This is a genomic window from Longimicrobiales bacterium, from assembly GCA_029245345.1.
Taxonomy (GTDB): domain Bacteria; phylum Gemmatimonadota; class Gemmatimonadetes; order Longimicrobiales; family Gaopeijiaceae; genus CALFPJ01.
In genome coordinates, this window is the sequence record JAQWPM010000018.1 from 1 (window position 1) to 57671 (window position 57671).

Genomic DNA, 57671 nt, shown 5'->3' on the forward strand with positions numbered 1-57671 from the left:
CCCCTCCCACATCTGAGCACTGTGCGCGACTCCGCTCGGGCTGCGCTCGGGCCAAATCCGCAGCCCCATGATCCGCAGCCCATGCCTCACGCTGTCCCCGCTCGCCTCTCACCTCATTTGGGCCGTTGAATTTCCTATCCGGCCGGCTACGGAAGCGTGTCTCATGGTGGGAGAGAATGGACCCATAGGGAGCGTCACCACCAGACCGGTTTGACCGTCTGTAGGTGAGTCGCCACCATCACCACCTCCATGAGGAGCCCTACCGGCCCCCGACCCACTTCCCGCAGTTCTGGAGACACACCGTGAGGCCGCCCCGACCCACCACCTCCCACTTCCTCACGGCCCTCGTCGTCACCGTCCTGACGTCGGTTCCCCTTGGGGCGCAGGAGACACCACCGGACGCGGCTCCCCTCTCCCCTCTGTCACCCTTCATCTCGGTGCAGTCCAGCACCGTGGCCCTGATCCATGCGCGGCTCCTCGACGGGACCGGAGGTCCGATACTCGAGGACCAGACCGTCGTGATCCAGGGTGAGCGCATCGTCTCCGTGGGACCGACCGAAAGCGCCGACGTGCCGGAGGGAGCCCAGGTCCTGGACCTCGCCGGCCACACGCTCATACCCGGGCTCGTTTCGCTCCATGAGCACTTGTACTTCGGCGGGGTGGAGCAGATGACCCCCATGCCCGTCGAGGGGCCCATGTTGTACTTGGCCATGGGCGTCACCAGCGCCATGCCGGCGGGCAGCCAGTTTCCCTATTACGATCTCAACCTCGCCCAAACGATCGAGGCCGGCTTGACGCCGGGGCCGCGGATCTACCGTACCGGGCCGTACCTGAACGGTGGCCCACCTCTGCCTGGAAATCAGCGGATCGTGAACGACCCGGAAGAAGTGCGGCGAGTCATCCGCTACTGGTTTTCCGAGGGGGCCACGTGGATGAAGTTCGTGGGGGGCACCAGCCGCGAGGTGCTGGCGGCGGGTATCGACGAGGCGCACCGCCTGGGGATGAAGATCACCGGACACCTGTGCTCCGTCACATTCACCGAAGCCGCGGAGATGGGCCTGGACGCTCTACAGCACGGCTACATCACCAATTCCGACTACGTGCCGGGCAAGTTGCCGGACGTGTGTCCGCCCGAAAACATGAGGATCCAGGCCGACTTGGACGTAGAGTCCGCTGACGTCCGGGAGAGTATCGAGCGCATCGTAGCGGCAGGTGCGGCGGTCGTCTCCACGCTTGGGGTCTACGAGACCTTCACACCAGCTCGGGCCACGCTGCCTCCCCAGGCGATGGAGATGTTGAAGCCCCTCACGCGACAGGAAGTGGAGCGGACCCACGCGAATCTGGCGGACGGCGGGCTCATCGTGCCTCCCCGGCTCATCAACAAGATGATGCGATGGGAACGGATGTTCGTGGAGGCGGGCGGCCTCCTGGGTGCCGGGTCGGACCCGTGGGGTACCGGATACCTCCCCGGCTTCGGCAACCTGCGCAACTATGAGATGCTCTTGGAGGCAGGCTTTTCCGCCCCCGAGGTGGTTCAGATCCTCACGCTGAACGGTGCCCGCATCCTCGGGGAAGAGCATCGCTTCGGTTCCGTGGAGCCCGGTAAGCTCGCGGATCTGGTGGTAATTCGCGGGGATCCCACCTCTGACCCTACCACGATCTATGACGTCGTCACGGTCTTCAAGGGTGGGGTCGGGTACGACTCCATGCGCCTGCGCCAAGCCGCGAAAGGGACCATCGGATCCTACTGATGGGGGCCGGCCCGCGGCCCTCACAGCGGGCCTGCCAGCCTCGCCCGCTCCCAGCCGGGTGCCAAGAATCATTGTCGAACATCCTTACCTAGTCCCCAAACAGCGCAACAATCGTATTTAAAACATTTCAATCAGTCTTCTAATACCGACAAACACGAGGATCATCACGGAGTACCATAAAAAGAAATACACGATATACTCCTTGTAGCCCACAACCAACATCACACTTATTATGAGGAGCTGAAAACCAAGACCAAAAGTTGACAAAGCTGTCATCATAATATTTGGAAGTCGCCTTCCTGTAGAAGCGTTCGAATCTAAAGCATAAATTGTTTTATCAAAAACACCATAAAGCGCTTTATAGATCCCGAATAGAATAGCTACATTCTTCTGGGCTTCTCCCTTCAGAGCAGTTGGAGTTTCATTTTCGAAAATCCTACTGGTTGTATCGCCATTCACATTATTTCTCAAAATTACGTAGTAATAATTATAGAGTGTGCCTTGCAATTGAATTCCTACAAATGCCAACAAACAGTACACAAAATGAACTTCCGAGATATACCACAATGCCATAAAAATGAGCATGTTCAATAGTATATCTGCCACAGAGTCGAGATAGCGCCCTGTGTACGAAGGCGTGCCCCTTATTCTCGCCAGCTCGCCATCGGCAGCATCTAGGATCGATTTAAACAACAAGAAAAAACCCGCCGCCCAATAATATTCCAATAAGATACAAGCAACAGCGATCAGCCCGGAAATGATAAACCATATTGTGACATCGATAGGCGTGTATGCAGTTTCTTTTAGGGAATTGGCGATAAGCCGCGCAAGGGGCCTTCCGTAATCTGAAAGATCAATAAACTTATGCTCTTTGGGCAATTTCGACATACTACTTTACAATTCCCATATTTTGTATGGTTCCAACCTCAACCCCACTAGGATAAATTATTTTAGCTATTTGGTAAATGTACAATAGCCTCTTATAAAAACCTACGAATCACTCTAATCGTTTAGCAGCTGTCAGTGTTAATCAAATAAAATGCGCCGAACGGTTTTCGTTAAAATCGAAGATTTATTCGGCCCGCCTCCATCGCCACCACTACCATGGGGTGCTCGCTCCGAATGCCGGACTCCGGGCCACCGTAATTCACTTCGGCAGACCCCGAAAGGAGACTTCCTCCTCGGGCCAGACCCCGGCCTTCGAGCCTGCCCAGGCCGAGCGGATCCCAGTGTTCGTATTCGACTCGTCACTGCCCGGCGACTTCGACGACTGAGCCCCTCTCCACTCTGTCCGAACATGTTCCGCCACCGGGCGCTCCCTTCCGTGCATTTCGACATCCCCTCGTCGCCCTCCCACTTCTGAGCACTGTGCGTGACTCCGCTCGGGCTGCGCTCGGGCCAGAGCCGTAGCCCCATGATCCGCAGCCCATGCCTCACGCTGTCCGCGCTCGCCTCTCATCTCACTTGGCCGTTGAATTTCCTATCCGTTACCCTACCTGGTATTTCGTTCCACAAAGATGAGGACAGACAGCAAGATAAAGACAGGTTCCAACGAGTAGCAACTTAAGATAGTTATTTTTCATTTAAGAACTGTAAAACTTTTTGGCGAAACTTATTCGCAACTCGAGGCGTTTCATTATCTATTTCATGAAGAGCTTCTGAAAACATATGGGTTTTAAAATGAGAAGCATTACTTTGAATGACCTTCAAGGTTTTTCCTGCATCCACATAACTATCATTGGGCCCTGATAAAAAGGCATGCCCCTGTATGTGCTTTGGAATTTTCCAGGCTCGCTGAGAAAGCCACGCAGTTTTCAATAAATTTAGGGTAAACAAAGGAACCTCTACGGGGCTCTGAGGTTCAATGGGGTCGACGTGGGGATCCTCTTGAGCAGTGGGTTTTGCATTCGTCAAAGTTCGGAGCGTGATTTTGTTTGGGGGAAAACTTTTTAATCCTTCTCCCACAATGCAATTAACCGCAATCCCAGGGGCAATCAGAATGACCTTCCGTACGTCCTTTTTACTAAAACAAGCCCTCCGATAAGCGGCCAAGCCCCCCGCAGACCATCCAATGATATTCATCTGAGGCTCCTGTTGCCCCGAGACGGTTGCAAATTCTTTCCAAACTAAATCGCCTATTTCATTGATTCCTTGAATCGTCGTACGATTCATTGAACCTTCTGACCCCCCTTGCCCCATATAATCGAAAGCGATCACTTTATACCCAATTTCCCTTAAGGCTAAAAAGAGAGGGTCATGATTCAATATCGAATCTCCCAATCCTTGGTAATATAAAATATTGCCCTTAAACTCAACATTGGGACTTGCCTCAATGTATCCTGCCCGGAGAACAACCGAGTGGTCTTCATTTAACGTATATGGGAAAGCATGCAGGTTCCAATAAGGGGTTGGAATAGAAGGCATGTTGATCCTAAGTGTTTGAAAAATATTATTTAAATGCTGTATCGCATTTAAAAAATGCTTAAAGCTCGCCGTGGAATTTCCTATCCGTTCGCAGCGAGGCGCGGGCCGGGTCGATGATCCGGCCCGCCTACCTCAGCGGTTGTTTTCCCAGTAATTGACGGGTCGGTCGTCCGCGAGCCATCCGGTCGGGTCGACCCACCAACGCTCGCCGTACGGCTTGGCTACCGGCCAGACCTCATCGAGCGAGTCGGCGTCGTACACCACGCCGCCCTGCATGACGTAGCGCATGTCGGTCGTGTTGCGGATGTCGTCGAGTGGGTTGGAATTCAACACGATCAGGTCCGCGAGCTTGCCCACGGTTATCGAGCCGAGATCGTCCTGAGCGCCGAGGAAGTACGCTCCGTGCAGACTCGCGACCTCGAGCGCACCCATCGGTCCGGTTCCGGCCTCGGTCATCCAGATTTCCCAGTGCGATCCGATGCCGTGCATCTGACCATGTGAACCAATGGCCCCGTAGCCACCCTCCGCGATGACGTCGGCCAGACCCTGAGCGATGAAGGGGAAGCTGTAGTCGGTGTCGGGCCGGAGCACGCGCCGCCTCGTGTGCGGAATCACCTGACGCCACGGCATCCACGTCTGCTGCTTCGGATCCTCCCAGACATCGGATTCCTGGAAGAAGTACTCCTCGTTCCAGGCACCCGCTCCTCCCACGATGAACGTCGGCGAATAGACTGTCTTGGTCGCTCCGAAGAATTTGGCGGCGTCGCTATGGAGCGGCATGTAGCTCATCGGGTGCTCGAAGCCGGTCTGACCGTCCATGATCATGCTCATGTTGTACGGCAGATCCGATCCCTCTGATGTAAGCATGAGGCCGCGCTTTCGAGCCGCATCGGAGATCCACTGCCGCTGATCCCGACGCGGCTGGAGGTACTGCTTGATCGCCACGGCCCCCCAGTCGGCTAGGCGACCCACGTTCTGATCGGCGACTTCGTAGCTGGTGATCTCGTTCTGCCGCCCGCCGTCTCCTGCGTAGAGCGGATCGCCGCTGCTGTAGGTCCTGGGACCCACGAGCCCACCGGCCCGAATCAGCTCTCCGGTCGGGAAGACGTTTTGCGACCACATCGAGTTGTCGAGGTTCGTGGTGACGCCATATGCGAGGTACACGGCCTGCTCGAAGTCATGCTGAGGCTGAAGGCCCCGGTGCTCGCGGTAGTGGTGCGCGTGCATGTCTACGAACCCAGGGATAATCGTTGCGCCCGCCAAGTCCATGACCTCGTCGGCACCGCCCGTGTCACAGTTGCCCACGCACTCAATCCGGGACCCACGCACGACGACGGTGCCTCGCTCGATCACCTGCCGGTTGTCGAGCGTGACGATGCGCGCGTTCGTCAGCGCGATCGATCCGTCTGGAATACGTCGGTCGACCATGAGCGTCACGTCGACGCTGTCCGTCGTTTCATCATCGGGCCGGTAGCTGAAGAAGTGCGGTCCGCTGCCGAAGTCGAGCACGTCGTTTCCGCGCCAGGTCGGATACAGACCACCCTCAGTGCTGACCTGACGGATCGGGACGGTACCCCCACTCTTGTCCAACTCGAGTGGGTCGCCGCCCATGGAGTTGTAGGGAAAGGGCGCCACGTACACGTTGTCTCCTTCCTGGAACGCTACCCACGAGCCGTCCGGGGAGACCACCGCCTCGTCCGCAAAGCGCATGGTCGCATGCACCCGTCGGTCACTCCCGTCCGGTCGGACCGAAACCACTCCGGTGCGGACCCCGTTCTCGCCCTCGACGGCCACCCGATCCGGGAAGAAGATTCTCCCGGCGGGACCGAACGACGCGCGAGAGACCTGGCTGCGTGAACTGCCGCCCTCTAAACCCGTCGTCGCGACCACGGTGATTTCACCGCCACCGGCCGGAACGCTCACCAGATCCCAGAAGGGATTGTGGGCCGCACCACGGCCGCGGAAGGGAGCGCCCGTACCGCGGGCTACGACCAGGTACGAGCCGTCCGGACTCCATACCGGGTTGAGGTACTCAGCCGCTTCGGTCGTGATCTGCTGAGGACTACCTCCACCCGCGGCCACCCGCCAGACATGACCGCCCTCGACGTCGTCCCAGCTCGTGAACGCGATCCATCGGCCGTCGGGCGACCAGGTCGGTGCGTGCTCGAATGGTTCGAAGCTGTCCGGTGTGACTCTGCTCGGAGTCCCCTGGGGCAGCGACTGGGTATAGACCCGTCCGATCGCCTGGAAGGCTAGGGTGCCTCCGTCGGGCGAAGCAGCGTACCAGCGCAGGAAGCGCGCCTGGAACGGCTCGTCGGTAATCCGGAACTCCGCTTTCGTCTGCTCCGAGACGGTTCGCTGAATGCGCGCGGAAAACGGAATCGTCGTGACGTCGCCTGTACCCACGTCCACACGCCGGATCTGACCGCCCTGAGACAGCACGATGGCGCCACCGTCGGGCGTCCAGTCGTAGCCCGGAACGATGCGCAGCGTCTTCATGCCTTCCGCCATGTCCTGCTCGATCGGGTCCATGACGACACGCTCGGTCCCGGTCGCCAGGTCGCGGAGCCATAGCGCGGAGCGAGGGCCGAACTGGTGGCCCTTGAAGGAAATCGTGCCGTTGGGAATGCGGCGCACGAAGGCCACGTAGCGTCCGCTCGGGTCGACTTCCGCCGCGTAGCCGCCGCCGCTCGATGCGCGGCCTTGCTGTTGGGCCTCACCTGAAGTGATCGAAATCACGAGGCCCGACTCCAGATCCTTCCGACGGACCTGCCACGAACCGGACGTCGCGTCCCGCGTCGACGCCATGAACGGGCTTCGGCTCACATGGAAATACAGGTAGCGGCCATCCTGCGAGACCGATGGCCATGCCGCGCCCGATTCGTCGCCCGTCGCGACGAGCTCGATGCCGCTTCCCCCGTCGCGGTGGTACATCCATATGCCGGACTGGCTCGGGCTTCCAGGAGTCGTCGAGCGACGGGCCTTCCTTACGACGATGTAGTCACCGTCGGGCGTCCAGGTCGGCTCGAAGAATTTCGTAGCCTGGTCTTCCACCACGGCGCGAGGGTTCGAGCCGTCGGAGTCCATGATCCAGAGGTTGTTCTGCCCGTTCCGATCGGAGATGAACGCGATTGTCTGCCCGTCGGGCGAGTAGCGGGGGTGATAACCGACAGAGACTCCGGCGTCTCGTGTCAAAAGCTCCGCCTGACCACCAGAGATCGGGATCCGATAGACGCTACCGAGGAGGTCGAAGGCGATCCACTGGCCGTCTGGGGACACGTCGGTACTCATCCACGTGCCCTCGTCGGTCGTGAAGTCGACCTCGTACGAGTCGCCACGGGCGATGGTGACGTCCCAAGCCTCCGGGGCTTCTTGAGCTCCAGAGGGCTGGACGAACAATGCGAGAAGAAGTGCGCTGAACTGCGGTAGGGAATGAGCTTTCATGCTGTCGGTCCGGTCGATGTAGAAAACGGGCGGAAAAGCTACTCGCGATCGGACGACGGGCCAGAGCCTGCTCCCTACTTCGTTCCAGCGCCTCCCGTCTGGTTCCCTCCGTTGCCGGCCCGCGGATGCCCTCGCCCGCGCCTTAGAAGCCGCCTACTCTGTAGCGGTGCGGATCCCAGTCCACTCCGAGAGAACCCATGAGCCAAACGCACACGCCGACACTGACCCTCCTGACCACCATGCTGCTCGCGGCGGTCTCGTCTCCCCTCGCCTCGCAGCAAACAGCTGATTCGGGAGACCGAAGCAAACGGCCACTTCCGCTCGAAGGGTGGGAGGAGAGCCGATCGCTCAACGTCGATCTCGATGAAGGCTCCTGGATGTCGCTCGACGTGAGTCCGGACGGGCGCACCATCGTATTCGATTTCCTCGGGGACCTTTTCACCATGCCGATCGCAGGTGGTGACGCGGCCCAGCTTCCTTCGGGGATGGCGTTCGACGCGCAGCCGCGATTCTCACCGGACGGGGCGCGTGTGGCCTTCACATCCGACCGAGGCGGCGGCCAGAACATCTGGATCATCGCCCTCGACCGATCTGATACGACCCAGATTCCGAGGGGACCCGAACGCGAGGCCCTCCCGGCGTGGCGGGCACGGAACGGATGAGCATCCGCGACACACACTTCATTTCCCATGTGCAGGAGAACACCATGAGCATACTCCGTTGGGCGGCCTCGGTCGCCCTCACCTTGGCGATTCTCGGGTCGATCCCCGAGCCCGCGGCCGCCCAGGAAGTCGACTATAACAGAGCCGAGCGCTTCCTTTCTTGGCACACGACACCGATGGTGTCGAACGACCAAGTGAACCCAAACTGGCTGGAAGACGGGCGGCGCTTCTGGTACCGAAACAGCTTGGGTGAAGGGCACGAGTTCATCTTCGTTGATCCGGGTGCGGGTGCCCGACGCCAGCTCTTCGACCACCACCGCCTCGCCTCCGCGATGTCCATGGCGGACGACACGTCTTACGTCGGCACGAAGCTGCCCTTTGACAATTTCGAGTTCGGCGAGGAACTCCGCACGATCGAGTTCGCCGCTCGGAAGCAGCAGTTCACGTGCAACATCGTCCAGTACTCCTGCATGGTCGGAGATACCGTCGCGAGCGACACCCCCTACGTCGAGTCGCCCGACGGATTGTGGGAGGCATTCGTGGTCGACTACGACCTCTACGTTCGCCCGACGGGTGGCGGAGACTCGATCCGCGTCACGACGGATGGAGAGGAGTACAACTCCTACGGACTCGGGGCGCCACGCCCCAGTCAGCTGCGGAATCCCGGCCCACGACGCCCTTCGGTCAGTTGGTCGCCCGACTCGCGGCGCGTGGCCGTATCGAGAGACGATGAGCGGGAAGTAGAGCACCATCACTACCTCTCCATGACCCCGCAGCGTCCAGAACACTTCTCCTACCCCTACGCACTTCCGGGCGACTCGATCATCCCGTACCCGGGCATTCATATCGTGTCACTGGATGTCGCTGCCACCACAGATGGTGACGGTGGGTCTCCCCTTCCGCAGGTAGCGAGCAACGTCGCCGTAGGCTTTGCGGAGCGGCCCCTTCAGTCGTCGTACGCGGGCTCCGTGCCGGACTCCGCCTGGAGTGATGACGGTGCGACGCTCTACGTGACGTCTACCGATCGCGGATATAAGAACATGTGGCTCACGGCCGTGAACGTGAACACCGGAGCGGAGCGCATTCTGGCTCACGAGACGGGCAAGACCTACGTCGAGATGGGCCACGGCACTCGACTCGATCCGGCGTCTTGGTACGTGTTCCAGAACGATGACGTCCTCTGGTGGTCGCAGCGTGACGGGTGGGCCCATCTGTACATGCTCGGCGCCGACGGCGCAGTGAAGACCCAGCTCACCTCGGGTGCATGGATGGTCGAGCGAGTCCTCCGCGTCGATGAGGCCTCGGGTCAGATCTACTTCATTGCGCGGGGTCGCGAGGCGGACCGGTTCATCTATGAGGCGTACATGTATCGGATCAATCGGGATGGGTCAGGTCTGACGCTGGTGACCCCACAAGAAGGCCACCACGAGATCACCTGGTCACCGGACGGATCCGTCTTTGTAGATCGCTGGTCTCAGATCGACGTACCGGCGCAGATCGCACTGAAGTCCGGAGCCGATGGGCGGACGATCATGCCGCTCGAAGCAGCCAATGTGGACCGCCTGACGGCAGAGCTCGACTTCCAGCCGGCGGAGGTCTTCACCGTGAAAGCTCGTGACGGCATCACGGACCTCTACGGGCTGATCTACTTCCCGCCGAACCTCGATCCGGAAGCGGAATACCCGATCATCTCGCATATCTATCCGGGCCCACAGGTCGGCTCGGTCGGGCGGGCGTGGAACTACCGCGGCGGTGGAGACGACTTCGCGCTCGCACAGCTCGGCTTCATCGTGATCCAGCTCGATCACATGGGGACGCCGTGGAGGTCGAAGGCCTTCCACGACAACTACTACGGTGACTTCAACGACAACGGACTGCCGGATCACATTACGGCCATCCAGCAGCTCGCGGCGCGGTATCCGGTCATCGATATCGACCGCGTGGGGATGTACGGACACTCGGGCGGGGGCTTCGCGACCGCCGACGCCATGTTCCGCTTCCCGGACTTCTTCAAGGTCGGCGTGTCGGGTGCTGGCAACCACGACAACGCCACCTACAACATCTACTGGGCGGAGAAGTACCAGGGTGAGCTGACGCGCGACGAGGACACGGGCGTCGACAACTTCCAGGAAGAGGCGAACAAGTCGCATGTCGCGAACCTCCAGGGGAAGTTGCTGCTGATGCACGGCGACATGGACGACAACGTCCACCCTGCCATGACCATCCAGGTCGTGGACGAGTTGATCAAGGCCAACAAGGACTTCGATCTGCTCATCGCGCCGAATCGGGCCCACGGGCTCAACGAACCGTACTTCGTGCGGAAGCGCTGGGACTACTTCGTGACGCACCTCCTCGGCGCCGAGCCGCCAAGTGAGTACGTGATACAGCGTCCGCAGAACTGACCGAATGAAGGACGGGTAGGGGCCCGGCAGGGCCCCTACCCGGATCTTTCCCGCCCGGCTGTATCCCGGTTTGTAGTGCCTAGCGGATATTCCAACCGTTGACCGACCCGCCGTTGAGGAGACGATCCAGTTCCTGGAACTCGACCCGGCTTTTGATGACCTACGAGAGCATCCGGGCTATCAGGAGCTCGTCGCGGGACGCTGATTCGCGTCAGCGATCCCTATCGCTCACCGGCACCGTCCCCATCGGCTTCAGATACGTCTCCCACCACCCGAGCTCGTTGATCATCCGGTGCACGTTGTTCCAGTGACCGCGGATGCCATGCGCCATGCCCTCGTAGATGATGAGCTTCGTGGGCACCCGCTGCTTCTTGAGCGACGTGTAGAGCTGGATCGACCCCTCCAACGGAACGCGGTAGTCGTCCTCTCCGTGCACGAACAACGTGGCGGCCTTTACTCCACCAGAGTTGAGGTAGGCGGACTGCCGGATCATGACCTCTCTGGCTTCCGGATCCCAGGGCGGTCCGAGGAACTCCATCTCCTTCGTGCGAGCGACATCCGATAGCGCGTAGTTGCTCGTCCAGTTCGAGGCGCCTGCGCCGGGCACGGCAGCCTTGAAGCGGTCCGGATATCGGGTGATCAGCCAGTTGGTCAGGATGCCGCCGTACGAGTGGCCGGTCGAGCCCACGCGATCTCGGTCGATCGGGTATTGCTCGATGAGGTGGTCGACGCCAGCCAGCACGTCTTCGCCGTCGTTGGTGCCCCAGGCTCCCCACGTTCCCCATTTGAAGTCGTCCCCGTAGCCTGTCGAGCTGCGGAAGTTGGGTAGGAATACGAAGTACCCGTTTGCGGCGAACAGCATGTTCTTGAAGTTGAAGCCGTATCCCGAGGCGCTGTGCGGCCCTCCGTGGTTGACGACGATCAGTGGGTACGTGCCGGCCTCAGGGTCGTAGCCGTAGGGGTACAGCAGGAATCCCTCGACCGGTGTGCCGTCGTAACTCGTGTAGAGGATGCGCTCCGAAGGGCGACTGGCTAACTCGACCTCGGATAGGAAGTCCTCGTGCACGTCGGTCAGTCGGCGCTCGTTCTGTCCGTCGATGTCTGCTACATAGATGTCAGAAGGGCGCTCGAACTCGCCGACGGCGTACGTCATGCGTTGGAACGACTGATCGATATCTAGCCCTTGGATTCGGCGTTCACCCGTCGTGACCTGCTCGACTCCGCCTCCGTCTGGGGAGACTCGGAAGAGGTGCCTCCCGCCGCCGATACCGGTGACGAGGTAGATGTAGCGACTGTCCGGCGACCACATCGGCGCACCCGCATCCAGATCCCAGTCGGCCGTGAGGTTGACGGGGTCTCCGCCGTCGGCCGGTCGGATGTAGAGGTCGCGGGGTCCGCCGTGCCTCAGCTTACGGTCGATGATCATGTTGGTGCCGAAGCCACGCGTATACGAAATCCACCGACCGTCGGGTGAGAAACCTGCTCCCGAGTAGGTGTAGCCGTCATCGGTGAGGCGGGTGAGCTGCCCTTCCACCGTGACCATGAAGAGGTCTGACCGGCCGTAGGCCAGTTCGTCGAGCACGGCTTCGTCGGCGCTGAAGAGCAGTGAACTCCCGTCCGGCCGCCACTGCACGCCACTCGGTCGCAGTCCCAGGCTTGTCAGCTGTCGAGCTTCACCCGAGCCCGCGGCGGGCGTGAGGAAGATTTCCGTCAAAGGCTGAACGTCAGGGTCAGGCAGTGGGAAGCTTTGGCGGTCGCGGCGGAAAGGGTACCAGTCGAAAGCCTCTCCTTTGAAGCGCTCTTCGTGTCGCTGCTCGAAGGCCGTCAGTTCTGGCTGTGCAACCGCCGGCATCGGCGTGTCTCGCGTAATCGCGAGCCAGCGTCCGTCTGGGCTGGTGGGACCATCCGGGTCGACGCTGTTGTCGCGGACGGCGGGTTCGCTCAGGCGCGATGGATCGACCAGCCACGTAAGGTCCTGATGGCTGACTCGCAGGAGACCATCTGCGGCCCAGCGAGGGTCGGACACGTCTTGGCCGTTGCGCTGAACTCGCACGGGCTCGGCCGATCCGTCGGCTCGAGCGATCCACGACTCAGTCGCTGTCCCGTTGGTCTCCTCGATGCGAAGCGAGACGGTATAGGCGACCCAATCACCCTCGGGGGAGATCAGCGGAGAGCCGACGCTCTTCACACTGTAGTAGTCTTCCAACGTCAGCTGCCGCCCTGTTTGAGCGGACGCGGGGACTGAGGCGAGAAGTACCACACCGAGAGAAAGGATGATTCGGCGCATGGCCGCCTCCAGCTTCTTGGATTGTTTGGATTCCTACCGCGGACCCAATCGGACTAGGGTGCGGGCCCAGAATAGCCTCTTGCTCGGTGCGGCGCTCCTAGGGGAGGAATCAGCCCTAAGCCATGGTCCGGATGAGGGCCGATTGTGACATGTGCGGGACCCGGTGAAGTCGCGACCCCAATGAGAGAGCGACGAGGCGATCAGAAGCTCGTTGTGGGCGTGTTCACGTTGGTAGGATACCGGTGGCAGGAAAGTGAAGACATCGATCACACGATCTAAGGATGTGCTCAAACAACTGGATGGCGTGCCGGGCGCTGAGTTTCGTTCAGCGCTCATCGAACGAATCCTGCGAGCGTTTCTCCATCGGCGGGCTCTCGATGCGGTGCAGGCCAGGGATCGGGCGCTTCTGGATAGAGAGGAGGATGGGTTCAACGTCGAGGCTCGGGACGTCTTGGAATACCAGGCCCCTTTGCTGGACATTGATGTCTGACGCCGCCGTCCAGGTCACCCGGTGAGAAGGGGAGAGCTGTACCGTGTACGAAGGCCTGGAGGTGACGTCAGGCGGTCCCGAGTGTTCGTTGTCGTTAGTCGCCAAGCGCTCATCGACTCCTGTTTCGCGACCGTGGTGTGCGCTCCTGTGTACACGCAAGGAGAGAGCTGTCTAGCGTTGCGAGGCGCGTCCACGCGGCCAATGTTGCAAAGTACACGTACTCGAGTCGGAGGAAGGATCCCGTGAGAAGCAACGGACGGACCATCGTATCAGCGCTCGCACTCTTCGCTGTGGCTGCGAGCTCGGCTCTCGCACAGGATGGGGCCAAGAAGCGCATGACGATGGAAGAGTCTCTCCTCCTACCGGCGTGGAGCGGGTACCGGCTGTCCCCCGACAACAGCAAGGTGGTCTTCACCAAGCGGGAGATGGACACGGAGGAATGGGAGAGCGTCACGCACGTATGGGTCCACGACCTCGAGGCCAATGAGTCGATCCAACTGACGAACTCCGCGCGTGGCGAGAGTAATCCGCGGTGGTTGCCGGATGGTCGCGTCCTTTTCAGCTCCCGCCGTGGCGAGGGTGATGACGCGGAGAATCAGTACTGGGCGATTTCACTGCGTGGTGGTGAAGCGGTGGCGTTCTTCGATGATGACGAAGCTCCGAACAGCGGCTCGTTCACCCGGGACTTCTCGATGATCGCGTACGCCGAGGAATCTGAGCGTGTCGACAAAGAAGAATGGGAAGAGCGGACAGAGAAGAAGGACGACGCGTATTACGCTGAGGTGAAGCTCACCTGGCGGCATCTCTGGGTGTACGATTCGGAGACGGGTGAGAAGACGCAGATCACAGAGGGAGAGTTCGACCACCAGGGACCGCAGTGGTCGCCTGACGGAGAGTGGATCGCGTTTACGTCGAACCGGACGCAGACGCAGATGGGTGATCCTGATCGTAGCGACAACTCCGACGTCCTGATCATCGCAGCCGACGGTGGCGAGCCTCGCAATCTCAGCGCGAGCAACGCTGGGTCGGATGGTGGGCCGGTGTGGTCGCCGGACGGGACCCGGATCGCCTACACCGGCTCGCTCGTCGAGAACGGCGGCGCCGCCCAGAACGATGTCTTTGTCGTGGCTGTGTCCGGCGGTGAGCCTCGAAACCTCACGCTAGACGTCAACCTCTCGGCATCCGGTGTGCGTTGGTCCGAGGATGGCAGCGAGATCCTGTTCACGGTGGCGAACGGACTCTCGTCGCATCTGTATAAGATGTCCGCCACAGGCGGCGAGCCCGAGATGATCCTGCCCGACGACGACTTCATCTACGGCGGCACAACGCTCTCCGACGACGGCACCAAGCTGATCTTCACCGGGAGCTCGCCCTACACCACGGGTGAGGTCTTCATCGCAGATGCCGACGGGTCGAACATCGAGCACGTGCTCAGCCCGACCGGTGAGATGGAAGACTTCGACATCGCGCGGTCGGAGCTGTTGACCTGGGAGGGCGCGGACGGCTGGGAGATCGAGGGTGTGCTCACCTACCCGCTCGACTACGTCGAAGGACAGAGCTACCCCATGATCCTCCAGGTTCATGGTGGTCCTCACGGCCGTTACTCGAAAGCCTTCAATTCAGGCTCGCAGATTTGGGCCGCGCGCGGTTACGCGGTGCTACGCGGCAATCCGCGGGGCAGTTCCGGCCGTAGCTACGAGTTCTCCAACGCCAACTATATGGACTGGGGCGGCAAGGATTTCGAGGACCTGATGGAGGGCGTCGACCATGTCGTGGACATGGGGATCGCTGATCCGGATCAGCTCGCGATCATGGGCGGCAGCTACGGTGGTTTCATGACCTTCTGGAGTATCACGCAGACCGATCGCTTCAAGGCGGCGATCGGTCATGCCGCGATCTCCGATTGGTATGCATTCTACGGACAGACCGACATCCCCTTCCTACTCGAGTTCGGGTTCGGCGGGCTGCCCTGGGAGACGAAAGAGACCTTCGAGGAGTTTTCGCCGATCGAGTATGCGGTAAACGTGACGACGCCTCTGCTCATCACGCACGGCGAGGAAGATGCGCGCGTGCCGATCACTCAGGGTGAGGAGTACTTCCGTGCGCTCAAGAAGATGGGCAACGACGTGGAATTCCTACGCTTCCCGCGCGAAGGCCACGGGATTCGCGAGCCCCGTCACCGCATCTACTTGGATCAGGAACAGGCCAAGTGGTTCGACCGATGGATCAAGGCGAGGACGGTGACGGACTCGGACAGGTAGGAGGACCGGCGCAGACCCCAAGCAGAGATACCCTCTGCCCAGCTGGACCCGTGCCCGGCCCCGAGCACATGCATCAGCCGACCGTCACGTGGTGCCCATCGGGACGAAAATGTGTTGCGGTTACTTACCCTCCATTGCTCACCGTGGACGGACGCCTTGCGCGCTTGTCCGCCCTGGGCGCATGGTCTTTTCCCCTAGACACAAAACCAACCAAGGCGCCCGCCATCCAACTCAGCACTGGACCGAATGGAGCGCGCCAGCACGTCCGTCTCTTCACGATGGATGCTGCCCATGGCTGACGCGCACCGAGGTCCGGCGAACCCGCAATCGCTCGAGAAGCAACTCGGCCTGTGGGATGTATACGCTTTGGCTACGGGTGCCACGCTCAGCTCCGGCTTCTTCTTGTTGCCGGGCATCGCAGCCGCAGGTGCCGGTCCCGCGATGCCGCTCTCGTACCTGTTGGCGGCGCTCATTCTTTTGCCCGGACTTCTGAGCAAAGTCGAACTTGCGACGGCCATGCCGAAGGCAGGAGGGATCTATTACTTCCTGGATCGGAGTATGGGGCCTCTGGTGGGCACGATCGGCGGCTTCGGGACGTGGATCGCGCTCATCCTGAAGTCCGCCTTCGCCTTGGTGGGTGTCGGTGCCTATTTGCACCTCTTTTTTCCAGGCCTGGAGCTCGGCCCCATCGCCGCAGCGTTCGCCATCTTCTTCGGCGTGGTGAACTACTTCGGAGCGAAAAAGAGCGGATCGTTTCAGGTTCTGCTGCTGATCGGGTTGTTGATCTTGCTGCTCTGGTTCTGCGGATTCGGGCTCATGCAGATGGAGTTCGCGCAATTCGAGGGTTTCTATGATTCCGGCAGTACGGGGGTGATCGGTACCGCCGGCTTAGTGATCGTCAGCTACATGGGGCTCACCAAAGTCTCCAGTGTCGCAGAGGAGGTTAAGGATCCAGAAAGGAACCTCCCGCTCGGCATGTTCCTGGCGTTTGCGACCATCGTTGTGGTCTACACCGTGGGCACGTCCGTCATGATCGGCGTGGTCGGGATCGATGTCTTGGCCGCAAACGGGGGCGATCTGACACCGGTCGCCACCGTTGCTGAAGCCCTAGTCGGGCCGTGGGGAAGGTTGGTCATGACGGTGGCGGCCGTGCTCGCCTTTTCATCGGTAGCGAATGCAGGGGTCCTGTCGGCGTCGCGCTATCCGCTTGCCATGGGTCGCGATCGACTCCTTCCCGATGTTTTTGGGAAGATCGGAGCGCGTGGAACACCAACGCTGGGCATTGTCGTCACGGTGCTCTTGATCTTGCTGTGCGTCACTCTATTCGATCCGACTAAGATCGCGAAGCTGGCGAGTGCGTTTAAGCTCGTCATGTTCGCGCTTGCCTGCCTGGCCGTCATCGTCATGCGTGAGAGCGGCATCGAATCGTACGATCCCGGATTTCGATCTCCGCTGTATCCTGGCATCCAGATCGTCGGGATACTCGGATCCTTCTGGCTGATTGTGAACATGGGTATTCTGCCGACCCTGTTTACTGGAGGGCTGATCACCTTCGGAGCGATGTGGTTCACCTACTACGCTCGAGACCGAGTGTCGCGCGAAGGTGCCATTTTCCATGTCTTCGAGCGCTTGGGACGCCAACGATATGACGGCCTAGATCGCGAGTTGCGGGAGATCATCAAGGAACGTGGGCCGCGTGAAGCAGATCCATTCGAAGAGCTGCTGACAGAGGCCGATGTGCTCGATGTCAAAGGCCCGGTACTCTTCGAGAAACTTGCGGGATTAGCCGCGCAGCGCATGGCCAAGACACTGCCGTTGGCGTCTGATGAATTGTGCTCAGGGTTCTTGGAAGGGACGCGTCGGGGAGGGACACCCGTGTCACACGGTGCCGCGCTTCCCCATATGCGCTCAGACCTTCTGCGTTCTCCGAGCGTTCTGCTGGCCCGTGTACCAGGCGGGGTCGACTTCGAGGGGCAAGCTGAGATCGCTCCGGATGAAGTCGTGCGAGCGGTCTTCTTCCTCGCCAGTCCGGAAGAGGATCCCGGGCTGCATCTCCGGATTCTGGCTCAGATTGCCCGGCGCGTTGATCAAGATGCGTTTATGGATGAGTGGCTAGCGGCCTCGAGTGACGAGGAACTCAAAGAAGCACTCTTCCGGAACGAGCGCATGCTCGTCATTACCCTCAAGTCCGATCGGGGCGGGGCTGATTTGATTGGACGGAAGCTTCGCGAGGTGTCGCTCCCGGAAGGCACGCTGATTGCCATGTTGCGCCGGGACGACCAGTTGTTATTCCCGAGCGGTGATACCTCGTTGGCAGAAGGCGATCGCCTCACGGTCCTTGGGCGCCCAGAGGGCGTGGCAGCACTACGGGAGCGGTACGGGCTACCGACGTAGAGTTGAGCGGCCAGATGCGGTTCAGCGTCCAGGCGCTGGCGGCGGAGACGAGCCGGGCGGTCTAGTCGATCGCCGGCCCCGCCTGGGGGAACCGCCGCCGGCTGATTGGGGTCCATTCCTCAACGATCCGCAGTCCCACGGGGTCATCGAAGTACCCACAAGTTTCATTCCGTTTACACCTGCCTGGATTGCCCATGATCACTCGACGCGATTGGCTTCGACTCAGCGCTACTGCTACCGCAGCCCTCGGCCTGAAGCCCAACCTGCTCATGGCACTGCAGGACGGCGCGGTGAACACGCGACCCATTCCCTCGAGTGGCGAGCAACTTCCCGTCATCGGACTCGGTGGGCGGTGGATCAACAGTAATTCGTCAGTTGAGGAGCTCGCCGACCATCGGGCCGTCATGCACGAGCTCGCGAAGGATGCCGAGGGTGTGGGACGACTCTTCGACAGCGCGGCCGGATACGGCGGGGGTGGCTCCGAGGAATACGGGGGCCAGTGGGGCGACGAAGACGGATTCGGCGACGACATCTTCTGGGCCACGAAGGTGAATGTGGTCGGGAGAGGGAGTTCGGAGGCCGACCCCGCAGCCGTGCGTGAGCAGATCGAGCGGTCGTTCGAGCGCATGCGCCGCGACGTGATCGACCTCAATCAAGTGCACAACATGGGTGATCCGGCGACGCAACTCGGGATCCTGAAGGAATACAAGGACGAAGGCCGGATCCGCTACATCGGCATCACCACGACGAGCGCAAGGCAGTACGGCGAGTTGGAGCAGGTGATGCGGGACTATCCGATCGACTTCATTGGCATCGACTACGCGATCGATAACCGCGGTGTGGAGGAGCGGATCCTTCCCTTGGCCCAGGATCAAGGGATCGGGGTGCTGGTCTATCTGCCCTTCGGGCGGAGCCGCATGTGGTCACGGATTGGCGATCGGGAGCTCCCGGAGTGGGCGGCTGAGTTCGATGCGCATACCTGGGCGCAGTTCATGCTCAAATATGCCGTGGCCCACCCGGCTATTTCCGTCGCCTGTCCGGGCACGGGCGACCCCGAGCACATGATCGACAACCTGGGTGGGGGACGGGGACGGATGCCTACCCCGGATCACGTACGTCGCATGGTCGAGTGGGAGTCGACTCTGCCGAGCGCCTAGCCTCAGCGGGTGGCTACAGGGGCGGGGGCGTGGACGTTGGGTTCCATGCCCCCGCCTTGCATTTGGCCGGCTCAGCGCCCGATGAGGCGCTCGCTGATCTCGCGCAGCTCGGCCCGCGCCCCCGCATCGTAGGGCTGGGCGTACCGGGTTCGGCTCGGGCGCCCGTCGACGAAGAATTGCTACCCCTCGTCTGCAACGGCTTTAAAGACTAAAGAGTGCGTCGAGACGGTGATCATCGCCGCCAAAATGGGTCGCAATATCATCGCCTCGATCGCACCGCTACCATGGGGTGCTCGCCCCGAATGCCGGACTCCGGGCCGGGGTAATCCACTTCGGCAGTCTCCAAGCCGAGATACCCACTGCCCAGCTGCTGAGCCCAGGACCAGAGTCTTCCACCGATGCTGAGCCCACTCGCCCTCCAGCTCCGCTCGTGTCCGCTGGGCCACCCTGCTCGCTCGGATCTTGAGGTGCTGCCGCTTCTCTGTCCCGCGTGTGGTGGCCAGATGAGCATTCTCGCGTTCCTCTGAACGACTTCGGAGCACTCTTAAACGCTGCTTATGCCTCACACAATCATCAGTAATTTGACGTAATATCTAAATTCGCGGACAATTATCGGTCGTCGAGACCACTCAACGCACCACGATATAGGAAGACCCATGGACGAACATGCTGGCGAGACTGCAGGCAAATGCCCCGTCATGCACGATGTCGACATACCCACGACTGCGGAGGGTACGTCGAACCGCGACTGGTGGCCGAACCAGCTGGACCTCTCGGTCCTCCACCAGAACTCTCCCGTGTCCGACCCCATGGGCAACGCGTTCAACTACGCGAATGAATTTAAGAAGCTCGATATCGAGGTCCTCAAGAAGGACCTTTTCGAGCTTATGACTACATCGCAGGCATGGTGGCCGGCCGATTACGGTCACTATGGACCTCTCTTCATTCGGATGTCCTGGCACAGCGCTGGCACCTACCGCACCGGAGACGGCCGCGGCGGCGCGTCCTCGGGCACCCAACGCTTCGCGCCTCTCAATAGCTGGCCTGATAACGGAAACCTCGACAAGGCGCGCCGACTGCTTTGGCCGATCAAGCAGAAGTACGGCAGCAAGATCTCCTGGGCCGACCTCATGATATTCGCGGGCGACTGTGCCCTGGAGTCGATGGGGTTCAAGCCCTTCGGGTTCGCCGGTGGACGTGAGGACATCTGGGAACCCGAGGCAGACATCTATTGGGGAGCCGAGACTGAGTGGCTCGGTGACAAGAGATACTCTGGTGAGCGTGACCTAGAGAGACCTCTCGCCGCCGTTCAGATGGGGCTGATCTACGTGAACCCGGAAGGGCCGAACGGAGAACCGAGCCCTGTCGCTTCCGGGCGCGATATTCGTGAGACATTCGGGCGCATGGCCATGAACGACGAAGAGACCGTCGCACTCATCGCCGGCGGACACACGTTCGGTAAGTGCCACGGCGCTGGCGATGCCGGGCTCGTCGGCGCAGAGCCCGAGGGCGCCAGCATCGAAGAGCAGGGCCTCGGCTGGAAGAACAGCTTCGGCAGCGGCTTGGGCGTCGATGCGATCACCAGCGGAATCGAGGGCGCGTGGACTCCGACGCCGACCCAGTGGGATCACAGCTACTTGGACACCCTGTTCGGCTACGAGTGGACTCTCGTGAAGAGCCCTGCCGGAGCCTGGCAATGGATTCCGACCGACCCTGCCGCAGCGCAGGCGGTACCGGATGCACACGATCCGTTGAAGCGGCACGCACCCATCATGACCACGGCGGACCTCGCGCTTCGGTCAGACCCGATCTACGAGCCGATCGCCAGGCGCTTCCATGAGAACCCAGAGCAGTTGGCAGACGCGTTCGCCCGGGCCTGGTTCAAGCTGACACACCGCGACATGGGTCCTCGCACTCGCTACCTCGGAGCCCTCGCTCCAACTGAGGAACTCATTTGGCAGGATCCGATCCCCGCGGTCGACCATGAACTGATTGACGCGGGGGACATCACCACGCTCAAGGCGAAGATCCTCGCTTCGGGGCTTTCAGTCTCCCATCTGGTCTCGACCGCCTGGGCGTCGGCGGCCACGTTCCGCGGCTCAGACAAGCGCGGTGGAGCGAACGGTGGTCGCCTGCGTCTCGAGCCACAGAGGAGCTGGGAAGTCAACCAGCCCGCCCAGCTGACGAACGTGCTGGAGGCCCTCGAGGCAATCCAGACGGCGTTCAATAATGCTCAATCCGGAGGAAAGAAGGTTTCGCTTGCCGACACGATTGTCCTGGCTGGCTGCGCGGCCGTGGAGAAAGCCGCGCAGAATGCCGGGCACGAGGTGGAGGTCCCCTTCACGCCCGGGCGCATGGACGCATCGCAGGAGCACACTGACGTGGAGTCGGCAGCCGTACTCGAACCGATCGCAGACGGCTTCCGCAATTACCTGAAAGCCGAGTTCACCGTGTCTGCGGAAGAGCTGCTGGTCGACCGAGCGCAACTCATGACGCTGACGGCACCAGAGATGACGGTGCTCGTTGGTGGCATGCGCGTCTTGAACGCGAACGTCGATCAGTCGCCGCACGGTGTCTTCACCGAGCGTCCAGAGACGCTTACCAACGATTTCTTCGTAAACCTGCTGGATATGAGCACAACATGGGCTGCGGCATCGGACACCGAAGACGTGTTCGAGGGGTGCGATCGTGCGACGGGGGCCAAGAAGTGGACCGGCACCCGCGTGGATCTCATCTTTGGATCGAACTCCCAGCTACGCGCGATCGCAGAGGTCTACGGATGTGACGACGGGCAGGGTGCCCTTGTGCGTGACTTCGTCGCCGCCTGGGACAAGGTGATGAACCTCGACCGCTTCGATCTGGGGTAGCCTCAGGGGCCTACGGCTCAGCCGCATGCGGCCAGGCTTCGCTCCAACCAGTCATGTGAGCAGCAACCGGGGTGGCGTTCCGAGTCCTGAAAACGCCACCCTTTGCTGTGCCTGCAACTGTTTGCCTAGCCGCGTGAAGCCTTCAGGTCCAACCGCCTCGCCCGGGCGTTGGCGTAGACTGGCTTGAGTAGCGCGTCCGCCATTCGGTCCTGTCCAATTCGTCCTGTCCATTCAGGATATGCTTTCACCCAGCCGGCACAGGCCCTTGCCGACTCGCATATGACCGCGAGAACGGCATCGTTTCTCGCGCAGCGTGAAGAAACGAATGAGCTTCACCGTGACCACTCCAACGGGTTGAGGCGCGGGCCTCAGTGTATGAGCGAGGCTGCCAGCCTCACCCGCTCCCCGCGGGGTGTCAAGAATCGAAGTAGGGCGCGATTGCAGACGGAGGTGGTGGGGGTGTGGCCAAGCTGACCCCGACAAAGAGCGTCGCGGAGGCCAGGAACCCCGCGAGCACCGGCTCGACTGATGCGGGTCCAAACCATTCCCAGGCGAACGTCGCTACCACTCCGCCGATCATCGCGGCTGCGGCCCCCTCCTTGGTAGCTCGGCGCCAAACGATTCCACCGACGACCGGCATCACGAAGGCGGCCGCCATCAGCGCTGTGAAAAGCAGGACGATAAACTGGACCAACTCCCCCTCCCCGACGCCGCTCAAGAGCAAGACCACGGGGACCGAGCCGACCAGGAGGATCCCGACCCGATCGATCCACATCCGACGCTCGGGGGTCACGTCGGGATTCAACAGGTTCTGGTAGATGTCCACCGAAAGCGCAGAGCCGGCGACAATGAGCAAAGAGTCCACGGTCGACATCATCGCTGCGGTAATCGCGGCCAACATCACCGCGCCCAGCGTGGTCGGCAGCACCGCAGTCGCGATCATCGGCATCGCGAGGTCGCCCGTTGGCAGTTCAGGAAAAAGTACAATCGACGCAAGCGCCAAGATGAAGACCAAGAGGTTGAGTCCGAGGATCGTCACGATGGCAAAAAGAATACCGCGCCGGATCGTGCTCATGTCTTTCATCGCGTAGAGCCGAATCAGCTTCTCCGGCGTGGCGATCCCGCCTAGGAAGAACGAGAGCCCCATGGTGAGGAGAAGTGTCCCGGGCATCGTCTCCCACGTGAACACCAGCGGGTGCGCTGATTCAACCAGGTGCAGCAGACCGCTGATACCGTCTACCTGGCGAAGAACGAGAGGCACTGCAAAGACCGCCCCGAGCGCCATCACGACCAACTGGAACGCATCCGTGTAGACGACTGCGATCATTCCGCCGATGACGGTATAGACCAGAAGGATGACGGTGAACGCGACCATCCCTGTGGTGGTCGAGACACCGAAGACCGTGTTCGCGATCAGCCCTCCGGCCACGATCTGCGCCTGGATGTACACGACGGTCGCAATGAGGATGATCAGCGCGGCCAAGCCCCGAATGCCCTTTCCGTAGTAACGAGTCTCGATGAACGCGGGCAGCGTCAGCTCTTTCTGCTTTGTGAAGCGCGGCGCGAGCACCGCGACCATGAACCAGTATGAAAGAGGGATGGCGAGCAGCACCCAGCCAAACGACCAACCCGCGGTGTACATGACGCCGATCGTTCCTACGAACGTCCCAGCAGATGTGTGCGTTGCTGCCATGGTGGCGCCGCCTGTGAACCACCCGAGTTCACCGCCCGCGATCCAATAGTCCTTTTCGTTCCGCGTGGCCCGCAGGGCATACCAGCCGATCGCAAAGACGACGGCGAAATATCCGACGAAGACCCACATCTGAGTCGTCATTTGTGTTCCACCCACCACAACCACACCGCATAGCCCACGACGACGACCGCACACACGAGGAAGAGGCCCCAAAAGACGAACCCGGGCTGCCCGACGATGTGCTCATTCATGAGAGCTTGGCCCTCAAATGACGCCACCCGAAGCCGGCGAATACAAGAAGGATCAAGCCGGCCGCGAGGTCGATCGCGAGAGGCACCCCCGGGCGCCATCGGCCGTCCGCATCAGCGCGCAGGCTGACGACCGAGGGAAGAACTGCCAACTCGACTGAGTGAACGCCACCCTGGTCAGCGCGCAATCCGGTCGGAAAGCTCTCAGACACAGCCCACACTTCGGGCAAGGCGACCTCCGCGCGAAATACGTCAGGCCCTCCCTCGGACGGTGGAAGCGCAACGACAAGGACGGGTATATGAACGCTCACTCGCTCACCATTCCGCTCGACCGCGTTCGCAACCCAGTACCGCGCCGTGAACGCAAACGTCGGGCCCGGGCCGACGTTCAGCGTAAAGTCAGTCGCCCGCATCGACCCAACTTCTGGTTCCAGGCGGATGGGTGTACCGGTCTCCCGCTCCCCCAACCAGAAGACCTCCGCAGAAGCGTCGCCGAATTCCAATAACTCGAAACGGAGCGGCGCGATGCCCTCCGTGTCCAACACGTACTCAATGCGGACCTCCGCGCCTCCGTCATCCGGACTGAGGTCGGCAAACAGGTGCGCGGAGCGGACGGTCGATTGGGCCGAAACCGGCGCCGCGGCAATCAGGACCGCTGATGCGGCCCACCACGCGGTGCGGATCCTCAGCTCCAGGCCTGTTCCATGACCCGCATCGCGTTCCCGCCCATCGCTTTCGCGATGTCCTCGTCCGAATACTCGTTCTTCACGAGCCATCGGATGATGTTGCGAGAACCTTCCGTTGGGTTTTCGAGACCCTCGACGTACTCGACCTCCTCGTATTCCTGCCCCGGCTTCGTGGTACCCTTCGAGTCTTTGAGTGATAACGAAGCCATATAAGTGTGGTGCAAGCCCACGTGGTCTCCATACACCGTATCCGGGCCAAAGCCGACGTGGTCGATGCCCACCAACGCCTTTACATATTCGAAGTGCTCCATGAACGCGTCGAGATTGTGCGTTCGGTTGTTCTCAGTGAGCGTGGTGTGCGGCGCGCATTCGATACCGATCACCCCTCCCTTCGCAGCTACAGCTTCCAACACGTCGTCAGGCGCGAGCCTCTTCGATTCCCAAAGCGCACGCGCGCCGATGTGAGAGAGCACAATCGGCTTTTCGCTCCACTCCACCGTGTCGAGCGTCGTCTGATCCCCGCAGTGCGAGCAGTCGATAAGCAGCCCGACCTTGTTCATCCGTTGGACAGCTCGCTGGCCGAACTTGGTGAGGCCCCCGTCTCGGTCCTCCTTCAGTCCGTTCCCCAGCGCGTTCGACTCGGAATAGGTGATGCCGAGCGAACGCAGGCCGAAGCCGTGCAGCAGATCAATCCGGTCCAGATCGTGTTCGATCATCGCTGCCCCTTCCATGGTCGCGACCCACGCGACCTTACCCTCGTCGTGCGCACGCTGGACATCACCAATGCGCTGGCAATGAAGGACGAAGTCCTGATGGGCCAGATCACAGAGCCGCATGCCCAGATCGTGGAGGACATCGTCCCACTGCCACCCCGACGAAGAATGGATGTGGCAAATCCCGTCCATGAGGTTGTCGAACACACAGTCCCAGTGGGACGCTGCGAGCCCCTTGAACGCCGTGTGCATACGGCCGTGACGGGCGTACTCTGGGGTCTCTTGGATCTTGTCCGGGAAGACCCCGACGTGCTCGTGCATCGACACCAAGAGGCTGGCGTCGATGAGGCTTCGCACACGGGTTTCGTCCTCTTCGCTCAGCGGAAGCGTGTACGGCGGCACGCGCGTGAGCTCGTCCGCTAGGTCGAAGGACTTGTAGTCCTTCCCAGCTTCCAGATAGGAGAAAGACGAATATCCCTCGTACTTCTTCGTGAGGCTCATGCACTTCCTAGAGTGATGGTGGAACTAGGCTTGGACTGTCGGTAGGCACAACGTGGGGACGTTGCACTCGGCGGGCCATATTCCCCCGGAGAGCCCTCCAGCGTTCGCAATCCCCTTCCATCACCGCCAAGAGGTCCACGACCTCGAAAGACTTGAGGAGGCAGGGGAGGCCGGTCTCACGGATGAACGCCTGCCTGCCTGGATCTAGAGCATCGCCGGTGACGAAGACCACATGAGCCCTGATGTCCTCGACATCGCGCATCCTATTGAAGAGCTCACGCCCATTTATACCTGGCACACGAGTGTCAATCAGTGATTGGTGCGAGTCAGGTGACGTGTCTTGTGAGCTGCTCATATTGCCTCCGCGCGTACACTATTCGCACAGCATTGGTATGCGACAGTCCGCAGATGGGGCAGCTGGCCGCGCGTGACCACGCCACCCATTGCCATCCACGACGAAACCAAGCCTCTTGGTTGAGCGTACATTCCACCTCAGCACGAGTCCGATTCCATGCCCGAAGCGCGAAGCCGCCGCCCCCGGTTCTTACTCTCGTTCTTTGTAATAGCCGCATCGATGTTCGTGACCGAAGCCCCCGAGTTGACCGCCCAGGAAATGGAAATGGTCGGGGGCTCAGGTTCTGCCAACTTTGACCTCGCCGCGCGATTCGCGCCCTACAAGTTCACCGACATGGTGCACAGCACGACGGTGGCACCGAATTGGATCGAAGGCGGCGAGCGGTTCTGGTATCAGTGGGACAACTCGGACGGGACGTTCTACTACCTGGTTGATCCGGTTCGTGGCACGAAGGCACAGCTCTTCGACAACGACCGCATGGCCGCAGAACTGACCCGGATTACACTAGACCCGTGGGACGGTCAGCACCTCCCCATCCGATCGATTCGCTTCATAAGCAACGATGTCTTCCAGTTCGAGGTCGAGTCGTCTCAGGACGAAGAGGCCGATGACGAGGCCGACGAAGAGGAGACCGACGGAGAGGAGCAGGACGACGAGCGATCTGGGCGACAGAGCGCGGACAAGCTCGTGCACCACTTCGAGTTCACGGTCTCCACGCAGACGCTCCGCGAGCTCGACGACTACGAGGAGCCGGACAGTCACCCGGGTTGGGCCAGCGTCTCGCCGGACGGAGAGACCGTCGTCTTCGCCAAGCAGTACAACCTCTGGATGATGAGCGGCGCCGACTACGCGCTCATCCTCGACGCTCGCCGGGGCGAAAGCGGTGACGAGGCAGAAGAGGCCGAAGAGGACGTCGACGTGACTGAGGTTCAGCTCACGACCGACGGGGAGAAGTACTACGACTACGGTGGCGGGTCGGGCCGTGGCGAGACAAACGTCTCCGAAGTCGAGAACATGGACGACCGGAAGCGTGCGGGGATCTCCTGGTCCAAGGACTCGCAGAAGTTTGCCATCGTTCGTAGGGATGCACGCGAGGTCGGCCTGCTGTGGGTCGTGCACTCGGTCGGCAACGATCGCCCCGAACTCGAGACCTACACGTACGACATGCCGGGCGATTCAGCCGTGACCCAAAGCGAGTTGCTCATCTACGACCTCGCAGACCGCTCCATGGTCCAGGTCGATGACGATCCGTGGCAGGATCAGATGATGTCGGTCCTCAGCGACCAGCAGTTCGTCTATCCAGACTCGGATGCACCGCGGCAGTCACAGTGGCTCTCCGACAGCTCGGACGAGATTTTGTTCACCCGAATCTCTCGGGACAGGAAGCGCACAGACGTCATGGTCGCGAATACGGCCACGGGTGCGGTGACGGCGGTCATCGAAGACCGCCTCAACACCTACATGGAAACGCGCACACCCATCCAGCTCGCCAATGGAGACCTGTTGTGGTGGTCCGAGCGCGACGGCTGGGCGCATGTCTATCGGTACCGGGCGGACGGCACGCTGGTCGGCCAACTGACGCAGGGCCCCTGGCATGTGCAGGGCCTGATCGGCGTCGATGAGGTCCGCGGTCACCTTTTTGTGAGCGGAAACGGCCGCGAGAACGGTGAGGACCCGTACTACCAGCACTTGTATCGGGTGAACCTCGACGGATCAGGCGTGACACTCCTCAACCCCGGCGAGTACGACAACCGCTTCAGCATGGGCGAGTCGCGTCGTTTCTTCGTGAACAGTTACTCACGGGTGAACACGACACCGGCGTCGGCCCTTTACAGCGCGGCAGGCCAGAAGGTTCTCGATCTCGAAGAGGCCGACTTCAGCGCCCTCACCCAAGCGGGGTACCAGTTCCCAGAGCCGTTCCAGGCCGAGGCCGCCGACGGCGTCACCGACATCTACGGGGTCATGTACAAGCCGTACGACTTCGATCCGAACAAGCAGTATCCCATCGTCGCATATGTATATCCGGGACCTCAGACCGAGTCCGTATCCAAATTCTGGTCGACGAACACGGCTGAGCAGGGTCTCGCCCAGTTCGGCGTAATCGTGGTCACGCTCGGGAACCGAGGCGGCCATCCAGGCCGCTCCAAGTGGTACCACAACTACGGATACGGCAACCTTCGGGATTACGGGCTGGACGACAAGAAAGCGGTCCTAGAGCAACTGGGAGATCGCCACGACTTCGTCGATCTGAACCGCGTCGGCATCTATGGCCACTCGGGCGGTGGATTCATGTCCACAGCGGCCATGCTCGTCTATCCAGACTTCTTCAAGGTCGCGGTCTCGTCGTCGGGGAATCACAACAACGACGTGTACAACCGGAATTGGTCCGAGACGCACCACGGTGTGCAGGAAGTCATCGACGACGACGGAGAGGTGACCTTCGAGTTCGATATCGATAAGAACTCTGATCTCGCGGCAAATCTGAAAGGGCACCTCCTACTCACAACAGGCGACGTCGACAACAACGTGCACCACGCGGGTACACATCGGATGGCGGAGGCGTTGATCCGTGCCAACAAGCGCTTCGATTTCTTCGTCTTCCCGGGGATGCGCCACGGCTACGGGAACATGGGTAACTACTGGTTCTGGCTGCGGGCGGAATACTTCGTGAAACACCTGCTTGGTGACGACCAGTGGAGTGCGGACATCATTCCGTTGCAGAACGACAGCCCGCTGTCGCGTTAGCTGGATGAAGAGAAAAGCCCCTGCCGGTGAGACTCCAGTACCTCACCGGTAGGGACGCTCCGTGATCCTACCTGATCTGAGCCAGCGCCGTCTGCAGTCTGAACTGATGGATGACTCGGATCTCGATCCACGTCGGCATCACGGTGCGCTACGCGCGCTCGAGACCATCAACGCGCTTTCTTGGTCGGCTGGGCGCATCTGGAAGGAGGTGCTCCGTTTGAGTCGGACGAGGGACCAGCCCATCCGCGTGCTGGACCTCGCCTGTGGCGGCGGGGACATCGTTCACGCCCTACAGCGGCGGGCAGCATCGGCTGGCTTGTCCGTGGAGATCCACGGATGCGACCGGAGCCGGGTGGCTCTCGACTTCGCTCGTGCACGAAAAACGCAGCGTGGCCCGGCCATCGAGTTCTTCGAACTCGACCTTCTCGACTCACCTCTCCCGGACGACTACGACTTGTTGTGTTGCTCACTCTTTTTTCATCATCTGCGTCGAGAAGACCTAGTCGACCTACTCACTCGCATGAGCCGCGCGGCACCTGCGGTGTTCGCCCAGGACCTACTCCGCACCTCGGTGGGACATCTGCTCGCACGTGTCGCGCTCCACGTGTTCACGACTTCCGACGTCGCTCGAGTCGACGGACTGAGATCAGTCGAGGGCGCCTTCACGCTGACTGAAATCGCGGAGATCGCCGAGACCGCGGGACTCAGGGGGGTCGATATCCAGAGGTGTTGGCCACAACGCTTCTCGATGTCGTGGCGGCGCGCTGGATGACACTTGAGCAAACACAGTGGGATGCCATCGTCGTGGGAGCAGGGCCGAGCGGCGCGCTTTGTGCCTTCGAGCTGGCGACGATGGGGGCAGAGGTCCTCCTGCTCGACCGTCAGGTCTTTCCGCGCTGGAAGGTCTGCGGCTGCTGTGTGAGTTCCGGAGCACAGACAGTCCTGGAGGAAGCGGGTTTGGGGGACGTTCTCATGCGCGCCGGTGCCACGAAGCTCACCTCCCTCCGGCTCGGAGGTTGGTCCCAGGTCGCCCACGTCTCTCTCCAGCAGTCACTAGTGGTCTCGAGGTCTGTTCTAGACCAAGCGCTGGTCGATGCAGCTGTGGATGCTGGTGCGGTCTTCCGCGCGGGTGTGCGCGCTCGACTTGGCCGGGCGGGCTCCAGTCACCGTTCTGTGGCGATCAAGTCCGGGGGTGCGGAAGTCATGCTGTCGGCCCGTGTAGTTGTGGACGCGACCGGCGTCGGTTCTGCCTTCCAGGCGGGACTGGGCGATGCCGGACCCAAGAGCATCGTGGCGCCAGACTCGCGCATCGGATATGGGGCCGTCTATCGACTCGGCTCAGGGCTCTCTCCGCTCCTTGACGCCGCGTACCCGAGAGGCATCGTCCATATGGCGATCGGGCCCCGTGGGTACGTCGGTCTGGTGAGGCTCGAAGACGGCTCGCTCGACGTCGCGGCCGCCTTGGCGCCCGCGATCGGCAAGGCTGTTCATCCGACGGAATTGGTCCGGAATATCCTGAAGGAAGCTGGCTTCGTCGCGCTTCCGGATACGCCGGACGCCGGTTGGAAAGGAACGCCACAACTGACGCGCAAGGGCACCAAAGGAGGAGAACGCTTCTTAGCGGTGGGAGACGCGGCGGGGTATGTGGAGCCATTCAGCGGTCAAGGCATCGCGTGGGCGCTCGCGGGAGCACGAGTGCTCAGCCCCATCGCCGCAGAGGGAATCAGAAGCTGGGACGACCAGTTGGTGTCCCGATGGGAGAAGGAGTACGACCACACGGTCGGCGCCTCGACTCGCTTCTGCCGAGGGGTCTCCTGGGCGCTCCGCCGACCTCTTCTGTCCAAGACTGGAGTGAGACTCCTTCGGCGCTTTCCGACCGCTGCCGGCCCATTCGTGCGGCGCGCGGCCGCATCCCCACTTCGTCTCCGCACCTCCGCATGAGTCTCCGCATAGAGGGCATTGGCCTGGCCGTTCCGGAGCAGTCGATTACCCAAGCGAACGCTGCGGAAATGATGGTCGGACTACTGCATCCCGGTGGAGGCAGAGAAACAACGGTGCGGGCGCTTTATAAGCGTTCGGGCATCCAGACTAGGCACTCGGTCTTGCTCGCCTCCGGGGAGCCTCGCCAGTCGTTTTACCGACCCGCCGAGACTTCATCGGACGAAGGCCCGTCCACGGCTCGCCGGATGGAGGTCTTTGAAGCCGCGGCCCCGAGCCTGCTGCACCGGGCCGCAGAAGATGCACTGGACCAATCCGACCTTCGACCCGGCGACGTCACTCACCTGATCACCGTGTCATGCACCGGCGTCTACTCACCGGGGCTAGACGCCTCTCTGATCGAGACGTTGGGCCTCTCCCGCTCCATCGAGCGGACGCACGTAGGCTTCATGGGCTGCCACGGATTCCTGAACGGACTCCGCGTGGCACGGTCTTTCGCCGAATCAGACCCAAGCGCGCGGGTCTTAGTGGGTGCTGTGGAGTTGTGCTCGTTGCACATGTCGTACCGATGGGATCCGGACGCCATCGTGACCAACGCGTTGTTCGCGGACGGCGCCGCGGCTCTGGTTGGCTCAGGCGCACCGCGTCACGCCGACGACGAACCATGGCGGGTGGCGGCCCAGGGGACCTTGCTCCTCCCGAATTCCTCGGACGCCATGACCTGGAAGGTGGGCGACCACGGCTTCCGGATGACGCTGTCTGCCGGGGTCCCCAGTCTGATCGAGTCGCACGTCGGCAAATGGCTGACGGAGTGGTTGGCCGGGCACGACCTCGGAATGGAGGACATCCGATCCTGGGCCGTACACCCGGGGGGGCCGCGCGTGCTCACCGCGTTCGGTGCGTCCGTGGGCCTCGACCGGGCCGAGTTGGACGTGTCTCGCGACATCCTCTCCGAGTACGGCAACATGTCCTCAGCGACGCTCCTCTTCATCCTAGAGCGCCTCCGCGCGACGGAAGCTGAAACGCCATGTGTGGCGGTCGCTTTCGGGCCGGGGCTCGTGGCGGAGGTCGCCCTCATTCTCTAGCCGAGTCCTCGGCCTGGTTTCTCATCCCATCCAGGGAAGGCCTACCGGACCGTCAAAAAGATCGGGTTCGAGTAGAACCAGAGGTCATCCCACGGATCTTCGGTCGGCGGATCGTTCTCCGGCTCGAGCTCGTCACCGTTCGTGCCACGGACACGGACATACATGTCCTGATCGACGTTCGGAATCGTCACGTTCACGACGATGTAGTCGCCGTCACGGCTCCACTCGGAGCTCGTGAACCGCTGAAGGATCGCCGTCGTCGGATTCGTGTCGACCGTGGGGTCGTCCAGGTGGCCGTATACCTCGCCGATGATGACGTCCACGCGACGGACCTCAGGCGAATCGCCATGCGAGTTCTCACCGGCAGGATCGAGAACACGGACCGAAATCTGGACGTCTGACCCTGAGGACACCTCGAGTTCACCTCCGATTTCGGCTTCAGTTCCACCTGCTTCGGCCGTAACCCACAACTCCGAAACCAGATCACCGAGCGTCACGAAGACGCGGCCGCCGCGAATCCCGTCCAGAATGTCGTCGTGCGCTTTGTCCGCGTAGACATAGGTCTTCGAGTACTCGCCTGGCCAGAAGTCCGCCCCACCCTCACGCCAATTCACGTGAGAGTCCGAATTCGCCGTAATCCACCAGTGGCGCCCTTCCCCCAGCATCGAGTCCCAGAAACCGCCGAGGCGCGCGGTCATCTGATCGAATCCGCCCATGGTGGGCTGCCGCCCGTACGCTCCACGCGGTCCGGGTGTGACCGAATCACCCGTTGCCCTGAACACGACCGCCTGGTGGCCCGGGGCGCCCTCCATGCCAATCGCGACATTCGGGGCGGTGTTGTTCCACCTACGGAACTCCGCCGGAGCGTCCAGCCCGTATACCCCGATGCTGTCCGCCGACCGCGACGGATGGTGGGCGATCACAACAGGAGGTTCGTCCATATCCCGCATATGCTCGAGCGCCTCGATCATCTTGGGCTCGGTATTTCGGGTCGGATCTCTCGGCCAGGCATCCCTCGTCGCAAAACTGCTCTCGAGTTCCTCGAGCTTCTCAGCTTCGTCGTGCGTGTGCGGCATGATCATGCTGCTGTGATCCGCGCCGGGCGTGTCGAACTCCATCGCGTAGAATTGCACAACCTCGGGTACGGCTTTGCGGGAAAGAAGTAGCTCCGGGTACGCCTGTTCGCGGTTCACCTTCGAGTGGTTGGGGCCACCATGATCAGTGCCGACCATCCAGCTCAGGCCGTAGTACCGGGCCATCGTGGCGTTCATCGCGATCGGGTAAATCGCGTCTCCACCCTTGATGGCCGTGGGCGGGTCCGTCTCCGTGTCCCAGCCCACACTCCATCGGCTATGGATATGGTGGTCACCGGAAATCCAGGCGCGTGAGGACTGGGCTTCAGCATTGCCCACTGCGACCAGACTGAGAGCGACGACTGCGCTGGCACTGGCGACAAGGTTCGGACGGATCATGGCACCGGATGTGAAGAGAAATTCCCCATTGTTCGACCATAATAGGCGAAAGAGGTTCCATCGCCATGGCGCCGCACCGCCTCTCGCGTCACTCTGTCCGGGTTCAAATCACGCCCGCATCAAGGAGTGCGCACTTGTCGTTCCACCGCCTGATTGCCCCATCATCGTGGGCCCTGACACTGGGACTTTTCGCCGCTGCTGTGGCGCCCGCTGTGGCACCCGCCCTGGCATCGGCCCAGCACGTCGACCCGTCGCAACTTTCCGGGCTCTCATACCGCCACATCGGCCCCGACGGCAACCGTGTGATCTCCGTCCTGGGAGAACCGGGAAACCCGCTCGTCATGTACTCGGGCGGCGCTTCCGGCGGGCTCTTCAAGACCGAGGACGGCGGGGTTCGCTGGTTCCCCATCTTCGATGACCAAGAAGTGTCGTCGGTGTCGGCCCTCGCAATGGCTCCCTCTGACCACAACCAGATCTGGGCCGGAACGGGAGAGACGTTTCTGATCCGCCCTGCTCACGCGATGGGAGACGGGATCTATAAGTCGACCGATGCGGGAGCGTCGTGGGCGAACGTCGGACTCGAAGAGACAGGCAGGATCGGGCGCATTCGGGTGCACCCAACGAACCCGGACATCGTTTACGCATGTGCGCTGGGTCATACATATGGGCCTCAAGCGACTCGTGGCGTCTACCGCACCGAAGACGGCGGTGACAACTGGGAACTGGTGCTCCATGTGAGCGAGGAGTCTGGGTGCGTCGACCTCGCGCTCGACTCCAACAATCCCCGATTCCTGTACGCCTCAATCTGGGACGTACACATCAACACGTGGGGCCTGAACTCCGGTGGCCCCGACTCCGGCGTGTGGCGCACTGAAGACGGTGGCGACACTTGGGAGAAGGTCTCCTCGGTGGGCCGTGGGCTTCCAGACAGTAACGAACAGACTCTCGGCAAAATCGCGGTCGAAGTCGCGCCGAGTGATCCGGGGCGGGTCTACGTGTTGACGGAAGAAGACGCACCCCGCCTATACCGGTCGAACAACTACGGCCGCACGTGGCAGCACGTCTCCACGAACCACACCATGAATGAGCGCGCGCCGTACTACACGCGCATCGGAGTAGACCCGGAGAACGCGGACAAGATCTACTTCATCAGCGTCCGTTTCTCGATGTCCGTCGATGGTGGGCGGACGCTCGTCCAGGGCGGACCGAACGGTGGCGGAGACACACACGACATCTGGATCGATCCCACAAATCCCGACTACATCATTGTCGGGGACGACGTCGGGAACACCAACGTTTCGCACAACGGGCAGTCCTTTCGCCGGCACCGCCTGCCCTTCGCCCAGATGTACCACGTCGCCGTCGACGACGAAGTGCCCTACAACGTCTATGGCAACCGACAGGACGGGTACTCGTACCGCGGCCCTTCGAATTCTAGGACCGGTTCGATCCCCCTCGGACTCTGGCAGGACGTCGGCGGCTGCGAGTCGGGCTTCGCCCAGCCCCTGCCTGACGACTCGAACATCATCTGGTCCGGCTGCTACGATGGTGGACTCGAGATCTACGACCATCGCAACAAACAGGTCCGGAACGTCCGGGTGTGGCCCGAGGCGGGCTACGGATGGGCGCCAGCGGACCTAGCGGTTCGCTGGCACTGGAACTTCCCCATCCACATCTCACCACACGACTCTGACGTCGTTTACGTCGGCTCGCAGTTCGTGCACCGCACCGAAAACGGCGGCCACTCGTGGGACGCAATCAGTCCGGATCTCACGCTGAACCTAAAAGACCATCAGCAGTCGTCCGGCGGCGTAGCCATCGACAATCTCATGACCTACGACGGTTCTCTGGTCTTCGCGATCGCAGAATCTCCGCTCGAGCAGGGAACGATCTGGGTCGGCACGAATGACGGACAAGTGCAACTCACGCGTGACGCCGGAGCGACCTGGACCAACCTGACAGAGAACATCGGAGGTGTCCCTGCGTGGGGCACGATCGCCAATGTGGAGCCGTCCCGTTTCGACGCGGGCACAGCGTACATCTCGGTCGACCTGCACCAAATGGGTGACTTCGATCCTTGGATCTACAAGACCGACGACTACGGAGAGAACTGGGAGAAGATCAGCGATGGCATCCCGTCGTCTCCCCACTCGTTCGTGCATGTAGTGCGCGAGGACCCGAAACGGCCTGGAATGCTCTTCGCCGGCACCGACAACTCGGTGTGGATGACATTGGATGACGGAGACAATTGGACGAAGCTGCGCCTCAATATGCCACCCGCTCCGGTCTACTGGCTGGTGGTCCAAGAGCGCTTCGACGATCTGGTGATCGGAACCTACGGACGGGGCTTCTACATCCTGGACGACATCGGATCGCTACGGGCACTGGACGCGGAGACCATGGCGTCCAATGAACTCTTCGACATCCGGCCCGCGTACCGCTGGCAAGAAGTCCAAGGCATCAAGACCGAGGCCAGCATGAGCACCGGCCAGGATCCACGGTACGGAGCAGACATCAACTATTTCGTCGCAGGCAGCGGGGGACAGGCCCGCATCACCATAAGTGACGCAGACGGCTATGTGGTTCGAGAAATCAACGGACCGGCGCGCGCCGGGATCAATCGGGTGTACTGGGACCTGCGCCACCCAGCACCGCGCCTGCCCCGTTTCTACACGAAGCCGCCAGGGAAAGACTTCGTCCCGCTCGAACAAGGCGGTGACCGCGTCGTGTACGTGTGGGATATCGACCTGATCCGTGGCCAACGCGGGCCTCTGGCCGTACCGGGGACGTACACAGCGACGCTCACACTCGGCGATGAACAGTTCACTAAAGAGTTCGAGGTCCTGAAAGATCCCTACTCCACCGGAACGCTGGCAGATATCCGTACCCAGGTCGCGGTAAGCCTTCAAATGCGTGATCAGATTTCCGACATCACATCCGTGATCGAACGCATGGAGCACACCCGGGTGCAGCTACAGGCCGCGGCGGGAGCGCTCGCGCGAGACGAGAGCGCCGCTACAGTCCATGCTGAGGTGGAACGACTGGAGGCCATCGCGACCGACCTCGAGGGGCGGCTGGTGGATGTGAATCTCACCGGAGCGCGCGAGGACTCATTCCGCAATCCGATGCGTCTATATGGCCGTCTCAGCGCCCTAGCATCGGATATCGATTGGAAGGGTGCGGACTTCGTTCCGACAGTGCAGCAGGGCGAAGTGCATCAGGTGCTCACCGAGCGACTGGAAGAGGCCAAACAGGCGATCCAGGCCTTCTTCGACGGTGAGCTGAACCGTCTGAACGACCAGCTCGGGGCCCTGGGTCGACCGGCCATTATCTCGGAGTGACGCGGTTCCCTGCCTAGCCTAGCGTCTTTGGTGACTGGGGCCGCCCCCCTTAACAGAGGGGGGCGGCAGCCATCAGTTCGTCCCGTAGTCCTTCCAGTCTTCGAGCATTCCGAAATCGACCTCGGCGAGGGCGTCCCACACGAAGTCGTCGTCGATGCGTCCGTCCGCTCCGGCGATGACAGCGAAACGACCTGCTACGAGAACCGCGACAAGCAGGTCGTCGTCTTTCTCGTTCCTGACCTGGATCGCCGGATAACCGGCTACCTCGATCTCCTCGATTTCACCATCCATGTCGTCTCGACCGAAAAGAGGCGCAGCCCACCTGAGCGCGAGCGCTGCCCCGCTACGCAGTGCTCCGAGGTCCGCCACGCCGACAAAGGCGCTGTCGCCCTGAACTGCGTAGTGCGCATGGGCAATGGACAGGCCCGCTCCTTCGCGGTCCGACGACTCGTCTCCCTCCGTCGAACTCAACCGGGTGCCATCCACTTCGGTGGGAATCGCGTTGACGAGATCCTCCCACGCTACGGCTTCCACTCCGGCGTCTCGCTCAAGCGCCTCACCCATCTCAACCACACGGTCACCTAGGGTCTTCAGGCCTTGAGCGACCTGGCGGATGCTGGTGTTGCCATCTTCGTCGACGAAATCGCCACAACCTGTCAGGCCGATCGCGAGACTCAGGACCAGGATCTTCTTCATGATGAGTTCCAGCTTTCTGTGAAAAGACGCATGGAGTGGGAATCACTGTTGTCTCCTACGGCCCTGGGGGTGTCCGAGGTTCGCTTCCGCGCGTGTCGGCCCCTCCGACCGCCACTGCACCCGGCCCCGCAAGGGATGGCGTAGCACCCTCTCCAGGCGCACTTTGCCGGTCTCGTCACACGCCGTCGCGAAGGAGTCGACTAGTTGAAGACAAATGAGCAGCTGATCACCGAGTTCAAGGACCGGGAAGCCCCGCTCCTCCCGCTGCTGCACGCGTTCCATGACCGCGATGGGTATCTGAGCGAAGAAGCACTGCGCGACGTGTCCGACGGCCTCCGCATCCCGATCGCGGATCTCTTCGGGACGGTGACGTTCTATCATCATTTCTCACGTGATCCGGGCGGACACACGGCACCTCGCGTGTGCACGGGTCCGGTGTGCTGCATGCACGGCGCTGAGGAACTGCTCGAAAGCATCGACGGGGCGACGTCCATGCCGTGCAGCGGCCGGTGTGACGAGCCGATCCCGGTACTGCTTGGCAACCAGACACTCGTCGGCCTCTCCGCTGACGCGCTCGAGGCCCGCGAGACGCCCGCGCCCCCAGCAGCGCCGGAAGGAACCGAGGAGTGTGTCTTTGCACATATCCGGAACGCTGATCGGAAGACGCTGGACGGCTATAGAGCGTCCGGCGGCTACGCCGCGCTCGAGAAAGCGCTCACCTCGATGACCCCCGACGAGATCATCACGGTCATCGACGAGAGCGGGTTGGCCGGGCGCGGTGGCGCAGGCTTCCCGACGGGGCGAAAACTTCGAGCCGTCGCCGACGCCGAGGGCGGGCCGAAGACTGTGGTGTGCAATGCGGACGAAGGCGAGCCCGGCTGCTTCAAGGACCGCGCACTCATGGATCATGATCCGCACGGTGTGCTCGAAGGCATGGCTTTGTCCTGTGCCGCCACAGGCGCTGAACGCGCGTTCCTCTACCTCCGCTACGAGTATCCGGAAACGGACGCACTCATGGCCAAGGCGATAGTAGATGCCGAACTCGCTGGAGTACTCGGCGACAACTGTTTCGGCACCGGACGAACAATCAAGATCCATCTCATCCGCGGTGCGGGTGCCTATATCTGCGGTGAGGAAACGTCCTTGCTCAACTCGCTGGAGGGTGCGCACCCGTTCCCGCGGAACCGCCCACCCTACCCCGTCACGCACGGCTACGAGGGCACGCCCACGGCCGTGAATAACGTCGAGACACTCGCGTCGCTCCCGCCGATCATCGCCAATGGCGCTGAGTGGTATGCCGGTCTCGGCTCGGGCGACCACAAGGGAACCAAGGTCATCTCGCTCTCGGGCGACGTGAACCGCCCGGGCAATTACGAAGTCCCGCTAGGGCTTCCGCTTTCCACACTCATTGACGTGTGGGCCGGCGGCGTCCGAGAAGGACACTCGATCCAAGCGGTGACCATGGCGGGGCTATCCGGAGGATTTCTGGCCGGCGACGACCTCGACGTCACGCTCGACGAGCCATCCATCCGCTCCAAGGGTTCTTTTCTCGGGGCGGGAGGTATCATGATCTTCGACGAGACGCGCGACATGATCGAAGTGGCGCATCAGGCCATGGAGTTCTTCGCCCACGAATCATGCGGGAAGTGTTTCCCGTGCCGTATCGGGACGCAGCGACTCACCGAGCGGCTGGCGGGCGACGCCGGACCCGAAGATCTCACAGATTGGTTGGATGAAGTGGCGGACTTGAACCTCACTATGAAAGAAACGTCCGCGTGCGGACTCGGTCAGGCGGCACCGCTGATCACAGAAAGTCTCGTGCGCTACTTCCCGGAAGCGATCCAAGAACACGTCGCAGCAGGAGTTTCGACGAATGAGTAACGGACTGACGCTGTTCCTAGACGGAGAGGAAGTCGAATTCACGAAGGGTGAGTCGATTTTCCAAGTTTCCGAACGGCATGAGAAGGAGATCCCGACGCTCTGTTATGACGACCGCCTGGATGCGTTTGGCGCATGCCGGCTGTGCGTCGTGGAGCTCGAAGGCGCACGGAACCCCGTCGCCTCTTGCACGACCCAGGCAGAACCCGGCATGCGGGTCACAACACGAAGCGGGAAACTGGAGATGCACCGGCGCGTGCTCCTCGAGATGGTCGTGTCAGAAAACCGGGAAGTCGACGTCAACGAACTGGCGGGATACGCATCTCAGGAAATGACGACGCTGGTCGATCGTTACGACGCACGCACCGGCCGCTTCGAGGGTGATAAGTCCGGAACGTCGAGAGATGACGATCCGAACCCGTTCATCATGCGCGACTACGAGCAGTGCATCTCCTGCTACCGCTGCGTACGCGTATGCGCCGAACAAGAAGGCGACTACGCGATCTCGATCATGAATCGCGGCTTCGACACGCAGATCACGACAGAGTTCGGCGGACTCCTCAAAGACTCCGCGTGCACCTTCTGCGGCCAGTGCATACAGACGTGCCCTACCGGCGCTCTCGGCGACCTAAAGGCACTTCGCGCCAAGGACGTCGAGCTTCCGGTAGAAAAGACGCGGTCCATTTGTCCATACTGCGGCGTGGGCTGTGCAGTCGACATCATGACGAAGGGCGACAAGATCGTCGGCATCCAGCCGGCCATGGACGGCCCCGCGAACGAGGGCGCGCTTTGTGTGAAGGGCCAGTTCGCCTTCGACTTCGTACATCACCCCGATCGTCTCAAAACGCCTTTCGTGCGGAATGACCACGGGCAGCTCGTCCCCGCCACGTGGGATGAGGCGCTCGACAAGGCTGCTGCGGGCCTGCTGGCTGCGGTCAACGAACACGGGCGTCACAGCCTCTACGCCGTCGCCTCTGGGCGAGCGCCGAATGAGGCCGGCTTCATGATGCAGAAGCTGGTGAGGGCTGGGCTGGGCACCTCGTACATAGACAATTGCAGCCGTGCCTGACACGCCCCTACAGTCGCCGGTCTGGCGGCAACCATCGGTAGGGGCGCCATGTCGAACCCACTCAAGGACATGGAAAAGCCCGATGTGATTTTCTGCATCGGGACCAACATGACCGAGTGCCACCCGGTCGCAGCGACGCGCCTCAAGAAGGCGATCGCGAACGGGGCGAAGATGATCGTGGCTGATCCTCGTAAGATCGGACTCGTGAATTACGCGGAAATGCACCTAGAGCTTCGTGTCGGATCCGACGCGGCCTTGCTGCTCGGTATGGCGCACGTCATCCACAGAGAGGGCCTGGTCGACGAAGGCTTCGTCGCAGGTCGCACGGCGGAGGCTGAGGCGTTCCTCGAGCACATCAAGGAATTCACGCCCGAGTGGTCGTCGCAGATCTGCGGCGTCCCGCCGGAGCAGATCGAAGAGGCGGGCCTTCTCTACGGGCGGGCCGAACGCGGAGCCATCTACTACACGCTCGGCATCACGGAACACATCTGCGGCGTGGACAACGTTCAGAGCCTGTGTAACCTGGCGCTCATGACCGGCAACATCGGTCGTGAGGGGACGGGGATTAACCCCATGCGAGGCCAGAACAACATCCAGGGGGCCGGCGATGTCGGGGCGATCCCGAACAACTATCCGGGTTTCCAGTCGGTCACCGATCCGGCGATGCAAGCGAAGTTCGCCAAAGCATGGGGTCGGGAGGTCGATCTCGAGAAAGGCATCACCAAGGTGCGAGCACTCGAGCTGGCCGGTGACACCATCAAGGCGATGATCATCGACGGCGAAAACACCGTCGTGACCGACCCGGACCGGACACACTGCGAACATGCGCTCGATGCGCTCGACTTCCTTGTTGTGTGTGATCTCTTCATGACCGAGACCGCAGAGTTCGCGGACGTCGTCTTTCCCGCGACCGGCTTCGGCGAGACCGACGGCACGCAGACGAACACCGAGCGCCGTGTGCAACGCCTGCGGAAGGCAGTTCCACCGCCGGGCGAAGCGAAGCCCGACTGGTGGGTCATCTCGCAGCTCGCGCAGCGCATGGGCTTCGAAGGCTTCGACTATACCGATGCCAGCCAAGTCTTCAACGAACTGTGTGAACTCACCAGCACGTACCATGGGTTGAACTGGGATCGCATCGAATTCGGCGAGTACCAGTGGCCCGTCCCGGAGGAAGGTCATCCAGGAACGCCTCGACTGCACGAGGAGGAGTTCATAAATGGGCGTGGGATCTTCAAGCTGATCCGCTACCGCGACCCCGCAGAGACGATCGACGATGACTATCCGGTGTGGCTCACGACCGGGCGCAGGCTTGAGGCGTACCACTCGCGGACTCAGACCGGGCGCTCCTCCGGGATCGACTACCTGTTGTCAGAAGAGACCCTCGAGGTCAATCCGGACGACGTGGCTGCGTGGGGCGTAGCGGACGGGAGCTTCGTCAAGATGTCGAGCAGACGTGGCTCGGTACGAGTCAAGGTCCAGGCGACGAAACGATCGCCCAGGGGCACTGTGTTCAGCTCGTTCTCGTTCAACGACGTGCCCGTGAATATTCTTACCGGGTCAGGCTATGACCCGATAACAGAAACCGCCGAGCTCAAGGTCTGCCCCGTTCGCATCGAACCGGAGAGCGACCAAGGAAGCGCGGCTGCAGACTAACTCCGCCTTGGCGAAGCACGTGAGCACACGCGCCGCCGTCATGATCGCGGCAGCGCTGGCGATGGTCGTGCACCTAGGTGCGCTCAGCAACAACTTCACCCGGGACGGTCAGTTCCTCACCAGGGACGATCCCGGCATCCACAAGCTGTCCAACTTGCCGCAGCGCCTCCTGGAACCCTCCTGGCACGGCAGCACTCAGCGTGAAGTCGGGGCATGGCGCCCCGTCGCCACCGCGACCTATGCCATGATCTGGGGCGTGGCAGGCGACAGCCCCGCGACGTTCCACGGGGTCAGTATCGTCATGCACGGAGCGGTAACTGCACTCGTGGTATTGCTGCTCGCCCAACTCGCGTCACCCACCATCGCATTCGTGGGCGGTCTAGTCTTCGCGATTCACCCCGTCCATTCCGAGGTCATTGCGAACGTGTCGGGCATGTCCGAGTTGTGGGCCGCGATGTTTGCCCTTGGCGCTTGCCTCTTGCACCTGCGTGGGAAGACCAGCTACGGGCTCGGGAGGGCGGTCGCAGTCACGTTGCTTTTCTGCCTGGCGGTCCTCTCCAAGGAGGGAGCCGCGATCCTTCCGGCTCTGCTCTTTCTCCTCGACGCAGCCCGCCAGGAGTTGACGCCCAAGGACATTCCACAATATCTGTGGTCACGGGGCCCTCTGTACGGCCTGATGGCGGCGGCCTTCGGCTTGATATTCGTGGCTCGTATGGGAGTCCTGGGTACGCTCGCCAGCACGCCCCCGCCATTCGGGATGGACCTTCTCGCGGAGATCCCGAGATTTTGGACCGTGACTCAGGCGTGGACTCACTACGTCCGACTCATGGTATTCCCCCTCGACCTTTCTATCGACTACGGCCCGGGGATCATCCCCGTCGTATTCGGGTGGACGTTTCTGGGGCTGTCCGGCGTGGGCCTCGCCATCCTCGCGTTCTCGGGCGCCGGGATCACATGGCGGCGGGGGGCGGCACTCCGTGAGGGCTCGACGTCCATCCGGCTGGTGGGGCTCGGAGTCCTGTGGGCAGCGGTAGCCGTGCTCCCGGTCGCGAACCTCCTCTATCTGAGTCCGGTCATCGTTACCGAGCGCAGCCTCTACCTACCTTCGGTGGGCGCCGCACTCATCGCGGCCTGGGGGCTGACTCGACTTGAGGCGTTACGCCCACGGGTGGGCGTCACGTGCGGGTTGGTGGTAGTCCTTGCGGGTGGCATTCGCAGCGCGACACGTATGCCGGACTGGCGGGACAACGAAACGTTGTCGACGAGTCTTCTGGAGCATTTCCCTGAATCTGGATTGGGCTGGCAGCAGCTCGGCGAGCACTACCTGAGTCGGGACGAGGTCACCCGAGGGCTGCGCGCCTATCAGGTCTCAGTGGGACTCGTGGGGCTCCGGTGGGACCACGCGCTGTCCCTCGGTCAGCACCTCTACCGGTTGGGGCGGCTGGAACCAGCGCTCTACTTTCTGCGGCGCTCCTGGGAAGAGCGGCCCGACCAATACCAAGCCCCGACGCTCGTATCCGACGCGGCACGGCGGCTCGGCAGACTCGTTGAGGCCACCGCCGCAGCACGCGCGGCAACGCTTCTCGCGCCGGAGAACGCGTCCACGCACCATCTGCTCGCACAAGCGCTCAGTGCCGACGGGAGACCGCGACAAGCCGTCGCGGCCCGCCGCCGAGCGCTCGCCGCAGGCTATGCGGCGCCTGGGAGGCAATGGCTCCACGTCGCCGCGGACTTCATCACGATGGGCAACACCGTGGCGGCCTTGGCGGCGATCGATTCCGCGTCGGTCGTTGCGAACGGCGACGCAATCCTGACTGCCGATGTGGATTCGTTACGGACCACGCTGTCCGTAGGCCGTTGACTCAGGCTCCTTGTCTCGCCCCAGCGGGGACACGACAGTTGAGTACGACTCGTTGTAGATCCGGCCCGGAGTGCCTTCTCGTGAATATCCCTGCCAGCGTCGCACTAGCCCTTCTCGTCACCATCGTCCCGCAGAGCAGTCAAGCTCAAATGAGCGCCCCAGAGCAGAGGGCTGCCATTGAAGGCGCACAAACCGACCCGGGGAACAATCCGCTCGCCGCGATGACGATCCAAGAGCTCATGGATCACTTCAACGTCCCGGGTGTCAGCATCGCGGTCATAAGAGACTTCAAGATCCACTGGGCTAAAGGGTACGGTGTTGCCGACGTCGAGACCGGGGCGCCGGTCGACACAGAGACGATGTTTCAGGCCGCTTCCATCAGTAAGCCGGTGGCGGCCATGGGTTCGCTCAAGGCGGTGCAGGACGGGCTCTTCGGACTCGACGACGACATCAACAACATCCTCACGTCGTGGCATTTGGACGGCGGTGAGATGACGACGAGCCAAGCTGTGACCCCCCGCAGCCTAATGAGCCACACATCAGGCCTCGGAGACGCCTTCGGCTTCCCCGGTTACGACCCAGCGGACCCGATCCCAACCCCAGTCCAAATCTTCGACGGCCACGAGGACTCCAACGTCGGCAAACTCTTTATGGAGCGAGCGCCGTATCAGGCATACGAGTACTCAGGGGGTGGCGTCACCCTTCAGCAGCAGGCGCTCGAGGACGCGCGCGGTCGCCCATTCGCGGAGGTGTTGCAAGACGACGTGCTGACGCCCCTAGGAATGACCCGCAGTTCGTATCAACAGCCGATCTCGCCCGAGCACGACCGAAATGCGGCGCGCGCCCACGACGGCGAAGGCCAGTCGAGAGGATCCAAGTGGCACGTGTATCCGGAAATGGCCGCAGCTGGCCTGTGGACCACCGCATCCGACCTCGCCCGCTTCGCCATCGAAGTACAGAAGTCAGTGAGAGGAGAATCGAACCGAGTCCTCACCCGCCAGACGGCGCGTGAAATGGTGACACCCGTGGGTGTCGGTGACTTCGCGGTCGGCTTCGGTCTCGAAAAGGAAGGCGAGGGTTGGTATTTCCAGCACGGCGGCTCCAACTGGGGCTTCAGGGGCAACCTTATGGCCCACACAGTGAAGGGGTACGGCTTCGCGATCATGACCAATGCCGACCAAGGCGGCGGCGTCATGAACGAGATCAGCCAGCGCATTCAGACCCTCTACCGATGGGACACAAAGGCCCCGCCCGTGCCGCGTGGTTACGCACCACCGGTAGAGAGGACGGAGGTCGCCGTGTCTGAAGAGAGCCTCAGCGTTTACGCAGGTGTGTACATGATGGAAGACACTGAGTTGACCATCACCCTGACGGATGGAGCGCTGTTCGTTCAGCCCGATGGCCAGGACGCCTTGCCGATGTCCCCCGAGTCGGAGACAGACTTCTTCATTCGCGGCGTGAATGCACAAATGACCTTCACGAAGGACGAATTAGGATCCGTAACCGGGCTCGTCCTTCATCAGGGCGGACGCGATGTCCGAGCCGAGAAGATCCGCTAACGGTCGTCGGAAATCACCCTCGTCGGCCTCAGGTGCTTCACGAACCACTCTTTGATGGCCGGCTGAACCGCCATCAAGAGCTTCGGTTCACGAGGACCATGCGGCGTCCGCGGCAACACAATCATCTCGGTTGGGACACCCTTCCGGTCGAGCGCGCGGTAGAACTCCTGACCTTGTGTGAACGGCACCCTTAGATCGTTCTCACCATGAATGACCTGCATGGGCGTGTCGATCTTGTCGATCTGATAGATCGCCGAGTGCTTCTCATACGTCTCGAAGTCGTCCCAGAACTCGCCCCCCATGTGACCGGCCAAATAATCCTGGACGTCCGTGGTCGTCACCATGCTGACAAGATTCGGTAACCCCGCACCCATGCTGGCCGCTTTGAAGCGATCGGTGCGAGTGACCGCGAACGAAGTCATGTACCCACCGTAGCTCCACCCCATCAACAACAGACTGTCCGGGTGGGCCACACCCATTTCAACCGTCAGGTCGACACCGGCGAGTAGGTCATCGAGGTCGCCGTATCCCCAGTCTTGGAAGTTGGCGAACCGGAATTCCTTGCCGTAGCCGGTACTGCCTCGTGGGTTGGGGCGGAGGACCGCGTATCCGTCCTGGGCCCAACTCTGCAGCATATAGATCCCAGGACTACCGGTGAACGATTCCACAAACGCTCCTGCTGGGCCACCGTGGACATTCAGAATCATGGGCACCTGTGTGCCCTCTTCGTAGCCCACGGGATACGTGAGAAGCCCATCGATGTCCAATCCGTCCGACGTCGTCCACGTCAGCTTTTCGGTGCGTCCCATCTCCGGCCTCGGGACACCCGCGTGCACGTCGGAGACGCGTACGCCGTCCGTCCCGTCGAGGTCGCCCACATAGACATCGGCCGGCATCTCAGGGGTTTGGAACGTGTAGGCCATCGTCTCTAAGTCGTCCGAGAACGAGAAAGCGCCGTAGACCCCCCGCTCCTTTGTCACCACACTCGCCTCAGAGCCGTCCGCGGGAAGCCTCTGCAGGTGCTGCTCGGTACCGACTGTTTCGCTGACAAGCAACGCGCGGCTGTCCGGCGTCCACTGAACGAGTCCCGCACTCCGGTCATGTGTATGAGCCAAAGCTTTCTGCTTCATGCCGTCTGGGGAGACCAAGAAGACGTCTCCTAGGCCGATCGGCTCTGCCTGGTCCCCCGAGCTCACGTAAGCGATCCAAGCGCCATCAGGTGACCACAGCGGTTGTCCCTCAGAACCCTGGCCGGTCACGAGTTGGGTGACCGCACCTTGGGGTACCGATACACGGGCGATATCCCCGGCAATCATCCCCGTGTTGATCCTGGGATCGGCCTGGTGCCCGAAGGCGATGCTCGAGCCGTCCGGGGCCCAATCGAAACCGGATACATGAAAGGGCCCTTCCGTTAGGCGCTCCACTTCAGCGGGCTCGCCCGTACCGTCCCCAACCTCCACAACATAGAGGTGGTTGAACTTGAAGTTCTGGTCGACCCGGATGATATAGGAGAGTTCTTCCTTGGCGGTCTTCTCCTCCTCCGTATCCGGATCGCGCTGCGTGAACGCAAAGCTGCGTCCGTCCGGAGACCAACTGAAAGCACTGACCCCAGGATCTGCATCGGTCACCTGCCAGGCCTCACCACCTTCGATCGGCATCACCCAGATCTGATTCTCACCTGACCGCTCCGACGTGAACGCGAGGTGATTCCCATCAGGCGAGAAACTCGGAGACCCGACAGACTTGTCCCCTCGGGTGAATTGGCGCGCGCCGCTCCCGTCCGCATCGGCAATCCAGATATGCGAGAGGTACTCCGACTTCTCGCCTTCCATGATGGGTTCCCGGACCATGAACGCTACGTGCTGGCCGTCCGGGGCGATCTCGATGCCCTGGACCGCCTTGTACTGCATCTGAAGCGCGGGCGTCCACCCATCTTGAGCCTGCGTCTCCCCAGGCATTGCCATCGACAAACCGACGACTGCAACGAACAAACCGCTGGCCAACGAACCGTAGCTCACGCGCATGGAGGTGATCCCTGATACTTGCTGATGAGTGGTGATAGGTCTCGAAGCGCTCGGAGCCGGCCGATCGCTGACTACAGAATACGCTGCGGGCCGTTTAGGGCTAGGGAGAAGCCGACCCGCTCGACGATCGCGGTCAGCTCCTGCTCTGTATACGCACCGATTTGCAGGCCCGGAGAACGAATGAAGGATGAGTCGATAATCCCTCGCTTTCGATACGTGAACTTGCGGTACGCGAGCCCAATCTTCGGCTGGAATTCATATCGAATGAGGGGCACGTAGCGGAAGAAGATCTCTGCCGCTCGTTCACGGTCTCCCGACCTGAACGCCTCATACACGGCGACGAGGACCTCCGGGAACGCAAAACCCGTCATGATGCCGCGCGATCCGCGCTGCAACTCCTCGAGAAAGTACATGCCCCCGAGTCCCCCGAAGATCCCGATCGTTGCAGGTGCGAATTCTTGTACGCGGGTCATCTTCTCGAGCGAGGGATAGTCCTCGAGCTTGATGTAGTCGACCCCGTCGATCTCGTTCGCCATGCGAGCGATCAGCGTCGGGGAGAGCAGAGTCTTGAACGACTCCGGGAAGTCGTGGATCGACACCGGGATGTCGAGGGCCTCCGCGACCGATGCATAGTAGTCGAAGATCGCCTCGTCGTTCTGGACCCCGAGGGGCGCCACAAAGACACCCGCAGCACCGAGCTCCTGGGCCTCGAGGCCCTGCTCGATCGCTCCCGCGGCACCAAACGCGAGGACCCCGACCCACGTCGGAAACGCCCCTGCCGCCTGGCCTACTGCCGTCGACACGACGAGCCGACGCTCTTCATTCGAAAGCCGATGCGCCTCGCCCATGAAGCCGAGCACGCTCACGCCGTGTACGCCGACGGCGAGCTCGAAGTCGATCAAACGCCGTATGCTGCCTTCGTCGACCTGTCCTGCGTCGTCGAAGGGAGTGGGGAGGATGGGGAAAACGCCCTGAAGATCCATGAGTCTCAGTCTATGTGAGGTGGTCTGTTCTAGATGGGGGTTATGAATTTGCCCACACCGGCCTCGCCGACGACGTCACCATCTCGGAATACACACGAGCCCCGGAGCCACGTCGACACGACCCGGCCTCTGACTTCCTGTCCGTGATAGGGCGACCAGCCAACGGCGTAGTGAGTCGCGTCGTCCTGGACGGTCCACTCGGCGTTCGGGTCGAAGACGACGAAGTCGGCGTCGCTTCCCTCTGCCAACCGACCCTTTTGCACGAGGCCGAACACATCTGCGGGTCCCGAGCACACCAGTTCGACGAACCGAGCGAGGTCAATGCGTCCCGTGGCCACACCCGCACTGTACAGAAGCGGCCCGAGTGTCTCCGCCCCAGGCATGCCAGCGAAAGCGTCGAAGATGTTCGGCGTCTCTTTTCGATGGAGCGGATACGGAGAGTGGTCCGAGGTCACGATGTCGATGGCCCCTGACTCCAGCCTCGCCCACAAGGCGTCGACCTCGTCCTGCGATCGAAGCGGCGGATTACACTTGGCCCTTCCTCCCTGGGCACTCAGCGCGTCCATGGTCAGTAGCAGATACTGCAGACACGTCTCTCCTGTCGCTGAGACACCCTGACTCCGGTTCCAGTCGATGAGGTCGAACGTGCGCGCGAGCGTGCCGTGGACCATGTGGAGACGAGCCCCCGTCCAATGCGCCAACTCGAGAAGTCTGCCCGCAGCCTCCGCCTCCGCCACGGGTGGGCGGCTGAGGGCATGATCGATCGGTGCGGTATCTCCGCGAGCACGAAAGGCCTCTTCTTGAGAGAAGATGATCTCCTGATTCTCTTGGTGCGCCGCGACCGGCAATCCGGTCCCTGCGACCTCCTGGAAGGCCTCGTACAGCCTCCCGTCCGGAATCCGAGGGAAGCGCAACGGATCGGCTTCAATGGTCGACACCTTAAAACCAGCCGCGCCCACAGACGCCATTTCGCCTAAGACGGATAGGTCACCAGTAGGTCCGAACGTCGCGTAGAGGGCTACATCGACGACGGCCTCTCGACCCACGTCTTCAATCTTGGCGACAAGCGTCTCCTTCGAATTCACCGGTCGGGCCGGTTTGTCGAAGGGCATATCGATGATCGTTGTCGTCCCCCCCGCAGCTGCAGCACGTGTGGTCGCTGTGATGCCCTCGTCGACGCACGAGCGGGTATGCACGTGGGCGTCGACAAAGCCGGGGAGGATGAGCATACCACGAGCTGTCAGGACCTCGACGGCCTCGGGCCGGGACGCCGACAACGCGACGATTCGCCCTCCTTGGACCGAGAGCCAGCCATCTCTGAGAACAGAGCCGTCGGGGCGAACAATGTCCCCGTTCACGGCGAGGTCGAGCGGCGCGTCCTGTGTCATGATGTCTCGGAAGAGGTTACGTGTCGGCCAACACCGCATCGAGCGCGTTGATAGCCATCTCCCCTAGGTCAAAAACAGGGAGTTCGAGCAGGGTCCTCGTGAGGTCCAACAAGGCGGGAGAGAGGCCAACGTAGTCGAACACCAGCGCGTCGGCATCCGCGTGAAGCGCACTCGCACTCAATCCATCGCGGAGTGCACGACCGACCGGGCCTGAGCCTCCGGCACGCATGCCGTCATCCGGCACAAAGCCTGCCAGAGTCGCCACATGGGCCTGGGCTTCGAAGCCCGCGGAGGCCCACTTGGCTACGGACGGCCCTGCTTGTTCGATGAATGGGACGACGGCCACCAACTTCTCGACACCCTCCTCGCGAAGAACAGACGCGCTGAGCTCGAATGGCCGTATGAGCGGCTGCTCCCCGACCAACCCAGGGAACGGTCCGGCACAAAGCACCAGGTGCGCCGTGACCTCACTGTCCAACGCCGAGATAGCGTTTTGGATTTTCGGTTCGAGCACCTCAGCGTCCACTTCCACACGAGTGCCGTCCTGGAGCGTGGTTTCGAGCGGGAAGCCGCCACTGCGCGGCGGAGGCACGGCGCTCACGGCTGTACCATCGAGGGCTCCCACCACCACGAAGTCGACATCGGGGAAACGCTTTGAAACACCATCCGTGAGATCCGGACGGGGCGTTTGACCGATGATGTAGGTCCCAACGACCGGACGGCGCATAGTCCACTCGGTTTGAGGCACTGACAGGAGACCCCAGTCTCCCAGTCCGTTGGCAGATCACGCAAGCACCCCGCGTGTTTGGATCGCGCTCACCTGCTACGTTGGCAACCCTCAACGACCCCTTGGAGCATGGGTATGATCGACATGGCCAGCCGCACGAAACAACGCCGCACGCTCGGTTTGGCCCTGACAATCAGCCTAGCCGCCTGCAGCGGCCCTGAGGCCGAGTCCGCCGATCTCGTTCTTATCGGTGGCTCGTTGTACTCGTTCGCCTGGAGGACGATGCTCGAGCTCGGAGTCCCGCTCACCTTCAACTCGGACAACCCGGGTTCGAGTCATGGCCCTTTTTATGGCTTGCATTCTGCGGTCACCCGGAGCGACCCCTCCGCCGAACCCCGGGGCGGCTGGTACCCGGAGCAGGCGGTAACGCCCGAAGAGGCCATCCGCGCTTACACGAGCGGAGCCGCTTACGCTGCGATCGTGGGCGGCGTGATCGCCTACGAAGCTCCCAATACCGTGAACCGGTAGAGACCCGCCCATGGATATCTTCCTCGACTCGCTGGCTACGATCGACACGTTGTTGTGGGGCCCGTGGACCATGGTCCTCATTGGCGGAGTCGGCGTGTACTTCACGATCCGCTCGGGCTTCTTCCAATTCACCGGGTTGTCGTACATCGTGCGCCGGACGGTCTGCAGCATCCGCCGCAGACCGAGTATAGGTGGCGGATCATCGGCTCTGATGAGTCCCTTCCAGGCCGCTGCCACCTCATTGGCCGGCACGGTCGGCATGGGCAACATGGCGGGCGTCGCTACCGCTCTCTCGGTCGGTGGCCCGGGTGCCATCTTCTGGATGTGGGTCATGGCGATCTTCGGCATGATGTCGAAGACGGTGGAGATCACGCTCGGCGTCTACTATCGCGAACGGGGCGAGGACGGCCAGATGCGCGGCGGACCCCAACACACCATTCGACGCGGACTCGGATGGAATCCGCTCGCCGTGCTGTTCAGTCTTGGCATGCTCGTGAATGCGGTTGTTGCCGCCTCGATGCTGCAGGCACATACAGTCGGTAGAGCTTTCCTCGCTAGCTACGATCTGAATCCATACCTCGTCACAGGGGTTATGGCCGTCATCACAGCCATGGTTGCGCTAGGAGGATTGCGCCGGGTCGGCCGCTTCTCCGGTCGCATGGTGCCCCTCATGACACTCCTGTACCTCGCAGGCGCGATCGTCGTGATCCTACTCAACGCCGAGCAGATCCCCGCGGTGTTCGCGTCGATCTTCGGGAGCGCCTTCACCGCCTCCGCTGGGGCCGGTGGTGTCGCCGGCGTGGCGGTCGCAGAGGCCATCAAGCAAGGCATGGCCCGTGGGATGCTCTCGAACGAGGCAGGGCTCGGCACCGCGCCCATGGTGCACGCCACCGCTGAGACTGAGCATCCGTTCCAGCAAGGCGTCTGGGGAGCATTCGAGGTCTTCTTCGACACGATCGTGATCTGCTCGCTCACCGCATTCGCGATCCTGTCGACCGGAGCCATGGCCACCGGCGCATCGGGAATCGAACTGGTCCTAGCCGCATTCGCAGAGGTGCTCCCGCTACCAGTGGCGTCGCTGATCGTTTCGGTGTCGATCGCCACGTTCTGTCTTTCGACCCAAATCAGCTTCTTCGTCTACTTCGAGACCTGCCTGGTGAGCCTCGTCGGTGAGCGTCCGTTCAAGACGTTGCGCTGGTTCTACTTCCTGCCTGGTGTGCTCGTCGCGGGCGTCGCCGATGTGGACCGACTTTGGGTATTCGCGAACATCGCAGTAGCGGTCGTGTCGATTCCCAACCTGATCGCGATGCTCTGCCTCGGCGGGGTCTTCATGACGCTAATGCGCGACGAGACATCCGGAGAGCGTCGGTACGCGACCGCACTCGCAGATGACACGCCCGTCACGTTACGCGGAATCGGCGCGGTGGCCGAGCAGAGAACAGAGGCCGACTAATTCTCGAGCAGGCATTCCCGGACCAGCGCCGCGGTCGCGGCTAGGATCCCGACCCACCGTGTCGTCTTCGTCATGTCGCAATCTCCAATGACCTGCCGTCGTCCGCGTCCTCTACACACCGCAGCATCCGCCCGGTGGCTCCAGCCTTACGGAACCAAGCGTACCTCGGACCGTGCTTTATTCTCTTGGGCACTCTCGAGCGCGACGTAGGCAAGCGTCTTGGTCTCCGCATACCAGTGCGCTCGTTCCCGGAACGCTGATAGCACACGATCGCTCCAAGAGCACCCAGGCAAGAACGTCTGCGTACGCACGATGAAGAATGGGCGCTGAGGGACTCGAAGCCCCGCCCCCCTGCGTGTGAGGAACGGCTCACAGTGCTTGGCTTTCGCGGACTTGGCGACCTCTAGGGAATCGCTTCGTTGATTGGTGGTACCTGGCCCACGGGGTTCACCGGATGGCGAGGGCGTCCAGAGCGGTTATGGTCACTCACCGCCTCAACAGCCGCCCGGGACGTGTGTCTGTGAGCACGCCATCGTCGATAACGGGAACCCCGTTCACGAAGACGTAGTCGATACCCTCCGCGTACCGCATGGCGTCACCGAAATCCGCGACGTCCCGGATCGCTTCCGGATCGAAGAGCAGGAGATCCGCGACCAGGCCGGGTGCGATCAGGCCGCGATCGTGCAGGCCCAGTCGCTGCGCAGCCAAGGAGGTCATACGGCGTACGGCATCTTCCAAGCTGAGCACCCCGTCCTCGCGAACGTATTTCGCGATGACTCTGGGAAAGGCACCAAACGCGCGAGGATGCGCGCTCGCGGACGTCGCTGGGTTCACGGGAGAGGCGTCAGTATCGATCATCACGAAGTCGGCCGCGAGCGCCTGCCACTTCTGTTCTTCGTTCATGCTGCGCGGATTCACGCTTACCCCTCTGGCCTGAACCAGGTCGAAGAAGGTGTTCCAGACGTCGGTTCCGAGGACCTGAGCGGCCCCGGCCACCGAGCGGTTGATGACACGTTCGTCGACCGCGTTGGACCCGGACACGATCAGGACGTTGTCCCAATCCATGCCCACGTGGCGGTACCAGTTCTCCCAGTCTGCTGTCGTCTCCACTTCGCGGCGGAGTTCCGCACGCACTTGGGGATCCCCGAGTGTCTCCAGGAAGGCCTCTGTGCCCTCGGCGTAGTGCCGGGGATGCAGGAACGAACCCAATCCGATGCCGTTGCGGACGTACGGATAGATATCGGCGGTGACATCCATGCCGGCGGTTCGGACCGAATCGATGAGCGCGAGCGCTTCGGCCATGAGTGGCCAATTCTCCTCGCCCGCCGCCTTCAGGTGGTAGATGTGCACCGGCACTCCGGCACCCTCACCGATCTCGATCGCTTCGCGGATCGCTTCAAGCACAGCATGGCTCTCGTTGCGCATGTGCGTGAAGTAGGTACCGCCGTACTCCCCCGCGACCTTGGTGAGCTCGATCAACTCCTCGGTGCTCGCGTAGATCGCGGGCGGATAGATCAACGAAGTGGAGACCCCGATCGCGCCATCCTCCATGCCCTGACGCACCAGAGCCTTCATCTCTTCGAGCTGCTCGGTCGATGGCTGGACGTCGTCCTCTCCCAAGACCACGCGCCGGACCTGCGTGAGTCCCACGTCATGCACGACATTCAGCGCGATCCCGTATCGCTCCATGACCGCGAAATACTCCGCGTAGGTGCGCCACGTCAGGGTGTCGCCGTCCACAACCGGTCCCGTACCTGACGTCTCGGGACTACGCGGCGCGGGTGATCCCCCTTCCCCCGACAAGTACGTCGTGATGCCCTGCCTGAGTTTGCTCTCTGCGCTCGGCGGATCGGTGATGAGTACCAGGCTCGACTGACCCATCATGTCGATGAAGCCTGGGCTGACAACCCGGCCTGCCGCGTCGATCGTGCGGGTGGCCTGCCTTCCCCCCAAGTGACCGACCGCCGCGATGCGGTCTCCGCGAATCGCCACGTCCCCACGGAACCAAGGGTTTCCCGCACCATCGACGATCCGGGCGTCTGTGATCAGGATATCGAAAGGTGAGTCGTCCCCGCCGTCCCCTGCTTCGCGCGCGCACGAAACCAGAACGAGGGTGGCGACCAAGACGGCTACGGCGGCATGTCGACGCATCACTCGACTCCTAATTCAGCTTCGGGGGAGGAGAATCGTACTTCACACATTGACTCTCCACCACGCTCTGCGTCGTGCCGCGCGGGATGGCTCAAGAGGTGTACGACATCGCCATCCTAGGGGGCCGTGTCATCGATCCCGAAACTGGGCTGGATGCGGTGAGGAACATCGGTATCCGCGGAGACCTCATCGCCGCGGTGACCGTGGAGAGCCTCGAAGCCGTAACCGTCATCGACGCTCGAGGTCTCGTGGTCGCGCCGGGGTTTATCGACATCCTCGCGGCCCCTCCACGGCAAGACGAAGGGGCCGTCTTCAAGATCTTCGACGGCGTCACCACAGTGGTTTCCATGCACGGCGGTCCGGTGGACGCCGAGGAGTGGTACGAGCAGCGGGCCCAGTCCGGCTCGTATCACCACTACGGCACCACAGTCGGACATGGGGCGTTGCGCAGTGCCGCAGGAGTCACCGACCCATACGCGCCGGGCTACACCCGTGCAACTGGGTTCGATGATCGTGATGGCGCGGCAAGCTCTTAGATATGGCGCCGTGGGAATCGGGTTCGGCGTCGCGTACGTGCCGGGCGCCTCACGCTTGGAGGTGTTGCGTCTCTTCGAACTCGCCGCGGCCGAGGGCGTCCCCTGCCACCTGCACCTCCGCCACTTCGGCCCGGTACCGGCATCCAATAGCAGCCTCGATGCCGTAGAGGAGGTCATCGGAGCGGCGGCGATCACCGGGGCGGCGGCGCAGATCGCACACATCGGCAGTATGGTCGCCGACCCCACGGACATGGCGGCGGCTCTCTGGATGATCGAAGGTGCGCTCGCTCGTGGCATCGATGTAATGGCCGACATCTACCCCTACACCGCCGCCGCCACTGGACTCGGCACCACGACCTTCGACGACGGATGGCAGCAACGGTTCGGCGGCATCGACTACAGCGACCTGGAACTGGTGTCCAACGGGGAGCGCCTCACCGCCGAAGGCGGCGTCCCTGTCGTCATCCACTACATCCCCGAACGGACGATTCAGGCCGCTCTCTCTCATCCTCTGGCGATGGTCGCGAGCGACGGAGTGATCCAGGGCGGCCGCGGGCATCCCAGAGCAGCCGGCACATTCGCACGAATCCTGGGCAGGTACGTGCGGACGTTGGGCGTGATCGAGCTTCCCGACGCCATCGAGAAAATGACCCTCATGCCCGCGCAAAGGCTCGAAGCGTCCGTGAGGGGCATGAAACGAAAGGGTCGACTGCAACGCGGGGCAGACACCGACCTCGTGGTGTTCGATCCGGACGTCGTCGGCGACCAAGCGACGTTCGCGGAACCCGCTCAGCGGTCGGTCGGAATGCGCTGGGTCCTGGTGGGCGGACACCTCGTCATCTCGGACGGAATGGTGCAGGAGGCAGGAAGACCGGGGCAACCGATACGGCGCGGTCGCTGACGGAGCACCCGTCGGTCTGATGGTGTGGCGTTGTTGCATGGCTCGGTCATGTGGACAGAGCCCCCCTTCCCCCGAGCGGCCGGTCAGGCCATTCGATAGCTGTCGGGCATGCCAAGCTGGGCCAGCGGCAAGTGAGCCCGTGGCGGGTGCCTCCCATTGTCAGTGCTCCGCCCGGGTCGTGACGGAGGTTCCTGCAGCTTTTCTTAGGTACCCGTTGGCAGCCCCCCCTCGACGACAGCGAATACGAAAAGGCCCGCAGGAAGCAAGCTTCCTGCGGGCCTTTTCTCATTACCAAGCGGGCAGTCGGCCTGGAGGCCGGCCGCCGCGCCCCACCTCAGTGCATCAGTATCCTGCGTTCTGCGTCATGTTCGGATTCGCATCCGTTTCGTACTGCGGAATCGGCAGAATGCAGAACTGACACGGGTAACCCATGAAAGCCACGTCGCCAGTGACGTCGACCCTGTTGATGTCCATCTTATAGCGCATCAGATCGTGGATCCGATGGCCCTCATATCCCAGCTCAATCCGCCGCTCGAGAGCAATGGCATCGAGGAGGGCCTGGCCGGTAGCCACCACTGCCGGCGCACTGGAAAGACCTCTCTGGCGGATCATGTTCAGGTCAGCCTGCGCCCCGGCAGTGTTGCCGGAACGTGCGTGCGCCTCTGCCCGGTTCAGGTAGACCTCGGACAGCCTGATGACAGGAATGTTGTCCGTCGAGGTCGAGCTGGGCCACTTCATGACGCGATAGCTCGCATAGATCCCTGCGAGCCCAGGGTCAATCTGGAACATCTGCATCCGCACGTCGGCGGGATCAATCAGGTCCAACAGATCTTTGGCCGGGAGGTAGTCCCCGTATCCAGTGGCTCTGTACATGCTGCCGAGGGCGTTGTTCCCGTCCGTGTCGGTGTTCTGGATCTCGAAGATGGCCTCCGACGACCCACCGGCCTTGAACTGATCCACATACGCCTGGCCTTCCACCAGCGCATACCTGCCGCTGGAGATGACCGAATTGGACATGGTCACGACGTTGGCCCAATCCTCCATGTACAGGTAGATCCTAGACAGGACCGCCTGGGCCGCGCTTGCGGTCATCATGAAGGATCCACCCCGGGTCTGGCTCATCATCGAAATCCCGCGAGTGAGATCCGATATAGCCTGGGTGTAGACCTCGCCCACGGTGTTCCGTGCTGGGAGCAAGGTTACATCCGGCTCCAGGACGATGGGAACGCCGGGGTGTGCCCCACCCGAGGTGAAGGTGTAGTGCTGCCCATACATCCTCACCAGGTCGAAATAGATCAACCCGCGAAGCGCGTAGACCTCACCCATGATCTGTTGGTAGTCGGCCTGC

Annotated in this window: 36 protein-coding genes and 1 pseudogene (1 of these 37 running past the window's edge); 22 read left to right on the top strand and 15 right to left on the bottom strand. The window is 61.9% G+C overall.

What is annotated here, in order from left to right; genetic code table 11:
• The first annotated feature begins 302 nt into the window (after positions 1 to 302).
• Entirely contained in the window at positions 303 to 1751 is a 1449-nt protein-coding gene (locus P8L30_09785; GenBank protein ID MDG2240483.1) for an amidohydrolase family protein, read from the top strand.
• A gap of 117 nt (positions 1752 to 1868) precedes the next feature.
• Here the strand turns inward: P8L30_09785 and P8L30_09790 are convergent, their stop codons facing one another.
• The 3 genes from P8L30_09790 to P8L30_09800 form a co-directional block, all read right to left on the bottom strand.
• Positions 1869 to 2639: a CDP-alcohol phosphatidyltransferase family protein gene (locus tag P8L30_09790; protein ID MDG2240484.1), complete on the bottom strand. Its 771-nt coding sequence runs from the start codon at positions 2637 to 2639 to the stop codon at positions 1869 to 1871.
• Between the two features lie 684 nt (positions 2640 to 3323).
• Positions 3324 to 4175, bottom strand: a complete 852-nt coding sequence (locus P8L30_09795) for an alpha/beta fold hydrolase (protein MDG2240485.1) — start codon at positions 4173 to 4175, stop codon at positions 3324 to 3326.
• A 132-nt stretch (positions 4176 to 4307) separates the two neighbouring features.
• Positions 4308 to 7619 (bottom strand): amidohydrolase family protein, encoded by a 3312-nt coding sequence (locus P8L30_09800; protein MDG2240486.1) that lies wholly within the window; start codon positions 7617 to 7619, stop codon positions 4308 to 4310.
• Between the two features lie 197 nt (positions 7620 to 7816).
• On the opposite strand from P8L30_09800, the gene P8L30_09805 reads away from it, so the two are divergent.
• Together P8L30_09805 and P8L30_09810 are read left to right on the top strand one after the other, a co-directional pair.
• Positions 7817 to 8281, top strand: a complete 465-nt coding sequence (locus P8L30_09805) for a hypothetical protein (GenBank protein ID MDG2240487.1) — start codon at positions 7817 to 7819, stop codon at positions 8279 to 8281.
• Between the two features lie 44 nt (positions 8282 to 8325).
• Positions 8326 to 10683 carry a DPP IV N-terminal domain-containing protein gene (locus P8L30_09810; protein ID MDG2240488.1) on the top strand — a complete coding sequence of 786 codons (2358 nt, stop codon included), beginning with the start codon at positions 8326 to 8328 and terminating at the stop codon, positions 10681 to 10683.
• A gap of 211 nt (positions 10684 to 10894) precedes the next feature.
• Here the strand turns inward: P8L30_09810 and P8L30_09815 are convergent, their stop codons facing one another.
• Positions 10895 to 12970, bottom strand: coding sequence for a S9 family peptidase (locus P8L30_09815; protein MDG2240489.1), 2076 nt, complete (start codon positions 12968 to 12970; stop codon positions 10895 to 10897).
• 253 nt (positions 12971 to 13223) lie between these two features.
• Between P8L30_09815 and P8L30_09820 the strand changes: the two genes are divergently transcribed.
• The 5 genes from P8L30_09820 (at position 13224) to katG (ending at position 22139) form a co-directional block, all read left to right on the top strand.
• Positions 13224 to 13460, top strand: a complete 237-nt coding sequence (locus tag P8L30_09820) for a hypothetical protein (protein ID MDG2240490.1) — start codon at positions 13224 to 13226, stop codon at positions 13458 to 13460.
• 242 nt (positions 13461 to 13702) lie between these two features.
• Positions 13703 to 15721, top strand: coding sequence for a S9 family peptidase (locus P8L30_09825; GenBank protein ID MDG2240491.1), 2019 nt, complete (start codon positions 13703 to 13705; stop codon positions 15719 to 15721).
• Between the two features lie 291 nt (positions 15722 to 16012).
• Positions 16013 to 18115: an amino acid permease gene (locus P8L30_09830; protein MDG2240492.1), complete on the top strand. Its 2103-nt coding sequence runs from the start codon at positions 16013 to 16015 to the stop codon at positions 18113 to 18115.
• Between the two features lie 194 nt (positions 18116 to 18309).
• On the top strand, positions 18310 to 19272 hold the full coding sequence (locus P8L30_09835; GenBank protein ID MDG2240493.1) for an aldo/keto reductase: 963 nt from the start codon (positions 18310 to 18312) through the stop codon (positions 19270 to 19272).
• Between the two features lie 656 nt (positions 19273 to 19928).
• Positions 19929 to 22139 (top strand): catalase/peroxidase HPI, encoded by a 2211-nt coding sequence (katG, locus tag P8L30_09840; GenBank protein ID MDG2240494.1) that lies wholly within the window; start codon positions 19929 to 19931, stop codon positions 22137 to 22139.
• 415 nt (positions 22140 to 22554) lie between these two features.
• Here katG and P8L30_09845 read toward each other — a convergent pair whose 3' ends face one another.
• From P8L30_09845 to P8L30_09855, 3 genes are all read right to left on the bottom strand, one after another.
• The gene (locus P8L30_09845) at positions 22555 to 23973 is read right to left on the bottom strand and encodes a sodium/solute symporter (GenBank protein ID MDG2240495.1); all 1419 of its coding nucleotides are present in this window, start codon (positions 23971 to 23973) and stop codon (positions 22555 to 22557) included.
• Positions 23974 to 24079: 106 nt separating this feature from the next.
• Positions 24080 to 24856, bottom strand: coding sequence for a hypothetical protein (locus P8L30_09850; protein MDG2240496.1), 777 nt, complete (start codon positions 24854 to 24856; stop codon positions 24080 to 24082).
• Entirely contained in the window at positions 24766 to 25980 is a 1215-nt protein-coding gene (locus P8L30_09855; GenBank protein MDG2240497.1) for a membrane dipeptidase, read from the bottom strand. Before P8L30_09855 ends, P8L30_09850 begins: the two co-directional genes overlap by 91 nt.
• A gap of 511 nt (positions 25981 to 26491) precedes the next feature.
• On the opposite strand from P8L30_09855, the gene P8L30_09860 reads away from it, so the two are divergent.
• The 4 genes from P8L30_09860 (at position 26492) to P8L30_09875 (ending at position 32103) form a co-directional block, all read left to right on the top strand.
• Complete coding sequence (locus P8L30_09860) at positions 26492 to 29080, top strand: DPP IV N-terminal domain-containing protein (GenBank protein ID MDG2240498.1); 2589 nt, start codon at positions 26492 to 26494, stop codon at positions 29078 to 29080.
• A 61-nt stretch (positions 29081 to 29141) separates the two neighbouring features.
• A complete protein-coding gene (locus P8L30_09865) occupies positions 29142 to 29852 on the top strand; it encodes a methyltransferase domain-containing protein (protein ID MDG2240499.1) in 711 nt (236 codons plus the stop codon).
• Positions 29810 to 31021, top strand: coding sequence for an NAD(P)/FAD-dependent oxidoreductase (locus tag P8L30_09870; protein MDG2240500.1), 1212 nt, complete (start codon positions 29810 to 29812; stop codon positions 31019 to 31021). The genes P8L30_09865 and P8L30_09870 overlap by 43 nt, the downstream gene beginning before the upstream one ends.
• On the top strand, positions 31018 to 32103 hold the full coding sequence (locus P8L30_09875) for a type III polyketide synthase (protein ID MDG2240501.1): 1086 nt from the start codon (positions 31018 to 31020) through the stop codon (positions 32101 to 32103). The genes P8L30_09870 and P8L30_09875 overlap by 4 nt, the downstream gene beginning before the upstream one ends.
• A gap of 41 nt (positions 32104 to 32144) precedes the next feature.
• Here P8L30_09875 and P8L30_09880 read toward each other — a convergent pair whose 3' ends face one another.
• Positions 32145 to 33575 carry a hypothetical protein gene (locus tag P8L30_09880; protein MDG2240502.1) on the bottom strand — a complete coding sequence of 477 codons (1431 nt, stop codon included), beginning with the start codon at positions 33573 to 33575 and terminating at the stop codon, positions 32145 to 32147.
• 134 nt (positions 33576 to 33709) lie between these two features.
• Here P8L30_09880 and P8L30_09885 point away from each other — a divergent pair, with 134 nt between their 5' ends.
• Complete coding sequence (locus P8L30_09885) at positions 33710 to 36916, top strand: hypothetical protein (protein MDG2240503.1); 3207 nt, start codon at positions 33710 to 33712, stop codon at positions 36914 to 36916.
• 72 nt (positions 36917 to 36988) lie between these two features.
• Here the strand turns inward: P8L30_09885 and P8L30_09890 are convergent, their stop codons facing one another.
• Positions 36989 to 37612, bottom strand: coding sequence for a hypothetical protein (locus tag P8L30_09890; GenBank protein ID MDG2240504.1), 624 nt, complete (start codon positions 37610 to 37612; stop codon positions 36989 to 36991).
• A 204-nt stretch (positions 37613 to 37816) separates the two neighbouring features.
• Between P8L30_09890 and P8L30_09895 the strand changes: the two genes are divergently transcribed.
• The 5 genes and pseudogenes from P8L30_09895 (at position 37817) to P8L30_09915 (ending at position 45632) form a co-directional block, all read left to right on the top strand.
• Positions 37817 to 39493: an NADH-ubiquinone oxidoreductase-F iron-sulfur binding region domain-containing protein gene (locus P8L30_09895; protein ID MDG2240505.1), complete on the top strand. Its 1677-nt coding sequence runs from the start codon at positions 37817 to 37819 to the stop codon at positions 39491 to 39493.
• Positions 39486 to 41582: pseudogene (locus P8L30_09900) on the top strand (molybdopterin-dependent oxidoreductase). The gene P8L30_09895 and the pseudogene P8L30_09900 overlap by 8 nt, the downstream one beginning before the upstream one ends.
• 15 nt (positions 41583 to 41597) lie before the next feature.
• Positions 41598 to 42212, top strand: coding sequence for a molybdopterin dinucleotide binding domain-containing protein (locus P8L30_09905; GenBank protein ID MDG2240506.1), 615 nt, complete (start codon positions 41598 to 41600; stop codon positions 42210 to 42212).
• Between the two features lie 19 nt (positions 42213 to 42231).
• Positions 42232 to 44073 carry a hypothetical protein gene (locus P8L30_09910; GenBank protein ID MDG2240507.1) on the top strand — a complete coding sequence of 614 codons (1842 nt, stop codon included), beginning with the start codon at positions 42232 to 42234 and terminating at the stop codon, positions 44071 to 44073.
• Between the two features lie 80 nt (positions 44074 to 44153).
• Positions 44154 to 45632, top strand: a complete 1479-nt coding sequence (locus tag P8L30_09915; GenBank protein ID MDG2240508.1) for a serine hydrolase — start codon at positions 44154 to 44156, stop codon at positions 45630 to 45632.
• Here the strand turns inward: P8L30_09915 and P8L30_09920 are convergent.
• The 4 genes from P8L30_09920 to P8L30_09935 all read right to left on the bottom strand — a co-directional run bounded on the left by P8L30_09920 (position 45629) and on the right by P8L30_09935 (position 50754).
• Positions 45629 to 47656: a S9 family peptidase gene (locus P8L30_09920; protein ID MDG2240509.1), complete on the bottom strand. Its 2028-nt coding sequence runs from the start codon at positions 47654 to 47656 to the stop codon at positions 45629 to 45631. The genes P8L30_09915 and P8L30_09920 overlap by 4 nt on opposite strands.
• Positions 47657 to 47727: 71 nt before the next feature.
• Positions 47728 to 48639: a dihydrodipicolinate synthase family protein gene (locus tag P8L30_09925; protein MDG2240510.1), complete on the bottom strand. Its 912-nt coding sequence runs from the start codon at positions 48637 to 48639 to the stop codon at positions 47728 to 47730.
• Between the two features lie 29 nt (positions 48640 to 48668).
• Positions 48669 to 50027: a dihydroorotase family protein gene (locus P8L30_09930; GenBank protein ID MDG2240511.1), complete on the bottom strand. Its 1359-nt coding sequence runs from the start codon at positions 50025 to 50027 to the stop codon at positions 48669 to 48671.
• A gap of 16 nt (positions 50028 to 50043) precedes the next feature.
• Positions 50044 to 50754 carry an AroM family protein gene (locus tag P8L30_09935; protein ID MDG2240512.1) on the bottom strand — a complete coding sequence of 237 codons (711 nt, stop codon included), beginning with the start codon at positions 50752 to 50754 and terminating at the stop codon, positions 50044 to 50046.
• Between the two features lie 135 nt (positions 50755 to 50889).
• Between P8L30_09935 and P8L30_09940 the strand changes: the two genes are divergently transcribed.
• Together P8L30_09940 and P8L30_09945 are read left to right on the top strand one after the other, a co-directional pair.
• Complete coding sequence (locus P8L30_09940) at positions 50890 to 51282, top strand: amidohydrolase family protein (protein MDG2240513.1); 393 nt, start codon at positions 50890 to 50892, stop codon at positions 51280 to 51282.
• 10 nt (positions 51283 to 51292) lie between these two features.
• Positions 51293 to 52735, top strand: coding sequence for an amino acid carrier protein (locus P8L30_09945; protein ID MDG2240514.1), 1443 nt, complete (start codon positions 51293 to 51295; stop codon positions 52733 to 52735).
• A 486-nt stretch (positions 52736 to 53221) separates the two neighbouring features.
• Here P8L30_09945 and P8L30_09950 read toward each other — a convergent pair whose 3' ends face one another.
• Positions 53222 to 54886 carry a D-aminoacylase gene (locus tag P8L30_09950; GenBank protein MDG2240515.1) on the bottom strand — a complete coding sequence of 555 codons (1665 nt, stop codon included), beginning with the start codon at positions 54884 to 54886 and terminating at the stop codon, positions 53222 to 53224.
• A 74-nt stretch (positions 54887 to 54960) separates the two neighbouring features.
• Between P8L30_09950 and P8L30_09955 the strand changes: the two genes are divergently transcribed.
• Positions 54961 to 55422: a hypothetical protein gene (locus P8L30_09955; protein MDG2240516.1), complete on the top strand. Its 462-nt coding sequence runs from the start codon at positions 54961 to 54963 to the stop codon at positions 55420 to 55422.
• The gene (locus P8L30_09960) at positions 55403 to 56323 is read left to right on the top strand and encodes an amidohydrolase family protein (GenBank protein MDG2240517.1); all 921 of its coding nucleotides are present in this window, start codon (positions 55403 to 55405) and stop codon (positions 56321 to 56323) included. Before P8L30_09955 ends, P8L30_09960 begins: the two co-directional genes overlap by 20 nt.
• Positions 56324 to 56665: 342 nt before the next feature.
• On the opposite strand, the gene P8L30_09965 is transcribed toward P8L30_09960, so the two are convergent.
• On the bottom strand, positions 56666 to 57671 hold the 3' portion of the coding sequence (locus P8L30_09965) for a RagB/SusD family nutrient uptake outer membrane protein (GenBank protein MDG2240518.1). Its footprint extends 392 nt past the window's final position; only the last 1006 of its 1398 coding nucleotides appear in the window; its start codon lies beyond the right edge, outside the window; it ends in the stop codon at positions 56666 to 56668.

Coding starts and splice junctions, on each gene's coding strand:
- P8L30_09925 (MDG2240510.1), bottom strand. CDS start 48,639: ATGGATCTTCAGGGCGTTTTCCCCATCCTCCCCACTCCCTTCGACGAC.
- P8L30_09860 (MDG2240498.1), top strand. CDS start 26,492: ATGCCCGAAGCGCGAAGCCGCCGCCCCCGGTTCTTACTCTCGTTCTTT.
- P8L30_09845 (MDG2240495.1), bottom strand. CDS start 23,973: ATGACGACTCAGATGTGGGTCTTCGTCGGATATTTCGCCGTCGTCTTT.
- P8L30_09805 (MDG2240487.1), top strand. CDS start 7,817: ATGAGCCAAACGCACACGCCGACACTGACCCTCCTGACCACCATGCTG.
- P8L30_09945 (MDG2240514.1), top strand. CDS start 51,293: ATGGATATCTTCCTCGACTCGCTGGCTACGATCGACACGTTGTTGTGG.
- P8L30_09935 (MDG2240512.1), bottom strand. CDS start 50,754: ATGCGCCGTCCGGTCGTTGGGACCTACATCATCGGTCAAACGCCCCGT.
- P8L30_09950 (MDG2240515.1), bottom strand. CDS start 54,886: ATGCGTCGACATGCCGCCGTAGCCGTCTTGGTCGCCACCCTCGTTCTG.
- P8L30_09930 (MDG2240511.1), bottom strand. CDS start 50,027: ATGACACAGGACGCGCCGCTCGACCTCGCCGTGAACGGGGACATTGTT.
- P8L30_09940 (MDG2240513.1), top strand. CDS start 50,890: ATGATCGACATGGCCAGCCGCACGAAACAACGCCGCACGCTCGGTTTG.
- P8L30_09855 (MDG2240497.1), bottom strand. CDS start 25,980: ATGAGCCTCACGAAGAAGTACGAGGGATATTCGTCTTTCTCCTATCTG.
- P8L30_09905 (MDG2240506.1), top strand. CDS start 41,598: ATGGGCTTCGAAGGCTTCGACTATACCGATGCCAGCCAAGTCTTCAAC.
- P8L30_09890 (MDG2240504.1), bottom strand. CDS start 37,612: ATGAAGAAGATCCTGGTCCTGAGTCTCGCGATCGGCCTGACAGGTTGT.
- katG (MDG2240494.1), top strand. CDS start 19,929: ATGGACGAACATGCTGGCGAGACTGCAGGCAAATGCCCCGTCATGCAC.
- P8L30_09795 (MDG2240485.1), bottom strand. CDS start 4,175: ATGCCTTCTATTCCAACCCCTTATTGGAACCTGCATGCTTTCCCATAT.
- P8L30_09815 (MDG2240489.1), bottom strand. CDS start 12,970: ATGCGCCGAATCATCCTTTCTCTCGGTGTGGTACTTCTCGCCTCAGTC.
- P8L30_09960 (MDG2240517.1), top strand. CDS start 55,403: ATGGCGCGGCAAGCTCTTAGATATGGCGCCGTGGGAATCGGGTTCGGC.
- P8L30_09790 (MDG2240484.1), bottom strand. CDS start 2,639: ATGTCGAAATTGCCCAAAGAGCATAAGTTTATTGATCTTTCAGATTAC.
- P8L30_09850 (MDG2240496.1), bottom strand. CDS start 24,856: ATGGCTCGTGAAGAACGAGTATTCGGACGAGGACATCGCGAAAGCGAT.
- P8L30_09835 (MDG2240493.1), top strand. CDS start 18,310: ATGATCACTCGACGCGATTGGCTTCGACTCAGCGCTACTGCTACCGCA.
- P8L30_09875 (MDG2240501.1), top strand. CDS start 31,018: ATGAGTCTCCGCATAGAGGGCATTGGCCTGGCCGTTCCGGAGCAGTCG.
- P8L30_09810 (MDG2240488.1), top strand. CDS start 8,326: ATGAGCATACTCCGTTGGGCGGCCTCGGTCGCCCTCACCTTGGCGATT.
- P8L30_09880 (MDG2240502.1), bottom strand. CDS start 33,575: ATGATCCGTCCGAACCTTGTCGCCAGTGCCAGCGCAGTCGTCGCTCTC.
- P8L30_09920 (MDG2240509.1), bottom strand. CDS start 47,656: ATGCGCGTGAGCTACGGTTCGTTGGCCAGCGGTTTGTTCGTTGCAGTC.
- P8L30_09800 (MDG2240486.1), bottom strand. CDS start 7,619: ATGAAAGCTCATTCCCTACCGCAGTTCAGCGCACTTCTTCTCGCATTG.
- P8L30_09830 (MDG2240492.1), top strand. CDS start 16,013: ATGGCTGACGCGCACCGAGGTCCGGCGAACCCGCAATCGCTCGAGAAG.